We start from the raw sequence: 57040 nt of genomic DNA, 5'->3' as shown, positions 1-57040 counted from the left end.
GGCATCACTGTGCAACAGGCATCATGTCAATCTGGTCGCGATCGGCAACGGCACCGCCTCGCGTGAAAGCGACAAGCTCGCCGGCGACCTGCTCAAGCTGTGCCCCGCGCTGAAGATGCAGAAAATCGTGGTATCGGAAGCCGGTGCTTCGGTGTACTCGGCATCCGAGCTGGCTGCCCGCGAGTTCCCGGATCTGGACGTGACCTATCGCGGTGCGGTCTCGATTGCGCGACGGTTGCAGGATCCGCTGGCCGAGCTGGTGAAAATCGAACCGAAATCGATCGGCGTCGGGCAATATCAGCACGACGTTTCGCAGGTCAAGCTCGCGCGCAGTCTGGATGCGGTGGTCGAGGACTGCGTGAACGCGGTCGGCGTTGATCTGAACACCGCCTCGGTACCCTTGCTGACACGCGTGTCTGGCCTCAATCCGACCATCGCCCAGAATATCGTTGCCTACCGTGATCAGCACGGTGCGTTCAAAAGCCGTCGGGAGCTGCTCAAAGTCAGCCGGCTGGGCGACAAGACCTTCGAGCAGGCCGCGGGTTTCCTGCGCGTGATGCATGGCGACAACCCACTGGACGCGTCCGCGGTGCATCCGGAAGCCTATCCGCTGGTCGAGCGCATCGCCGGCGAGACCGGTCGCGACATCCGCAGCCTAATCGGCGATTCGGGATTCCTCAGGAAGCTCGACCCTGCCCGGTTTACCGACGAGCACTTCGGCGTGCCGACGATCAGCGACATCCTGCGCGAGCTGGACAAGCCCGGTCGTGACCCGCGTCCGGAATTCAAGGCGGCGACCTTTCAGGAGGGCGTCGAGAAGCTCAGCGACCTGGAACCGGGCATGGTGCTCGAGGGCGTGGTGACCAACGTCGCCAATTTTGGGGCGTTCGTCGACATCGGCGTGCATCAGGATGGTCTGGTGCACATTTCCATGTTGTCCAATCAGTTCGTCAAGGATCCACGGGAGGTCGTCAAGGCCGGCGACATCGTCAAGGTCAAGGTGCTGGAAGTGGACATTCCGCGCCAGCGCATCGGCCTGACCATGCGCATGAGCGACGAGCCGGGCTCGGCCAGTTCGCCCCAGGCGCGCCGCGACGCGGCTGGCGCCGGGCAGGGTGATCGCAGCAGGCCGCGTTCGGCTCCTCGTAACAAACCGGCCGGGGCTGGTGCGTCCGAGCCCGCCGGTGGTACGTTTGCCAGCCTGTTCGCCAATGCCAAAGACCTGAAGAAGCGCTGATCATGAGCCAACACCCGTCACTGACCGAGTTTGCCCGCAACCGCATGAGCCCGTTCACCCAGATGCTCGGGCTGGAGTTCGAGTCGCTCGAGCGCGGCCTCTGCACGCTCAGGCTGTCGATTCGCGAGGACCACTTCAATTCCACTCAACGCGTGCATGGCGGAGTGATATTCTCGCTGCTCGATTCGGCGATGGGTGCGGCGGCCTTCAGCGTGCTGGAGTCCCATGAGAGCACTGCAACGGTCGAGTGCAAGATCAACTACACCCGCGCGGTCACTGGTGGCGAGCTGCTGTGCACCGGCAAGGTGGTACACGCCGGTACGCGAACCGTCGTGGTGGATGGCGAGGTGTGGCAGGACGGTGCGCTGGTGGCAAAAAGTCTCGGAACCTTTGCCCGTATCTGACCGCTCCTATACTCAACTAGCTCGAATGCCGGCACGCCTTCGCGTCACCGGCGCACTGCCTTAAGGAACGACGAATTGTCACCAACGCTCAGCGACAGCCTTGATTTGCTCAGCCAGCCGACCCACCGCGAGCTGCTGCGCGGATGCCTGCACGGTATCGAAAAGGAAAGTCTGCGTATCAGTGCGGACGGGGCGCTGGCGCGCACACCGCATCCGCTGGGTCTGGGCTCGGCGCTGACGCACCCGACCATCACCACCGACTATTCCGAAGCCCTGCTGGAGCTGATCACGCCGGTCAGCGCCGATATCGACGGCCTGTTCGACAGTCTCGACCGCATTCACCGCTTCACCTATGCGCAGCTCGGCGACGAGCGCCTGTGGACCGAGTCGATGCCCTGCCTGCTGCCGGCGGCAGACGTCGATATACCGATCGCCTGGTATGGCACTTCCAACATCGGCATGCTCAAGCACGTTTACCGGCGAGGTCTGGCCGTGCGTTACGGGAAGGCCATGCAGTGCATCGCAGGCATCCACTACAATTTCTCGCTTCCACCGCAATTATGGGCTGCGCTTGCGCAGCGCAGCGGCGACCACCGACCGCCCCAGGATTATCAGTCCGAGCGCTATGTGGCGCTGATTCGCAATTTCCGCCGCTATGCCTGGCTGTTGATGTACCTGTTCGGCGCCTCGCCTGCCGTCTGTGCCAGCTTTCTGCAGGGCCGTGATCACAAGCTCGAGCGCCTCGGCGAGCGCAGCCTGTATCTGCCGTACGCGACCAGCCTGCGCATGAGCGACCTGGGTTACAACAACAACGCCCAGTCCGGCCTCAACGTCTGTTACAACAGCCTGGATAACTACATCGCCAGCATGCGTGAGGCCACCGGCATTCCCTATGCGCCGTACGCTGCACTGGGTACGCATGATGCCGATGGTCAGTGGCAGCAGCTGAACACAAACCTGCTGCAAATCGAAAACGAGTTCTACAGCCCGATCCGTCCCAAGCGGGTCACCCGCAGTGGCGAGAAGCCGGTGCATGCGCTGGCCTCGCGTGGGGTCGAATATATCGAAGTGCGCTGCATGGACATCGATCCCTATTCGCCCATGGGAATCGAGCCGGAAACCGCGCGGTTCCTCGACTGCTTCCTGCTGTATTGTGCGCTGGAGGACAGCCCTGCCCATGACCCGCAAAGCTGCGCTGAGCTGGCGGACAACTTCGCGCTTTCGGTCAAGCGGGGACGTGAGCCGGGCCTGCAGCTGAGCGATGCGGGGCAGCCGCGCTCATTGCAGGACTGGGGACTCGATCTGCTGGACAAGATCGCGGCCTGTGCGGGGCTGCTCGACGAGACCCGGCAGACCAGCGCCTATAGCAAGAGCCTGGCCAGGCAGCGGGACAAACTGCACAACGCAGCGCTCACCCCGTCAGCGCAGGTACTGGCGGACATCGAGCGGCATGGCAACAGCTTCTTCCGCTTCGCCCTGGCGCAATCGGAAGCCCACCGCAAGCACTTCATTGAGCGTCCGCTGGACTCCGATAGCCTGCGAGCGTTCCGCACCCAGGCCGATGCCTCGCTGGCCGAACAGACAGCGATCGAGGCGGCCGACGAGATCGACTTCGACACCTTTGTGGAGCGCTATCTCAGCCAGCAGGGATGAACATCCGCTGACGTCTTACTGAGTGATCAGGTTGGTGAACAGCAGGTCGTCGACCAGCGGTTCGCCTTCCTCTTCCTCCAATACGGTGCGCACGGCAGCCAGCGCTTCGGCGCGCAGCTGCTCCTTCCCTTCCAGCGTCGCCAGCGCTTCGCGTGACTGCCGCGCAAAGAGCCCGACCAGCGCATTGCGGATCAGCGGATCGTGGTATTGCACCTTTGCCACCGCCGCAGGCTGATTGACGCGCAGCGCCACGTCCACTTTCAGATACTGGATCTTCGGTCCGGGGCCGATGGTTCCGACAAACGCCGGTTTGAGTTCGACGTATTGCGGCTCGGCAGTAACAGGCTCCTCGGCCTTCAACGGGGTGCTCAGAGCGACCAGGCATAACAGGGCAAACAGCAAACGGGTAGGGCGGTGCACGGCGGATACTCCAGTGATTTGGCACAGGATAGCCGAGCGCCTCGCCGTCGCCAAATGGCTGGCCTGTTATGGACATGGATCACCCGAAGCCATGGTGATTGACCGCTTGAGCGGGGGAGCGACTAGACTGTGGCAAATCCTCGTCAAGAACGTCACCAAGGGAGCCAACATGAAAGCCGTATTGTGCAAAGAATTCGGGCCTGCCAGCAGCCTCGTCCTCGAAGAAACCGCGGACCCGGTAGCCAAGAAAAACGAGGTCGTCATCGACATCCACGCGGCCGGCGTCAACTTCCCTGACACGCTGATCATCGAAGGCAAATACCAGCTCAAGCCGCCGTTCCCTTTCTCACCCGGTGGTGAAGCCGCAGGCGTGATCGCCAGCGTCGGCGAGAGCGTCAAGCACGTCAAGGCGGGCGACCGGGTCATGGCGCTCACCGGTTTCGGCAGCTACGCCGAGAAGATTGCCGTCGACGGCAACCGTGTGCTGCCGATGCCGCAGGACATGGACTACGTCACCGCTGCCGGTTTCAGCATGACTTACGGTACTTCCATGCATGCGCTCAAGCAGCGCGGCGAACTCAAGCCTGGCGAGACGCTGCTGGTGCTGGGCGCATCCGGTGGCGTGGGCCTGGCAGCGGTCGAGATCGGCAAGGCCATGGGCGCACGCGTGATCGCGGCAGCCTCCAGTGCGGAAAAGCTCGAAGTGGCCAAGCAAGCCGGCGCGGATGAACTGATCAACTACAGCGAAGACAGCCTCAAGGACAAGGTCAAGGAACTCACCGGCGGCAAGGGTGCGGATGTGATCTACGATCCGGTCGGTGGCGATCTGTTCGACCAGGCCGTGCGTTCGATCAACTGGAAGGGCCGTCTGCTGGTCATCGGCTTCGCCAGTGGCCGCATTCCTGAATTCCCGGTCAACCTGGCGCTGCTCAAGGGTTCGTCGATCGTCGGCGTATTCTGGGGCTCCTTCGCTGCGCGTGAACCGCAGGCCAATCTGGAGAACTTCCAGCAGCTGTTCGCCTGGTACAGTGAAGGCAAGCTCAAGCCGCTGGTATCGCAGACCTACAACCTTGAAGAGTACGAGCAAGCGCTGGACGTGCTGAGCTCGCGCAAAGCCGTAGGCAAGGTTGTGGTCAAGGTGCGCTAACTGCGCCCTGTCAGCCCCAACAAAGCCGGCCTCGCGCCGGCTTTGTTGTGTAAGGCGGACTATCGGCGGGAGGCGGCGCAGACGAGGCAAGCCGCTGTTCGCGCCCAGGTGCGCTCCTACAGAACCCCGCCAATCCCTGCGGATTCACATTCTTGTAGGAGCGGGCATGACCGCGAAGGGTTTACGCCGCTATTCGCGCCCAGGTGCGCTCCTACAGAAGCCCGCCAATCCCTGCAGATTCACATCCCGTAGAAGCGGGCATGACCGCGAAGGGTTTACGCCGCCATTCGTGCCCAGGTGCGCTCCTACAGAACCCCGCCAAACCCTGCAGATTCACATTCCCGTAGGAGCGGGCATGACCGCGAAGGGTTTACGCCGCTATTCGCGCCCAGGTGCGCTCCTACAGAAGCCCGCCAACCCCCGTGGATTCGCATTCCCGTAGGAGAGGGCATGACCGCGAAGGGTTTACGCCGCCATTGCCCAGGTGCGCTCCTACAGAACCCCGCCAAACCCCGCGGATTCGCATTCCCGTAGGAGCGGGCATGACCGCGAAGGGTTTACGCCGCCATTCGCGCCCAGATGCACTTACACGAGCCTACGGTTCGCGGGGCTACCCGCCACCTGTAAAATCATGCTGGCGCCACGCTTCAAAGATCAGCACCGCTGCGCTGTTCGACAGGTTCAGGCTGCGGCTGTCCGGTCGCATGGGGATGCGCAGCACCTGCTCGGCCGGCAGACTCTCGCGTACCTCGACCGGCAGACCGCGACTCTCCGGACCGAAAAGAAAAAGGTCACCGGGCTGATAGCGCACCTCGGTGAACGCACGGGTGCCCTTGGTGCTCAGCGCGAACACCCGCGGCGGCGACACGGCAGCCAGGCACGCCTCGAGCGTCGCGTAGGTATTCACCGCGGCGAACTCGTGGTAATCGAGTCCCGCCCGGCGCAGTCGCTTGTCGTCCAGCTCGAAACCCAGAGGCTCGATCAGATGCAGCTGGCATCCGGTGTTGGCGCACAGGCGGATGATGTTGCCGGTATTTGGCGGTATCTCGGGTTCGAGCAGGGCGATGTGAAACATGCGAGGGCTTCCGAACGCTGGGTCGGCGATAGTGTACAGACGGGTGCCGCGGCGACAACCCCAACCATTCGTGGACCTGCCACGATGCGAACGGCTGGTGAGCACCCTGCGGGAAGGGAACAGCGGAAGTTAAGGGCGAATCGAGGGAGAGGAAAAGTGCGGGCAAAAAAAAGGCGACTCCAGCCTGCCTGAACCGGAGCCACCCCAATACACCCGTAGTAGTTAAAGCATCAAGCGTGCCAATACTCTGAACGACGAGCTTTACTCGCTTTCGTCCTCGTCGTGCCCGTCGATATTCATCCCCAGCTCCTTGATCTTCCGGGTCAGGGTATTACGGCCCCAGCCCAGTAGCTGCGCGGCATCGCGGCGTCGGCCGGCGGTGTGCTTGAGGGCGGTTTCGATCATGATCCGCTCGAATGCTGGCACCGCGACATCGAGCAGATTGGTCACCCCGCGCGCCAGTTCCTGATCGGCCCACGTGCGCAAACTGTGCTCCCAATGCCCGTCGGGTGCACTTTCCTGGTGCTGAGTGAGCAGTTCCGGGGGCAGATCCTCGACGAGTACTTCACGGCTCGACGCCATGACCGTAATCCAGCGGCAGGTGTTTTCCAGCTGCCGCACGTTGCCCGGCCAGGGGAGCGTACGCAGGTAGTCCTGGGTCTGTTGCTTGAGCACCTTGGGTTCTACTGCCAGCTCCTGTGCAGCACGGGCCAGGAAGTGCTGCGCAAGGGCGGGAATGTCCTCACGGCGTTCGGCCAGCTTGGGAATGTGTATGCGGATAACATTCAAACGGTGGAACAGATCCTCGCGGAACTTGCCGGCTTGTACCAGTCCTTCGAGGTCCTGGTGCGTGGCCGCGATGATGCGAACGTCTACCTTGATCGGGGTATGCCCGCCGACACGGTAGAACTCGCCATCGGCGAGAACACGCAGCAGCCGGGTCTGGGTTTCAGCGGGCATGTCGCCGATTTCATCGAGAAACAGCGTGCCGCCATCCGCCTGCTCGAAGCGACCACGTCGCTGCACGGCAGCGCCGGTGAAGGCGCCTTTCTCGTGGCCGAACAGCTCCGACTCCATCAGGTCCTTGGGGATTGCCGCCATATTCAGGGCGATGAACGGGTTGCGCGCCCTTGGGCTGTGCCGATGCAGGGCATGGGCCACCAGCTCCTTGCCGGTGCCTGATTCGCCGTTGATCAGCACGGTAATGTTCGAATGCGAGAGCCGGCCGATTGCGCGGAACACCTCCTGCATCGCCGGGGCCTCGCCAATGATCTCGGGGGTCCGCGTTTGCGCCGTTTCCGGCTCCTGGCCTTCCTGCTCACGGCTGTGTGCCAGGGCGCGACGTACCAGGGCTACCGCTTCGTCAACGTCGAATGGCTTGGGAAGATACTCGAAGGCACCGCCCTGATAGGACGCGACGGCACTGTCCAAATCGGAGTGTGCGGTCATGATGATCACGGGCATGCGCGGGTGTTGATCGCGAATCTGCGCGAGCATTTCCAGCCCGCTGGTGCCCGGCATGCGGATGTCGCTGATCAGTACGTCGGGGTGTTGCCGTGAAAGCCGCGCCAGCGCGCTGTCGGCACTGTCGAAGCAGACCGGCTCCATCCCCTCCTGCTGCAGCGCCTTTTCCAGCACCCAGCGGATGGAGCGGTCATCATCGACAATCCAGACATTTTCGGCTCGGCTCATGGATTCACTCTCCGGGGCTGTGTTCCAGTGGCAGGAACAGGGTAAACAGGGTGCGGCCGGGTGCGCTCTCGCATTCGATCAGGCCCTGATGCTGGCTGACGATATTCTGCGTGATGGACAACCCCAGTCCGGTGCCTTCGGCACGGCCGCTGACCATGGGATAGAAGATGCTTTCGACGATGTCGTCGGGTATGCCGGGTCCGTTATCGATGATCTGGATTCGGCAGACCAGGCGGTGGCGCACCTGGCCGATGGTGAACTGGCGAAGGGCCCGGGTTTCCAGCGTGATTTCGCCTGTCTCCAGGCCTTGCGCTGCCTCGATAGCCTGCATCGCGTTGCGTACGATATTGAGCACAGCCTGAATCAACTGCTCGCGATCGCCCATGATGTCGGGAATGCTCGGATCATAGTCGCGCTGCAAGGTAAGGCGGCCCTGGGTCTCGGCCTGCAACAGGCTGATCACCCGCTCGGTGATCTCGTGAACGTTGAGCGGTTGCAGGTTCGGTGGTCGGTAGGGCCCGAGCATGCGATCGACCAGATTCCGCAGTCGGTCGGCTTCGGCGATGATCACGTCCGTATAGTCCTTCAGCGACTCTTCCGGGAGCTCGCGTGCCAGCAACTGCGCCGCCCCGCGGATGCCGCCCAGTGGATTCTTGATCTCGTGAGCCAGCCCGCGCACCAGAACCTTGGTCACTTCCTGTTTGGAGAGCTGCGCCTCTTCCTTGGTGATGCGCAACAACCTGTCGCGGGGGTACAGCTCCATCAGTATCCAGTCGCGTTCACCGGCAGTGATCGGGGTCACCGAATAATCGACCATCAACGCCTGACCGTTGGCCAGGTTCAGCTGCGCCTCGCGTTTGGTGAATGGGTCACCGGTTTTCAGCGAGCCGAGCAGCGACGCCAGGGCGGCGCTCGTATCGTTGAACAGCTCCCCGACCGGTTGGCGCAGCACGCGTTGCCCGCTGACCGCGAGCAACATTTCAGCGGCAGGATTGAGGTAGGTCAGGCGCAACTCGGCGTCCAGCAGCATCACGGCTGTGGTGAGATTGTCGAGGATCTGTCTGAGGTAACGGTCGGGCAGCATATCGGTATCCATAATGTGAGCATGGAAATGCAAGAAGCGAACCAATACAGGGCGCAAGCGTAATTGCTCTGTGCGATCCCGCGCGCGAACTCGCAACGTCCATGCTCGGGAAGCCGTCACAGGACCCTGAGCCTTTACAGGCGGGAAGGACAGGGCGATGGAGCGGGGTCCTTTGCGCGAAGAGCGGCTACTCTCCCACCGCCTGATCAATCGAGGGCGCTCGAATCCTTGGCAGCGCGTGCACAAAGAATGACACCCCAAAATAAAAAACGCACCTAAATGGTGCGCTTGTTGGTTGAGGGAGCGAATTCAGCCGCCGCTGCCGGCGCCACTGCCCGCCGCTGACGGGGCGGGCACATTGGGTGCGCGAGGAGCCGCGGGTGCGGTTGGCGCCTGATTGGCACCGCCCCGGCCGGGCTGGTTTAGCGAGGTGCGTTGAACATGCAGTATGACCGGCTCGCTTCGCTGCAGGGTTTCACCGCGAGCGTTGACCACTGCAACCGCAACGGCGTGGCTTCCGCGATCAACATTTGGCACCACCAGCTGATAAGTCGATTGTCCGATGCCTGGCGTGCTGACATCCGTGGGCTCTCCGTCCATTTCCACGCGCAGGAGATGACGGCTGCTCAATGGCGGGTCGGTCTCGACGGTCAGCACCACGCTGCCATCGTTGGCGCGCACCGGCTGATCGTCTGACGGATTGGTAATCGCCAGGCGCCGATAATTGGCCTGCTGCGAGCCGGAGCCGCCATCGGCCGACTGCGATTCGTCACGCTCCAGGCTCGGCATTTCTGGCGGCGGCTCGATGGTGTTCACCTTCGGTACTTCGACGCTCTGGCCTTTGCCATCCGGCGACTGCTGATCCGAATAGACGCGGTTTCCATCGGCGTCGGTCCAGGTGTAGACCTCGGCCTGCGCCGGCAACGCGACTATCGCGGTCACCAGCGACAGGGCCGCAAACAGGGTTGTGTTCTGCATCTACTTTCACTCCTTTGACGTTGGGTAAAGCGTCGCATCGGCTCGCGAGACTGGCAAGAGCAAGACGGCGCCCGGCGGACAGGCGAAAAAAAAGGGCGCCCGAAGGGCACCCTTTTTCGACTGCAGTGGCAGAACCAGGTTCAGACGCTGTAGTACAGGTCGTATTCCAGCGGGTGAACGAAGGTGCGCACCTTGATTTCTTCGGCCGCCTTCAGCTCGATGTAGGCGTCGATGAACTCGTCGGTGAATACGCCGCCCTTGGTCAGGAAGCCGCGATCGGCGTCCAGCGATTCCAGGGCTTCCTTCAGGCTGCCGCAAACCTGAGGGATCTTGTCCGCTTCTTCCGGCGGCAGGTCATACAGGTTCTTGTCAGCCGCATCGCCAGGGTGAATCTTGTTCTGGATGCCGTCCAGGCCAGCCATCAGCAGTGCAGCGAAGCACAGGTAGGGGTTGGCAGCCGGATCCGGGAAGCGGGCTTCGATACGGCGCGCCTTCGGGCTGGAAACGTACGGAATACGGATCGAGGCCGAACGGTTACGCGCAGAGTACGCCAGCATGACCGGCGCTTCGAAACCGGGAACCAGACGCTTGTAGGAGTTGGTCGACGGGTTGGTGAAGCCGTTCAGTGCCTTGCCGTGCTTGATGATGCCGCCGATGAAGTACAGGGCGGTGTCGGACAGGCCGGAGTAGCCTTCGCCAGCGAAGGTGTTCTTGCCATCCTTGGAGATGGACATGTGCACGTGCATACCGGAACCGTTGTCGCCATACAGCGGCTTGGGCATGAAGGTGGCGGTCTTGCCGTAGGCGTCAGCAACGTTGTGCACGCAGTACTTCAGCGTCTGCACTTCGTCAGCCTTCTTGGTCAGGGTGTTGAACAGCACACCGATTTCGTTCTGGCCGGCAGTCGCCACTTCGTGGTGGTGAACTTCCACCTGCAGACCCATTTCTTCCAGGGCGTTGCACATGGCGGTACGGATTTCGTGGTCGTGATCGACCGGCGGAACCGGGAAGTAGCCGCCCTTGACGCCCGGACGGTGACCCTTGTTACCGGTTTCGATGTCGGCGTCGGTGTTCCAGGAAGCCTGCTCGGAGAAGATCTTGAACATGGAGCCGGAGATGTCGGACTTGAATTTCACTTCGTCGAAGACGAAGAATTCGGGCTCCGGACCCACGAATACGGTGTCACCGATACCGGTGGACTTCAGATACTCTTCGGCGCGATGAGCGATGCCGCGCGGGTCACGGTCGTAACCCTGCATGGTCGACGGTTCGATGATGTCGCAAACGATGATCAGCGTCGGCTCTTCGGTGAACGGATCAAGAACGGAAGTGCTGTCGTCGGGCATGAGAATCATGTCGGAAGCTTCGATGCCCTTCCAGCCTGCGATAGAAGAACCGTCGAACATCTTGCCTTCTTCGAAGAAGTCGTCGTTGACGTCGCGAGCCGGCATGGTGACGTGCTGCTGCTTACCTTTGGTATCGGTAAAGCGCAGGTCAACCCACTTCACTTCGAACTCTTTGATCAGTTGAATCGCTTTCGACATGTTTTCCTCCAACAGGAATCATATGCCGGGCTTCTGGCCCGGCGCCTCAAATTTTGAGCGGGACTTACCGTTGATCCGCTTGCCTTACAACAGAGCAAAAGATGTGCCATTTCGGAGCATGCTCTGAAAGGCCCGCCTTACAGCCATCGCGCGTGTTTTCGCAGTGCTGCGCACCATTGTTGTGCACTCTATGGGTGCGCTACAGGGCTGGCATGCACAACTATAGTGCACTGGCGCAGTGTGCAAGGTTTCGCCGACCAGCGTCAGCCGGCGTATAATGCGCCGCTTTTGCGCACCTTACATCAGCAAATGAAACTCATCATAAAATTTTTCCCCGAAATCACCATCAAGACGCGCCCTGTACGCAAGCGCTTCATCCAGCAGCTCAAGGGGAATCTGAAGACGGTTCTCAAGGCCATCGACCCTGAAGCACGCGTCAGCGGCAACTGGGACTTTCTCGAAGTGAGCCTGGGTACCGACCCCGCGGTGCAGAAGCGTTGCATCGAGCGGCTGCGCAATACACCCGGCATCGCGCACTTCGTGGAAGTGCACGATTATCAGCTCGAGTCGCTCGAGCAGCTTGCCGATCTCTGCGTGGCGAACGTCGGCGATCAGATCCGCGGCAAGGTCTTCGCCGTCCGCTGCAAGCGCGTGGGCACGCATCCATTCAGCTCACCGGAAGCCGCGGCGTTCCTCGGCTCTGCGTTGGTCGAGCGCTGCGGCGCTGCCGGCGTATCGTTGAAGAACCCCGAAGTGTGGGTCGACGTCGAATTGCGCGATCAGCGCGTGCTGTTGATCCAGGCGCGGCACAAGGGCATGGGCGGGTTTCCGCTCGGCACCCAGGAACCGGTGCTGTGCCTGCTGTCCGGGGGCTTCGATTCCACCGTGGCAGCGTACTCGATGCTACAGCGGGGCCTGCTGCCTCATTTCATATTCTTCAACATGGGTGGTCGCGCCCATGAGCTCGGCGTCCGGCAGGTCGCGCATTACATGTGGGAGCGCTACGCCAGCAGCCATCGATTGCGTTTTATCAGCGTGCCGTTCGAAGGGGTGGTCGGTGAACTGCTGAAGAACATCGATAACCCGCTGATGGGGGTGGTGCTCAAGCGCATGATGCTGCGCGCAGCCAACCGGGTCGCCTGGCGGCTGGGGCTTGATGCACTGGTAACCGGCGAGGCGATTGCTCAGGTCGCCAGTCAGACGCTGCCGAATCTGCGGGTGATCGACGAGGCCAGCGATCTCCTCGTGCTGCGCCCGCTGATCACGACCAGCAAGACCGATATCATCAGCACCGCACGAGCGATCGGCACGGAAGGCTTTGCCAGCAGCATGCCGGAGTATTGCGGCATCATCTCGGTCAATCCGGCAATCCGCACCACGCCAAACCAGGTCGAGGCGGCCGAGGCCAACTTCGACTTGCAGATACTCGATGCCGCGATTGCTGCGGCCGGCTATCACGAGTGTCAGGAGCTGGACCAACCCATGGAGGGCATCAGTGATGTCGAGTTGGTAGATGAAGCGCTGACCGGCCAGATCGTCATCGATATTCGCCATCCGGACGAGCAGGAGCAGGCCCCTTTTGCCATCGAGGGAGTGGAGGTCAAGGCGATTCCGTTCTATGAGCTGTCGACCCGCTTCAAGGAGCTGGACCCGGCGCGCAACTATCTGCTGTATTGCCAGAAGGGCATCATGAGCCAGATGCACGCCCAGACCCTGGCCGATGCCGGGCATGGCCATGTCAGGGTTCTCCGGCCGAGGTAGCGGCCGGAGAACAGCGGTGAGCTTCAAGCTTCAAGCGGTAAGCTTGTCCGTGCGGGCCGCGGCCAAGGTGCTCAGGAATAGCGCTCGTCAATGCTTGACGCCATGCTGTCCAGCCGCACACTAGCTTGCAGCTTGCAGCTTGCAGCTTGCAGCTTGCAGCTTGCAGCTTGCAGCTTGCAGCTTTGCGAAGCCCCTCCGTCGCCCGTCCGGCGAAAAACCCTGTGCTGTCACACTGACCTCTGTATAATGCCCCCTCATTTTTATCTAGCCGGCCTCGCCGCGCCACCAGGAAGTCCATAGTGATCGAGAATCTCCGCAACATCGCCATCATCGCCCACGTTGACCACGGCAAGACCACGCTGGTTGATGCATTGCTGCGCCAGTCCGGCACGCTCGATCGCAAGGAGCTCGATTCCGAGCGCATCATGGACTCCAACGATCAGGAAAAAGAGCGCGGTATTACCATTCTGGCGAAGAACACCGCCATCAACTGGAACGGCTACCACATCAATATCGTCGACACCCCCGGCCACGCCGACTTCGGTGGCGAGGTAGAGCGTGTGATGAGCATGGTCGACTCCGTACTGCTGCTGGTCGACGCGGTCGACGGCCCGATGCCGCAGACCCGCTTCGTGACTCAGAAGGCCTTCCAGGCCGGTCTGCGCCCGATCGTGGTGGTGAACAAGATCGACCGTCCGGGCGCACGTCCGGATTGGGTCATCGATCAGGTGTTCGACCTGTTCGACAGCCTCGGCGCCTCGGAAGAGCAGCTCGACTTCCCCTTCGTCTACGCCTCGGCCATCAACGGCATCGCCGGCCTTGATCCGGAAGACATGGCAGAAGATCTGGTGCCGCTGTTCCAGACCATCGTTGACCGCGTACCGACTCCGGAGGTCGATCTGGACGGCCCTTTCCAGATGCAGATCTCCGCGCTGGACTACAACAGCTTCCTCGGCGTGATCGGCATCGGCCGCATCCGTCGCGGCAAGATCAAGGCCAACAGCCCGGTCATCGCCATCGACGCCGAAGGCAAGAAGCGCAATGGTCGTATCCTCAAGATCATGGGTCACCACGGCCTGCAGCGCGTTGAAGTCGCTGACGCTCAGGCTGGCGATATCGTCTGCATCAGCGGTTTCGATCCGCTGTTCATCTCCGACACCCTGTGCGACCCGCAGAACGTCGAAGCCATGACCCCGCTGACCGTCGATGAGCCCACCGTGAGCATGACCTTCCAGGTCAACGATTCGCCGTTTGCCGGCAAGGAAGGCAAGTTCGTCACCAGCCGCAACATCAAGGAGCGTCTGGAAAAGGAACTGCTGCACAACGTTGCCCTGCGTGTTGAAGAGGGCGACAGCGCTGACAAGTTCAAAGTCTCCGGTCGTGGCGAACTGCACCTGTCGGTTCTGATCGAAACCATGCGTCGTGAAGGCTTCGAGCTGGGCATTTCCCGTCCGGAAGTGGTCATCAAGGAAGTCAACGGCGAGAAGCAGGAGCCCTACGAAAACGTCACCATCGACATCGAAGAGGCTCATCAGGGCCCGATCATGGAGCAGATGGGTCTGCGCAAGGGCGATCTGTCGAACATGGTTCCGGATGGCAAGGGCCGTGTACGTCTTGAGTACACAATCCCGGCGCGTGGCCTGATCGGCTTCCGTAACTCGTTCCTGACCATGACCTCCGGCTCCGGCATCATGACCAGCACCTTCAGCCACTACGGGCCGATCAAGGCCGGTGAAGTGGGCCAGCGCCAGAACGGCGTACTGGTCTCGATGGCGACCGGCAAGGCGCTGACCTACTCGCTGGAAACCCTGCAGGACCGCGGCAAGCTGTTCCTCGAGCCCGGCCAGGAAATCTATGAAGGCCAGCTGGCCGGTATCCACAGCCGCGACAATGACCTGGTGATCAACCCCACCAAGGGCAAGAAGCTCGACAACATGCGCGCCTCCGGCAAGGATGAAACCATCCAGCTGGTACCGCCGGTCAAGTTCACCCTTGAACAGGCCCTCGAGTTCATCGATGACGACGAGCTGGTAGAAGTGACGCCCAAGTCGATCCGCTTGCGCAAGAAAGTGCTCAACGAAAACGAGCGCAAGCGCGCCAGCAAGAACTAAGCGTGCGCTGACCTGCAAAAACCCGCCCGGGCGACCTGGCGGGTTTTTGCTTGTTTGAGCAGTCCGCTTAACAGGAGTCGGAATGACCGGTATTCAAATCAATCGCAAGTCCCTGCGCCGCTGGTGCCTGGGCATCCTCTGCGGTTTGATTCCCGTTGTCCCGAGCGTCGCTGAAACTGCCAGCCCGGAAGCTACCGCTCGAGAGCCCCTGAACTGGACCGTATGGCCGCTGCCAGGCGTGGTCAACGTACGTGACGGTCAGCCTACCGATGGCGCAACCATGGACATGCTGCGGCTGGTGATGTCGAAGCTGCCGGCGTTCGAAGCACAGTACCGGCTGGGCAACCGCTTCCGCCAGCAGCAGGAGATGCAGCAAGGCCAGGACTTCTGTTCCACCCCGCTGTTCCGCCGCGCGGATACCGACGAGTACGCCTACTTCATCCCTTTCATGGCCAGCACCCCGATCCAGATGGTGATTCGGCGCAGCGCAGCGGCGGATTTCCCCATCGAGGACGGCGCGATTTCCCTCGCGGCGCTCGCCGAGCGGGACGATCTGCGCGGTGGATATTCCGGCTTTCGTACCTACCCGCCAGTGATCTCCAGCTGGCTGGAGCAGGCCCGGCGAGACGACCGAATCGAGCGGGCCACTGGCACCCCCAGCGGCGAAAATCTGTTGCGGATGGTCAGCCTGGAGCGGATCGATTACGCGTTCGAGTTTTCCATCCTGATCAACACGGTGAACAAGCGCCTGCGCAATGGTGAAGCGTTGAGGGGTGTGCCGATCAAGGGGCATGGCGCCCTGATCGACGCGGGGATCTACTGCTCCCGCACACCCTGGGGCAAGCGCGTCGCCGGTGAACTCGACCGGGTCATCCGGGAGCTGGCCAGCGACCCGGAGACCTTTTTGGCACTGTACCGGCCCTGGGTGCCTGAAGACACCTATGCGCTCTACCAACACGATCTGCGCGCCTATTACCGGCAGCGCGCCTCACGTACCACACCCATCGATTAGCTTTCCAAACCGTGACCGCTTGGTCATGCACGGAATAGACGGTCGTTCAAGCGGTCACCTGACCATTGGTCTGTGGGTGGCCATCTTTATGCCATCTTCGTGACGCCTTTCCCCATTCCATCTTTCTTGCATGGCTCAGCGACATCAGTCTGGCAATAATCCGCCCGGTGAATGTCTAGCTGTTACCAGGGAAGGTGTTGTAATGCGGATTGCATTGAGCGCAATGACTGCGCTGGCTGTAGTGCTGTGGTGTCCGATCGTTCTTGCCCAGGCCACGCCGGGCGATATCAACCTGATTCGTGATCGCCAGGAGCAGCTCCTGCGCGAGCAGCAACAACGGCTGCAGGAGCTGCAATCGCTGCCCGGCAGCACGCCGGATCGCCAGCCTGCGCTGGGCGCCGAACCCGATCGCTGCTTCCAGATCGATCGTATTCGTCTTCAGGGCGTCAGCCTGCTCGACGCACCAACCCAACAAGACCTGATCGAGCCGTACCAGGGCCAGTGCCTCGGCGCGACCGGCCTGAATGACCTGCTCAAACACATCACCGCCCGCTATCTTGATCGCGGCTTTGTGACTGCGCGCGCCTATCTGCCCCAGCAGGACATGAGCGATGGTGAGCTTGAAGTCATCCTCATCGAAGGGCGGCTGGAAGGGTTCGACGGTGCTGGCCTGGCGTCGGATCGCGAAATGGCCATGGCCTTCCCGGGCGCAGTCGGCGAGCACCTCAACCTGCGTGAACTGGAGCAGATGATCGACCAGCTGGGTCGGCTTCCTTCGCGACAGGTGCAGATCGAGCTGTTACCGGGCGAGCAGATGGGCGGCAGCCGCGTTCAGCTCAAGGGGCTGCGCAGCAAACCCTGGCAGGTTGCGCTTGGCCGACACAACGATGGCCAACTCGGCACCGGCGAGCAGCAATGGGAGGCCGCGCTGGCCTGGGATAGCCCCCTTGGACTGGCCGACCAGTTGCGGCTGCGTACCGGTGGCGATGCGGTCAGCGACCACTGGCGGCACTCTTCCAACCAGAGCCTGTTCTATAGCGTGCCCTACGGCTGGTGGACGGCGAGCTACGCCTATAGCCAGAGCTATTACCGAACCCTCAACCAGGCCGCTAACTTCGATTTCACCTCCGACGGCGAGAGCAAGCGGCACCAACTGACGCTGGAGCGCACCCTGCATCGCGACAGCGTTGGCAAAACCGGCGCTGCGGTCGGCCTGGCGCACCTGCGCACGCGTAACTACATCGAAAACTCTCTGCTCGACTCCTCCAGCCACCGGCTGAGCGAACTGCAGCTGGGTGTCAATCACGGCCGGCGTATTGGCGGGGCTTTCGTCAATGGCGATATCGGCTGGCAGCATGGCATCGGCGCATTCGATGCGCAGAGCAATGGTCGCCCACGGGGCAGCCAGCCGGTCGCCAACTACAACAAGTACACGCTCACCCTCAGCTACCTTCAGCCGCTGCGCCTATGGGACGAGAGCTTCAGCGTCGAAAGTCTGATCTACGGCCAACGTAGTGAAGACGTACTCTTCGGCCCCCAGCGGATGAGCCTGGGTGGGCTGGCGTCGGTGCGGGGTTTCAAGGAGCAATCGCTCGCCGGTGACAGCGGCTTTTACTGGCGCAACAACCTTCGCTGGCGGCAAGCCGTGACCTTCGCGCCGCTCACCCCCTGGGTCAGCGAGTACGGCGTAGCCCTGGGCTACGACCTGGGCGCGATTCGGTCCGACGAGTACAACCCGGGGCAGAGCGGCCGGCTCAGCGGCAACGCGCTGGAGCTGTCGTTGCGCGGCAAGCACATCGCCGCAAGCGTGACCTTTGCCCAATCGCTGGTGCGCCCGGACGCGTTACCCCGCGACGAGAACCCGACCTATTTCCGTATCGATCTGTTTTTCTGATCAGTTGTTTCAGGGATGAATACCATGGATACCCGCAGCCCTCTGTTCCAGAACGTCGCCGCCATTCTAGTCGGCGTGTTGTTCATCAATCCGGTCGTCGCCATGGGCGCCGACCTTGCCCTGGACGCAGCCGCCGGCGGCAACGCCAGCCTGGGTCAGGCGGGCAATGGCGTGCCGGTGGTCAACATTGCCACCCCGAGCTCTGCGGGGCTATCGCACAACCGCTTCAATGAATACAACGTGGGCCAGCAGGGGCTGATCCTGAACAATGCCACGGGTGCGACCAACAGCACCCAGCTGGGCGGCATCATTCTGGGTAACCCGAACCTGTCCGGCGGCGCAGCCGGGCTGATTCTCAACGAGGTTACCGGCGCCAACCCGAGTAATCTGCGCGGCTATACCGAGGTGGCGGGCCAGCGCGCCGGGGTGATCGTCGCCAACCCCCACGGCATCACCTGTGATGGCTGCGGTTTCATCAATACCCCGCGCGTCACCCTGAGTACCGGCAAGCCGATCATCGAGCAGGGTGCACTTCGCCAGTTCGACGTCGACGGCGGGGCGATTCGCATCGAAGGCGCCGGCCTCAACGCCAGCAATGTCGACCGCTTCGATCTGATCACCCGCAGCGCGCAGATCAACGCCAACCTGCACGCCAACCAGCTGAACATCGTCACCGGCCGCAACCAGGTCGATGCGGATTCACTGGCTGCCACCGCCAAGGCCGATGACGGCAGTGACAAGCCCGCCCTGGCACTCGACAGCTCCGCGCTGGGCGGTATGTACGCCGGCGCCATTCAGCTGATCGGTACCGAGCAGGGCGTCGGCGTGCGGCTGGCTGGCGACATGGCAGCACATGCTGGTGATATTCATATCGACGCCAACGGCAATCTGAGCATGGCGCGTACGGCGGCGGCGGGGGATGTACGCATCGCCGCCAATCAGGTCGATCTGACTGCCGATACCTATGCGGAGGGTCAGGCGTCCGTAAAGGCCAGGGAAGCCCTGACCGTACACGACAGCCTGGCTGCCGCGGGAGCGGTTCAGCTCGCTGCCGATACCGTAGTCAACCGAGGCGTCATCGAAGCGGGTGTCGCTGCCGGTGGCACCAGCAATTTCAGCTCGGATCTCAACGTCTCCGCCAACAATCTAGTGAACGAAGGCAGTTTGCTGGCGAGCGGTTCGGCGGCTATCCAGGCTAGTGGAACACTGGACAACCGCCAGGGTACGGTTGCCGCCGACGACCTGCAGATTTCAGCCGCAGCGCTGCTCAATGCTGACGGCCGTGTATTGGCCGACACCCAGCTTGCGGTACGAGCCAGCCAGCTCGACAACCAGCAGGGCGTGATGCACAGCGGCCAGACTGCCAAGCTCAACGTGGCCAACACGCTGGATAACCGCGGCGGCGATATTATCGCCATGGGTGAGATGCAGCTTTCCGCTGGCGCGCTGGACAACAGCACGAACGGGTGGGTCGCAAGCGCCGGAGCAGCACGCGTCGAGTCCGCAACCATTACCAACCAGAACGGCGAAATCTCCAGCCAACAGAGCCTGGCGTTAATCGCCGGTCAGATGAACAACGGTGAGGGCCGCGTGATCGCTGGTACCTCACTTGATGCGCAGGTTAGCCAACTCGACAACCGCGCCGGGCTCATCTCCGGCATGGCCGGGATCGCTCTCGTTGGCGACAATCTGGACAACAGCAGCCAAGGAACACTGTCCAGCCGCGAGGGGGCGGTGTCTGTCACGCTGTCCGGCAAACTGGATAACCATAGCGAAGGGGCTGTCGTCAGCGCGGGTGCGCAGCAGCTACAGGTCGGCTCGATCGATAACGGCGCGGGCGGCATCCTGTCCAGCCAGAGTAACCTGAGCATTGTTGCGCAGCAGACGCTGGACAACTCCGTCGGGGTGATCAGTGCAGGCTCTGGTCTGACCATCGACGCCTCAGAGCTGATCAACCAGGACGGGCAGATGCAGAGTGCCGGCCCGTTCGCGCTAACGGCAGCCAGCCTCGATAACCGTACCGGGCAACTGGCCAGCGGCGGCACACTGACGGTCAGACTGACCAATGCACTGTTCAATAATGCTGGCCAGCTTACGGCAGCCGGGCCGTTACGAATCGAAGCGACGCGAATCGACAACAGCAACGGCTACCTGGCCAGCAATCAGCTGCTGAATCTCTTTGGCGTCGACCTGCTGAATATGGGCGGATCGATCGTCGCCACTGACGCTTTCGCCGTCAATATGAGCGGCACCCTCGACAACAGCGGTACCGGATTGCTACTAAGCCGCAATGCAACTGTGACGCTGGACGCTGGCGAGGTCCGTAACGGCGCAGGGACCGTCCAGGCCGCCAGCGACGTGGTCGTCAACACGGCCGGAGCTCTCGACAACCGTGGTGGGCAGCTAATCGCCCAAGGCGACCTCGAGGTAAACGCGGCACAACTGAACAACAGCAACAACGGGCTCTTGAGTGCGGCCTCTGGATGGTTGACTGCACGCATCAGCGGCGCGGTGAGCAACATCGCGGGCGTGCTGCAGGCCGAGTCGGTTAACCTCAATGCGGGTGTCGTGGATAACAGTCAGGGTCGCATTACTGCGCTGGCCGGCGATGCGAGCATTCAGGCAGGCAGCCTGACCAATCGCCAAGGCAATCTGTTGGCAAGCGGCAATCTGGCTCTTGATAGCACCCTACTTGATAACAACCTCGGCCGCATCGGCGCGCAATACATCGAGTTGTCCGCAAGCGATCTGCTCAACGTAAACGGCTTGATCGAAAGCGACTCGCACCTGGTGTTGAATACCGGAACGCTGGACAACCGTAACGGCAGCCTGCGCGCGCTCGGTCAGACTGGCACCACCTCGATTATCACCCGCTCTACGCTGGATAACCGCAGCGGCACCATCGAAAGCGCCAACACGGACTTGCGGCTCAATCTCGGTGGGTTGCTTAACGCCGGTGGCACCGCCAGGCACGTCGGTACCGGCCGCCTGGACGTAGCTAGCCAGACTGTTACTCAGGCCGGAGGCAGCCTGATCACCCACGGCGATCTCACGCTAGACGCCGCCGAATGGATTCACGAAGGCCTGCTCCAGGCGGCGAACCTCACGCTGAACGTGGGCCGGTTCACGCAGAATCAGACTGGCCGCATCATCGCTAGCGATTCACTCGTAGCAACCGGTGGGCACTGGACCAACCACGGCTTGCTGACCAGCGATGGCACGCTCGATCTGCGCTTGACCGGTACCTATAACGGCACCGGAACGCTCTCCAGCCTCGGTGACATGAGCTTTGCGGCCCACACGGTGGACCTTGCCAGTGCCGGCCGCACGGGTGCCGGTGGCAACGCAACTGTCAGCATCACCCATGCGCTCACCAACCATGGCCGCCTGACGGCCGGGCAGGACCTGAGCCTCACGACGGGTTCGCTGTACAACTACGGCACGCTGGGCGCAGGGGAGGATGTACGCCTGCAGGCTGCCTCTCTACTGAACCAGGGTGGTCTGCTGTTCAGTGGCAGCGATATGCACCTGCGTGGTAACGCGCTGACCAACCTGCGCGGCGATATCTACAGCCTCGGCGACCTTTCCTTCGCAGCCAACGATGCAGGCGCGCTTGCCGGCCGCTTCAGCAACCTGTCCGGAACGGTCGAGAGTCAGGGGAACCTGTCCATAGCGGCGAGCTTCCTGGAAAACGCTCGTGAAACGCTGGATATCGTGACCGAGAAGGTCTCGGCACGGTTGATCTACCTGGGGTGTGGTGACTGTGGCGGCACCAAGGAAAGCTCTTACTTCGACCTGGAAGAAGTCGATCGTACCTCGGCGACCCGTGTTAGCCCGCAGGCGCAGCTTCTGGCCGGCCAATCCATGCGTTTGCATAGCGATGTGCTGGAAAACCGGTACAGCCTGCTAGCCTCTGGCGCGAATCTTCGCATCGACACCGGTACGCTCCTGAACAAGGGAGCCCAGACCGGCGATGTCACCACTGTGCGTAAACTCAGTGCTTATCGCGTCTACCAACGATATGTCGACGCGAGACGGGCCGAGTCCAACGAATTCAATGACCGCAATTGGATAGATAGTCCGACCTATGCCCCGAATGACATTACTGCGGATATCGACTATTTCTTCCGTCACATCAGTCTCGACGAAGGGATCAGGGAGCCGGTTTACACCAACCGGGTCGACTACCACGCCACCATCCAGGCTGCCGGCGATGTCACCATCAACGCCGCCGAGCGCATCGATAACAGCGTCATCCGCCCCGGCTTCGCTTACACCTCTGGCGGTAACCGCACGCAAAGCACCAATCCCGGTACGGGTCAGGCTACCTATGTCGTTCTCAACCCGCACTTGCCGCCGGATCTTCAGCAACAGCAGGTCGACCCGCTAAGCCTGCCCGGCTTCAGCCTGCCGCAGGGCGAGAACGGCCTGTTTCGTCTCAGTGGTCAGTCAGGCCAGGCCCCGAATCAGCCTGGCGCAGTGCCGAATCAGGGCGCGATCGTCACGCCTGGCAACACGGCGCCGGCCCAGCGCTACCTGATCGAGACCAACCCAGCGCTGACCGATCTGCGTCAGTTCCTCGGCTCGGACTACATGCTCGCGCGCCTGGGCGGCAACCCCGACGACACGCTCATGCGCCTGGGCGATGGCCTGTACGAACAGCGTCTGGTGCGTGAGGCCATCGTCGCGCGCACCGGCCAACGCTTTCTCGCCGGCATGACCAGCGACGAAGCCATGTACCGCTACCTGATGGACAACGCCATCGCCAGCAAGGACAGCCTGCAGCTAAGCCTGGGCGTGGCACTGACCGCTGAACAGGTCGCCGCGCTTACGCACGACATCGTCTGGATGGAAGAGCGTGAGGTCATGGGCCAGCGGGTGCTGGTGCCGGTGTTGTACCTGGCCCAGGCCGAAGGGCGCCTGGCGCCAAACGGCGCGCTGATTCAGGGGCGCGACGTAGCGCTCATCAGCGGCGGCGAACTGCGTAACCAGGGCACGCTGCGCGCCTCGCGCGATCTGGCGGCCAGCGCTCAGAACCTCGACAACCGGGGCCTGCTCCAAGCCCATGAACGGGTGCAGCTGCTGGCGCTGGACAGCATTCGCAACAGTGCCGGCGGCATCATCGCCGGGCGTGAGGTATCCGCCACGGCGCTCACCGGCGATATCATCAACGAGCGCAGCGTTGCCACCCATCAGAGTGAGCGCGGCGAGCGTGCCATGCACCGTCAGGACTTCCTCGACAGCAGCGCGCGGATCGAAGCCAGTGGTGATCTGGCGCTCAACGCCGGGCGGGACCTGCTCAATATCGGCGGTGCCATGAGCGCCGGCGGCAACGCCGAACTGAGCGCCGGGCGGGATCTGCTGATAGCCAGCCAGCGCACTGAAGAAGCCACCCGGCTGCGTGACCGCCGGTCAACGCTCGATCAGCAGATCATCACCCAGCACGCCGGTGAGCTGCAGGTTGGGGGTAATGCTTCGCTTCAGACCGGGCGTGACCTGGCAGTGGTCGGCAGCAAGGTCGAGGCAGGGGGTGACGTGCTGCTCCAGGCGGGTGGCGACCTGACCCTCGCCGCTGCGGCCAACGAATCGCACTTCGAGTATCACCGCGATGGTGGCGGCAAGAAGATCGATGCCGTACGCACCGACATCGTCCAGCAGGCGGCTGAGATCAAGGCCGGCGGCAGCGTGGTTGCCGTCTCCGGTGGCGACACCAACCTGGTCGCCAGTCACATCAGCGCAGGCGACGAAGCCTACGTTTACGCCGGCGGCGATCTGAACTTGCTGGCCGCGGATGACCTGCACTATTCGCTGTACGACAAACAATCCAAAGGCTCCTGGGGCCGCAAGGAAACCCGGCGCGACGAAGTCACTGACGTGCGCAGCGTGGGCAGCAGCATTTCAGCGGGCAGCGATGTCACGCTGATCAGCGAAGGCAGCCAGCGCTACCAGGGCGCGCGGCTGGAAAGCGGTGCCGATATCACGCTGGACAGCGGCGGCACGGTCACCTTCGAAGCGGTAAAAGACCTGCACCAGGAAAGCCACGAGAAGAGCAAGAGCGACTGGGCCTGGAATTCGGCCAAGGGCAAGGGCACCACCGACGAAACCCTGCGCCAGAGCCAGCTCATCGCCCAGGGTAACCTCGCCATCCGCGCTGCCGAAGGCGTGCAGATCGACATCAAGGAAATCGACCAGAACACCGTCAGCCGGACCATCGACGCCATGGTCCAGGCCGATCCGGATCTGGCCTGGCTTAAGGAGATGGAAGCACGCGGCGACGTGGATTGGCAGACCGTGAAGGAAGTACACGACTCGTTCGAGTACAGCCATTCGGGGTTGGGGGTTGGGGCGCAGTTGGTGATTGCGATTGCTGTCGCGGCGATTGTTGGGCCTGCGGTTTCGGGTATGGCTGGAGGCGGCGGCATGGGAGCAGCGGCCGGTGCAGCAGCAAGCGGCGCGGCCACCACCGCGAGCGTCAGCTTTATCAATAACCGAGGCGACCTAGGCGCGGTATTCAAGGACGTTACTTCGAGCGACGCGATCAAGGGTTATGCGACTTCGGCATTGACGGCAGGTGTAACGGCGGGCTACCTGGATCAAGCGTTCGGTGTGGAAACCGACTTTATCAACCACACCACTAAAGGCTTCAAGATTGGCACCATCGGCGGCGCTGCGAAGTTCGGCTCGCACCTCGCCGCTCAGGGCGCCATCCAGGCGGGGAGCCAGACGCTCATCAACGGTGGCAGCTTCAGCGAGAACCTTGAAGCTGCGCTGACCGCACAGGTTTACCACTTGGCGCAGGCCATTGCCTTCAATGCAGTGGGCGATGTGGCTCGCTCGCAAAACTTCGCCGAAGGTGGCTTGGAGAAAACGGCGTTACACGCCCTGACAGGGGGGCTGATCAGTAAGGCGATGGGACAGGATTTCGCGACCGGGGCTTTGGCTGCTGGGGCGAATGAAGCACTTGTCGAAAAGCTTTCGCGCTACGTCGAGCTGAATAACGGACTGGAGCAGGCTGCTTCTCAGATTGTTGGTACCGTTGCTGCTGGCGTAACGGGCGGCGACGTGCATCATGGTGCGGACCTTGCAAAGAATGCTACGGCTTATAATCGGCAGTTGCACTTTGAAGAAAAAGCGCTTGCACGAAAGCTCGCGGAAAGAAGTGAGGGACGCTTCACGGTTGAGCAAATCGAAGACCAGCTTCGAATTGCTGCCATCAATGGGACCGACATCAATGCTTCTACTGATATGCTGGCCGCAGAAGACGGAATATATGACTTCGACGGAAATTGGCGCCCAATCGGCGACAAATATGTCCAGCTTTTCGGAGATGCGAATCGCGACGTCATCGCCTATATCAAAGAGCACACTGATACCTATGCATGGACGCCTTCCGTTGAATTCGGCTATACACCTGACCCTAGGTACTCTGGGATTCCCAGAGGAGGCGATGCGCCACGTGACCGGCTGACGGGTTACGTATTGGACGAAGACGGCGGCTACCGGGTGTCTGTAGTGATCGAAGGAACGTCCCACTCCCCGCGGTTTCGCTCTTGCGGAGATGCCGAATGTTTAGCGGTTGGGGCGAATATCGATTTCTCCGATCCCGCTACGAAACGCTGGATACAAGCTGTCGACGCGCAAACGGCAGATAAGCTTGGCAAAGCTTTCGCGGCTTCGGCTATCGTCGGGCCTTCAAGCTTAGCGGTCGGCTCAACCGGGTTAGGAATCGTAGCGGCGTATCTGAAAGGGGATTCCGCAGGGGCAGTTGGGGCGGCGGTGCTTGCAGAGGGCTTCAACCGTTACGCTGTGGCTCGCGGCCTTACTCCAAGCCAAGCGACAAAGCTCAGCAGCGCTATCGACCTTGCGGGTGGATGGCAGAAACTTGTGGAAGTGGGTCGAGAGTAAAGGCGATGAATTTAGAACACTGGCTTTTTCGCCACCGACATATGGTATGGGCGATTCTCGGAGTTGCCGCTATCACGAATCTGTTGCTCTCATGGGATGAACGCAACACCATGGTATTGGTCATGGTGTTGCAGATAATGTCCGGAAGCGCGATATATAGTTATGTCGCCGGCAAAGATATTTTTATTGGACTCGCCGCTGTTTCAAAAAAAGCTTCAAATTTTGAACGCCGAACGGTGGCAGCGGTTGCTTTGCTCTGCTTCGTTGGGCTCTTATGGGTTGGTGAATAGCAGTCATCAATCCAGATTTTCGGGCGAACTTTCAGAAAAAAGGGGACAGATTGAACTGACTCCGGTTTCACGGACAGGGACAGGGGCTAGATCAATCTGTCCCCTTTTTTTGCTGTGTGGGTATTGCTCTGCTCGTTCAGCGGGCCTGGGCAACCATGCGCCGTTAACCCGCCGACGACCGGCCTAAAGTTCGCTCGCTCCAAGGCGATAGGCCTCTTGCGAGGCTATGAAGCCTTGGAACGATTCTTCCCCGCCTGGTGATGCGCTGCGCAACGTCATCATTCGATGTGCAGCGGCCGGGTGGTTACAAGGATGATCGGAGCAAATTCGTTGTGGCGGATGCCGCAGCGGTACGAGTAAACGTGGAGAGTGCAATGAAAGGGATGTTGCAGGTAGTGGGGTTAGGGATCGTCGCGGCAGTCATCTCTGGCTGCTCGGGGGTGCAAACCAAAGGGCTGACGGCGGATGATTCACTGGCGCTCAAGGATAAGTCAGTCGCCGTGGCACGCTATGCAGATCTGCCAGACTTTGCCGCGCAAACGGCGGTCAACGTGCAGTTCGGAATGATCGGCTACGCAACAGCCGTTTCCAACGGTAATGCCATTATTCGCAACCAGAAGATTGCCGACCCTGCGCTGACGATCGCTCAGCGACTGGGCGAAGGGTTGAGGGGGCAGCATAACGTCACGATCAGCGAGCCGGCCAATCTGGTCATGCACAAGAGCAGCGTCGGCGACATCGTCAAGGCGTACGGCGATCACGATTTCATCCTCGACGTGAAAACCGTTGGCTGGCGGTCGATCTACTTTCCGTCTGACTGGAACAACTACAAGGTCATCTATGCGGCCCACGCCCGGCTGATCGATGCCAAGACCAGCAAGGTGGTAAGTGAAGGCGTGTGCACGCACATGCCGGAATACACGGATACGGATTCGGCGCCGTCATACGAAGCGCTGGAAGACGGGACCGGGCTCCGCGCTGCCCTCGCCGGTTCCATCGATTATTGCGTAGCCGATATTCGTACCAAAACCGGTATGCCTGCAGCCGCCGCGCAGCCGCGGTTCGCAGTTACCTCGCAGTAAGCAGGATCTGACATACCTTGACGCACAGCCTCTGGCTGCGCGTCAGGGTATGCTCGCGCTGGCCAATCCCATCACTGGCCCGTTATTGTTGCAGCCCTCGTTGACCACCTCAGGTAAGGATACCTATTCCGTGCATACAACCATCTCCACTGTGCTCGTCGTGCTCACCGCTTCTGCCCTGATCGTGCTCACGGGTTGCGCTGGTAAACCGGCAACGAGCGAAGCCAGGCTTAATCCTTTGCAGGCGTATCACGAGGGGCAGCTGAACGTGGCCCGAAAGTTCGGGGATTCGGCGCGCAGCGAAGAAGGGCAAGTGCTGGCCTTGCGGCTGGAGGCTGCGGCGCTGGATTCGCTCGGTCGCTCAGAGCAGGCGCTTAGCGTGATCGATCAGGCTTCGGCATTGTCGCCTGAAGACTGGCCAACTATCCGCGCTCGTGCTGGCATCCTTTACAGCCTCGGGCGGACCGATGAGACCTTGCGTTTACTCGCCCCGGCGATGGCTGCCGTGCTGTCGCCGCAAGCCATAGAGTCAAAGCCCGCAGGCATGGAGCCTGCCTACGACATAGTGCCAGCGGTGTTCGCGTTGATCGAAAAAGGCGCGTGGGCACAGGCCGTCGAGATCCTGGAGCATGCCGTGCCGGATGATGACGATCCGGGTTACGCGGCCTATCGCACGCTACTCTACTGCTACATCAAGGCCAGGGCGGGCAGCGACCTGCCGCCTAACGAAATGTTCGAGCGGCAGATCAAGGCGTATTCCGGTGATGCCTCCAGCCATTATGCTGTGCTGGTAAATCTCTGGTCCGGCCAGAAATTTCCGGATGAACTGACCGTTCGACCGGAAGGTTGGCGCGACCCTGCCATTCGCCAGGATGCGCTGGCAGAATTCCTGTTCTACGGGGCGGCCTATGCGAAATACGTCGCCAAGGATTTACGGCCGCGCCAGCTGTTCCTGCCCAGGCTCAACAGACTGAAGCCATACGGCAATATCGAATGGATTCACGCAAAGCGGACGTTCTAGCCTTCGTTCACCGCTGAGCCGCCTTGCGGCTAGCGCGGTGAGCTGTCTCAAGTACCGCGAGGCTCGGTCGATACACGTGCGCCCGGCGTTGTGCCGGAGCGCTTTCTGGAGATACCAATGTACAAGGCTGTTGTTCTCGGATCGCTGATGGTTGCGCTGGGAGGCTGCTCGGTTATCGAGCGTCTGCAATCGCCTGGTACAAGTCGCCCATCGGAGGCCATGCGTGTCATGCAGGCGGCGGGCCAGGCTGACGGGCTGGCCGATCTGGCGATCCCGAAAGCCATGATGGATAACCGGGCTGCAGTGGTGGCCGCAGCCCAGGCAGCCCTGATAGAGGAGCTGGCTCCGGCCAACGCGGGTCGCGCCGAACCGGTCACCTACCCGGTGCAGGCCGCGTTCATGTCATTCAAGGGGCGCACAGATCCGACGCTGCCGCTGCGCACGGATCTGCGCTTTATCGCCTGGTTGCCAGCCAGCCAGGCGGCAGACGAAACGGCCGCACGGCTCAAGTGGTCCGAAGTGCTCGAGCAGGCGGCCGCCCGGGCATTGCCCGATGGTCATGAAACCGAGCCGTTCGAGTGGGTTAATACCTCGGCTGAGGGTATCGAGACGACCCATCGCGCCCTGCGTGTAAACGGCCCGCTGTGCAGCGACTGGTCATGCGTGCTCGAAGGCGGATTCACCAGCCAGGAGAATCCGGCTCTGAGCGAGGCGGCGGCCATGCAGCGGGTGCCGACGCCTTCGGTCGCCGAACATGGCGAAGCGGAATCCTACCTGCAGACCAAGGCGGTGGCGATCACCTTCAGCCAGGTCACCTCGCAGTATCTGGAAGTCGGTCGTGGCGCCCAGTGGCGGATGGAAAAGCAGCCTGTCCCGGGCTTCGATCACAATGCGTTCTATCAGCGAATCAGTGCTGAATTGCCAGACTGGGCCTATATCTACGCGGGCCCGGAAAACCCGATCTACGCGACGCAGGTTCCCGTGGTGCTGCACCGGGGGCAGGCGCGGTTCTTTGCCGTGCCGGGCGGCAGGTTTCGCTGAGGGAGGCCGCCGACCTCACAGCTCGGATCGACGAACATGCTGCGATGCTCGGTGTTGCAAGCGGCGGTTCGCGGTTTGCGGCACGCGTTGGACTCGTCCGTCCGGCTTCCGCCAGAAGGGGGGTTATACTCGCGTTCATTCAGCCGCTGCCGCCGAGACCATCGATGCCCGAACTGAAAACCCTGAGTCTGTTTTTCCTTACTGCAGTGGCAGAGATCGTCGGGTGCTATCTGCCTTACCTGTGGCTCCGCGAGGGCAAGTCGATCTGGCTGCTGGTGCCGGGCGCCGTGAGTCTCGCGCTGTTCGCCTGGCTGCTCTCGCTGCACCCCACCGCCGCCGGGCGCGTCTATGCAGCCTACGGCGGCGTGTATATCTGCGTTGCCATGATCTGGTTGGGGCTGGTGGATGGCATCCGCCCGACCCTCTGGGATGCCGTCGGCTCAGCGGTCGCCCTGCTGGGCATGGCGATCATCATGTTTGCCCCGCGTCACGCCTGACGGAATCGCGCGCCCGCGGCGTGGTCGAAGCCTTTCGACGCAACGATCGGAGTGGTTATGCTGCGGGTCGGTTTGATATCGGATACTCACAATCTGTTGAGGCCGGAGGCGGTTGATTGCCTGCGCGGCTGCGATCACATCCTGCATGGCGGCGATATCGGCGACGAATCGATCCTCGAGCGGCTGGCGGAACTGGCTCCGCTGAGCGTTGTTCGAGGCAACAACGATCGCGACGGCTGGGCCGAGCGGCTACCGCACAGCCTCAGGCTACAGTTCGAGGGGGTGGGAATCTACGCCGTGCATGATATTGCCGAGCTGGATATCGACCCGGTTGCCGAGCAGGTGGGCGTGGTTGTAACGGGTCATTCGCATAAACCACTGATCCGCGAGCGAGAAGGTGTGATCTACGTCAACCCAGGGAGCGCCGGACGCCGCCGATTCAGCTTGCCGATTGCGCTCGGTGAGTTGATCATAGATGGCTCCCAGGTGACGCCGAGAATCATCGAGCTGTCATCCGGATAGACCGGACTCTATCTGACGCGCCAAATGGCGCATTCAAGGCAAATGGAATGCTTAAATCCTTCTTCGAAGAAAAGCTCTACGTGCGCGTAGGCGTCAATCAGTTCGAGATAGACAATCTCAGCACTGGCAAATCAACGGTCGTCACCGCGGCAGACCCTTTTACTACCCGCAGGTTACTGGTCGGTGAGTTCAGCTCGGCGGAAACCCAGCTGCGTGCCGGGATTCGTCAGGCCCAGCGCCCGGGTCTGTTCCGTCGCAGCCCGGCGGTGGTGATTCATCCGCTGGATATGATCGAGGATGGCCTGTGTCAGGTCGAGAGCCGACTGTTCATGGAGTTGGCGGCCGGTGCAGGCGCTCATCGCTTTGTATTATGGACCGGTAACAGACTCTCCCCGCGCCAGGCGTTGGAAAAGCTCGACGAGGCCTGACGCTTACCGCCTGGCGCGCCATTGCCATAGCCAGTACACCCCGCCGAGCAGTGCGGCCAGCAGGCCCGCCGGCAGCTGACTGGGATAGATCAGCGTGCGCCCGGCCCAGTCAGCAGCCACCATCAGCCAGGCGCCGAACAGGCCCGCTGCGATCAAATGCATCCCTGCCTGACGGCCACTCCAGCGATGCGCCATATGCGGGGCCATCAGGCCGACGAAGCTCAGCGGGCCAACCACCATGGTCGCCCCCGCTGCGGCCAGACAGGCCACCAGCAAGGCGCTGGCGCGCGCCAGGGCCATTGGCACACCCAGGCTTTGGGGCATCTCGCCTCCGAGCCCGAGAAGCCTGATCCAGCGCAGCAGAAGGGCAGCAGCCAGCGCACAGCATGCTGCCCAGACGAACAACCACTGCTGCTCGTTGACGGTGTTCTGGTAGGTCGAGCCAGACAGCCAGGTCAGTAACGCCAGCGATTGCGCGTCTCCGCCTGAAAGCAGCAGGCGCACCAGTGCATCGGCCGCGGCGCCGAGGCCGATACCGGTGAGCAACAGTCGCTGCGGGCCCATGTGCTGCTGGCGTGTCAACCACAACAGCAGAGCCAGTGCCGCGGCTGAGCCGGCACCGGCCGCAGCCAGCTGGGCGGAGCGTGGCGCCAGCGGCCAGATGATCAGCAGCGCCACCAGACACATGGCCGCGCCGGAGCTGATGCCGAGTATTTCCGGGCTGGCCATGGGGTTGTGCGTCAGGCGCTGGATGATGGTGCCGGCCAGCGCCAGCAATGCACCGGCGAGTGCTGCGCTGAATACCCGGGGCGCGCGCCATTGCCATACCTCATTCAGCTGGGCCCATCCGGTCCAGTGCCAGCCCTGCGCGCCGGGTGCCCAGTTCAGCGCCAGCCAAAGGGTGGCACAGAAGGCCGTAAGCACGAGCGCCCAGGACAGCCAGCCGGCATGGCGACCGGGTGGAAGACCTTCGCGGCTGGCACCGAATGCACTGGTGTGCCGGCGTAGCAGCCAGACCAGCACCGGGGCGCCGATCAACGCGGTCATGGCGCCGGTGGGGATCAGCCGCGCGCCGAACCACGGCGTGACCAGCTGGGCCAACGTGTCAGCCACCAGCAACAGCAGAGCGCCCACCGGAATGCACCAGAGCAGGCGCGACAGGAAGGTTCTCGGTCCCAGCAGGCGCACCAGCGCCGGGGTGACCAGGCCGACGAAGCCGACCATCCCCACCTCGCTAACTACCAGCGCAGTGATCAGCACGGCGGCGCCCAGCGCGCCGAGGCGAATCCACTGGATCGGCACGCCCAGGCTGGCCGCGCCGTCGCTGCCCAGTTCGAGCATCGCCAGGGGCCTGCGCAGCGCTAGTGCCAGCAATGCGCAGCCGGCGAGCACCGGCCACAGGCGGCCCAGGCCCTGCCAGCCGTACTGATCGAGATTGCCTGCGCCCCAAAGAAACATGCCGGCCAGACGCTGTTCGTTGAGCAGCATCAGCGCATGGCTCAGCGCTCCGCAATAGAGCGTTACCAGCATGCCGGAGAGGGCTACGCTGACCGGCGCCAGGCGATCGCGCAGGCTCAGAAGGAGCACCAGGCCGGTTGCTGCGGCAGCGCCGAACAGGGCAACAACGCTGCGGCCGTGCTCGAGTGCAGAGGGCATTACCAGCAGTGCGGCGGTCAACGCCAGCTGGGCGCCTGCCGCTGTGCCCATGGTGGTGGGCGAGGCGAGGGGATTGCGCAACACCTGCTGCATCAGACAGCCGGCGATGCCCAGGCCGGCGCCCAGCAGCACCGCCATAAGGGTACGCGGTGCCCAGGCCTGCCAGGCCAGCACGCGGGTGAAGCTGTCTGCGTCGAGCAGCTCCGGCAGAGACTGCCAGCCCAGCAATTGCGCCAGCTGCACCACACTCAGGCCAGCGGCAGCCAGGCCGACCAGGGTCAATACGCCCAGTCCGGCTCGACCCGGTAGATTGGCGTTACTGATCAAGCCAGGTCTCGGTGAGCACCTGACCCATGCGCGCCTTGGTCATCACGCTGCCAAAGGTCCATACCGGCGGCACCTCGGTGACCCGCCCGGCCTTGACCGGCTGCAGCGCACGCCATACCGGATTCCGCTGCAGCGCCTGCTGCAGCCCCGGCGGGGTCGGCCTGATGATCAGAAAGTGCGCATCCGGATACTTCCCCAATTGCGCTAGATTAATGGTGGCAAAACCCCAGAAATTGCTCTCGCCGTCCCAGGCGTTGCGCAAGCCGAGTTCTTCCAGTGCCGTTGACAGAAGCGCGTTGGGTGCGTGCACCCGCAAGCTGCGCTCGTCGAGAAAGCTCATCAGCAGCACCGGCTCGTCGGTACGCTCTGCCGCCTTCAGCTGTGCGGCGTACTCTGCCTGCTGCTGGGCAACGCCGTCGAGCAACGCCTGCCCTTGCGCGGCACGATCCAGGCCTTCGGCGATCTGCTGCACGACCTCGGCCGCCCGGCTGGCCGCGTCCTGGCCAGGCTCGAACAGGGTATAGACTGCGGTCGGAGCGATGGCCTCGAAGGCCGGCAGCATGCTGTGCAGGTCGCTGCTGACCAGAATCAGGTCAGGCCTCGCCTGGCTGATCGCCTCCAGATTGGGCTCGCGCCGATTGCCCACGTCCAGCGCTCCCTCGGGCAGCGGCGGATGATTGGCCCAGGTGCGATAGCCTTCCGGCTCGGCAACCGCGGCTGGGGTGACGCCCAGACCGAGCAGCGTTTCGACCATGGCCCAGTTCAACGCGACGATGCGCTGCGGGGGGCTTTCAAAGCGGATTTCGCCCGCTTCATGGACCAGAACAGTTGCGGCATGAACATGCGCGGAGAACAGCATGGCGAGGAGTGCGATGAGGCGGGTCATGGCGTTATTCCTGTAGGCAGGCTCGGTTGCGCGACCAGGGCGATTATCGGGCACCGCGCCAGGGATGCCAATGCAGCGGGCAGCTGGTGTCATATGCATGGAAAAGCCGCCCGGCAGGGCGGCTTTCGTTTCGCTGGTCGCTTAGAACGCGACGTTGTAGCTGACGCTATAGGTGGTACCACGGCCGCGGTAGTCGAAGGTGTTGGCCGGCGCATAGCTGGAGTAGAACAACTGTGAGCGCTGGCCCCAGATGGTGGTGTAGTCGCGATTGAGCAGATTCTGGATGCCGAAGTTGAGCTCGCCGACCGGAAGCTGGTGCCGCGTCAGCAGATCCAGCGTGGTGTAGCCATCCAGTTCATTCCCGGCTTCGTCTTCCAGATCGAGGCTGGTAATGCTTTGCAGGCGTACGCCATTCTGTGCGTTTTCCCAACCAATGTACGCCGACACCTTCGACGGGCTGGCGAGGGTCACCGCCTGCTTGTCCCAGTCGCCATCATCGTTCTCGAGTTCGGCACGTGTGTAATGGGCGCTGGTTCCGACCTGCCAGGCATCGCTCAGACGGTAGTTGAGCTGGCCTTCGAGACCGTAGTTGCGCCGCTTGTCATCGTCGACCTGTACCGCCAGGTTGCTGGAGTTGTATGAGAGGCTTTCGTCCGACCACAGGTAGTAGGCGGCGACCTGCGCATCCATGTTCCCGCGAAACAGGCGCCAACCCAGTTCCACCTGATTGCTCTTGATCGCCTTAAGCGGCTCGTCGTCGACGTTGATGCTGTCCTGCAGCTCGCGGTAGGTACCGTTGTAGGCATAAACGCCGCGGCCATAGTACTTGCCCGGGTCCGGTATCTCGTAACCCTGCGAGACGTTTGCCCACAGCTGATTGCCTGGCTGCAGGGTGAACACCGCTCCCAGGTTGAGCAGGGTGGTGTCGTAATCGTTCTCCCCGCCAGGGATAGCATCGGCGCCAGTGGACAGGCCAAGGGCCTGACGGACCTGCTCGTTCGAGTCGACGAAGTCGTCGATCTCCAGGTAATAGCGTTGCTGACGTAGCCCGGCGGTGAGCAGCAGCTGATCCGTCACTCGCCAGTCCGCCTGGGCGAAGGCCGCCACGCCGTCAGTGGTGAACGATGGGTAGCGACCGACCGTGTTCGTTGCATCCATCACCAGCCCGCCGCTGGCCACGGCCGTCGGGAAGTCGAACAGGGTCTGGTCGGCCTCGAACTTTTCGCGCTCGTAATCAACGCCGTAGTTGAAGTCGAAGTTGCCCAGGCTGCGACTCAGCACAGCCTTGAAACCCGCCTGTGTGGTGTCCTGCTCGGACGCGGAGAAGTAGCCGTTGGCGACATAGGGGAACGGATGAAAGTTGAGCTTTTCTTCCCGATAGTAGGTCTGCAGGTTGAGCTGATGCCCAATGACTTCCGGCACGAAATAGTTGGCGCTCAACACGGTGCGCTCGGTACGCGGCTCAAGGTCTGACTCGAAGCCCTCGCGGATTTCGACGACATCGGGGAAGGGTGGTCGCAGTGCAGCCAGACCCGGACCGAAATACACCCCCTTGTCGCCCTCGAAACCGGAATCATAGCGCTGCGCGTTCAGGCGCAGCACATGCCCATTGGCGAGATTGAAATCCAGGCTGCCGAGCAGATCGACGGCGCGGTTGTATTGCAGGTCGGTCTGGGTGATGTCGAAGATCACCTGATCGCCTTCGCTGTCGTACGAGCCGCCGTTGTCGATGCCGGCCAGCGAGAGCCGCCCGGCCCAGTTCTCGCCGCCACCACTGACTGCGGCACCGGCATGAATATCGCGATCGTCGCTGTCTTCGAAGCCGCTGCGCACCCCTGCTTCCAGTTCGTAATGCGCGTCGCCCGCGGTGCCACGCTTGGTGACGATATTGATGATGCCGCCGGTAGCGCCACCACCGTAGATCGCGTTCGCGCCGGACAGTACTTCGATGCGTTCGATATTGAACGGATCGATGCTGTCGAACTGGCGACTGACGTTGCGGGCACTGTTGAGCGATACGCCGTCGATCATGACCAGCACGCCGCGGCCACGCATGTTCTGGCCGTAGTTGGTGCGCCCCTGGGATGCTGCGTCAAGGCCCGGGACCAGCTGGCTCAGCGCTTCCTTGAGCGTGACACCGGAGCGGAACTGCTGCTGCAGCTGCTCGGACTCGATGATCCACGCCGTGCCTGGAATGTCGGCGATAGTGGTGGCTGCACGGCCGCCAATGACGACTGTACTGTCCAGCGTGGTAACGGCCTGTGCAGGTACCGCCAGGGCGAGTGATGTCAGCATGAAGCCAGCTGCGGCCAATGGGTTGCGTAACGGTGACACGGCAAATCTCCTGGAAAAAGGGAGCGGATCAGCGCGCAACTTTAATACTAATGAGAAATGTTATCAATACGACTGGAGTTTGGCTCGCACATCGCGCGAACCGTGTCGGCTCCTGCCGGTCAGAGGTTCTGCGCGGCTGTTCGCGCTCGGATCAGGAGAAACACCTATGGGTATTATCGGCACCATCGTTATCGGCTTGCTGGTCGGTTTGATCGCACGCTTCCTCAAGCCCGGCGATGACAGCATGGGCTGGATCATGACCATTCTGCTGGGTATCGGTGGTTCGCTGCTGGCAACCTATGGCGGTCAGGCTCTGGGTCTCTACGAGGCCGGCGAGGGCGCAGGCTTCATTGGCGCGGTAGTGGGCGCCATCATTCTGTTGGTCATATACGGCGCAGTGACGGGCAAGAAGAAATCCTGAGCTCGCTCACGCACTGTCTGCGCTCAGTCGGGGCGGACGGTCTCCAGCCAGGCGCGGTGGGAACCAACCACGCGCCTGCCGGACAAATCAATGGTCCGGAAGGGGCAGCGCCGCGATCTCTGCCTACGCTGCAGAAGCGGGTCCAACGTATTCACCATCAACGAGCTGATTGCGCAAGCGCCCATGCGGGCTTCACGGAGCGGCGTCAATGAAGCCACCTGTGCACAACCCGGCAATCGCCTACCGCCCCGAGGTGGATGGCCTGCGTGCGCTCGCGGTCCTGCCTGTCATTCTCTACCACGCCGGTTTCGAGCTGTTCAGTGGCGGCTACGTCGGCGTCGACGTATTCTTTGTCATCAGCGGCTACCTGATTACCGCGATCATCTACCGCGAAATCCAGGATGGCACCTTCACCCTTGGCCGGTTCTACGAGCGGCGCATCCGGCGGCTCTATCCTGCGGTCACGGCTGTCACGCTGGCCTGTCTCCCGTTGGCCTGGCTATTGCTGCTGCCGTCGGAGTTCAAGGACTTCCTGTTCAGCGTCGCAGCCGTGCAGGTGTTTGCTTCCAACCTGTATTTCTGGAGCCAGAGCGATTACTTCGGATCGGCCGCCGAGCTTACGCCGCTGTTGCATACATGGTCGCTGGCGGTTGAAGAGCAGTTCTATCTGATATTTCCCTTTGTGTTGATCCTGTTTCGGCGCCTGTCGCTGCGTTTGCTGCTGGCTCTGCTGGCGCTGGCCGCGTTGGCGAGCCTGGCGCTGGCACAGGAGTTGGTCGACTCGCACTCCTCGGCGAGCTTCTTTCTGCTACCTACCCGCGCGTGGGAACTGCTTGCCGGTTCGCTGCTTGCCCTGGCGATGAGCCAGGTGGGAAGCCGGTACGGTTGGCTCGACAATATCGCGGCGCTGCTCGGCGTGGGCCTGATCGCTATCGCGGTGTTTCTCTATCACGCCGGAACCCCGTTCCCGGGCGTCTATGCGCTGGTTCCGGTGGCCGGCACCGTACTGATCATTGCCTTCGCCACCGGGGAGACGCTGGTCGGACGATTGCTCGCGCTACGCCCGCTCGTGTTTATCGGCACGGTGAGTTACAGCGCCTATCTGATTCATCAGCCGCTGTTCGCCTTTGCGCGTATCTACAGCATGCGCAACCTGACCCTGCCCCTGGTGCTGGGCCTGATCGGCCTGACCTTTCTGCTCGCGTATCTGTCATGGCGGTATATCGAGAACCCTTTCCGCCAGCGTCGGACCATAGAGCGTCAGGCACTGTTCTCTACCGCAGCCACGCTCTCAAGCTGCCTGTTCGTGCTGGCCCTGGCCGCGGCGTTCCAGAACCACCGTGTTCTTCAGTACGAGGCGCGGCTGGAGTCGGAGCAGGAGCGCGCTCTGACGCTGGTTGAAGAATCGGAGCGAACCTCTGAACTGGAAAAGGGCTATTGCATCTTCGAAGCCGATCGAATGGACGGGGCGACTATTGAGCGTCTCGAACATTGCCACGCAGAGTTCGGCCCCGGCATTGTGGTGATTGGCGATTCGCATGGGGCAAACGTCTACCACGCCCTGGCGGATGGCGCGGACGGCAAGTTTCTATTCAGTCTCAATCAGAAGGGCTGTCGCGCCGGCGCCGAATCGCAATGGTGCGCCTATGACAGCTTCTACCGCTTCGCCATCGCGCGGCCGTATATTTTCGATAACGTCATTTACAATCAGGCCGGCTTCTACCTGCTGGAAACGCCGCGCGGTCGGGAGATGACCCGAGCGCGGATCAGCGAAGACGGTCATACGGTTTTCGAACCGAACGCCGAGGACGTGCAGAAGACGCTGGACTACCTTGATGCCCTGGCGGAAGTGGCCCGTGTCGTCTGGTTGGGGCCACGGGTGGAGCCGCATATCATGCCGCGAGAGTACGTGGTCAATGGCTGCGCCTCTCCACCGAAGGTACGCGACAATCTGCTCGAGTCCTTCGAGAACCTGGACCGGCATATAGAGAGGGCAGTCGAGGAGCGTGGCCGGATCGAATACGTGTCGACGGCACGACTCATCGACGTGACCGATGGCGACAACCTGATCGATTGCAGAAACATCTATTTTCATGACGGCGATCACTGGAGCCCGGCTGGAGAACGCCGGTTCGGTCGCATGCTGAAGAAAGAGCTTCAGGTGCTGCGTGAGTGATGCGCTCAGCGGCGCTGGAGCTGGCACAGGCAAACCGACTGGCAGGAGAGGCCATTCCCGCTACCCTGCACAAAGAAAGCGGCGAATGAGTTTGAGGAGAATGCCCTGATGACCGATCACACCTCGGATGCCTGCCAGGCGGTCCTGTCGTTCTGGTTTGATGAAATCGAACCGCGGATGTGGTGGCAGAAGGATGCCGGCTTCGACGAGACGATTCGGCAGCGCTTCGCGGTGTTGCACGAGCAAGCTGTTCGAGGCGAGCTGCTGTTCTGGCGTGCGTCGGCCGAAGGCCGGCTCGCCGAGATCATCGTGCTCGACCAGTTCTCGCGCAATATCTGGCGTGACCAGCCGCGCGCCTTCGCCCATGACGGCATGGCGCTGGTGCTTGCGCAGGAGGCCGTGGCGGTTGGAGCGGATCAGGCGCTGACGCCGGCGCGCCGCGCTTTTCTGTACATGCCTTACATGCACAGTGAGTCCCTGGCTATTCATCAGCTGGCCATGAAGTTGTTCGAAGCGCCCGGGTTGGAGGAAAACCTGCGTTTCGAAAAGCGTCACCGCGATATCATCCTGAAGTTCGGCCGTTACCCTCACCGCAACGCTATCGTCGGACGTCAGAGCACAGCTGAGGAGCTGGCCTTCCTTGAGCAGCCGGGCTCAAGTTTCTGACACCGGGTAACTTGCCGCGCGTGTGAACGCGCGATGACCGCGCCGGTCTGACGGAAACGACCGAGGAGAACAATAATGAAAATGCTGTGCTGGGCCGCGCTGGTAGCGCTGCTCGCGTTGTCGTCCGGATGCTCCGATCCCACCGAAAAAACGCCCCCGGGCACTATCGCCGATGACCCGACCCGGGTGGACGAGCCGATGCTGCAGAGCATCAGCGGCAGCCTGACCTACCGTGCGCGCATCGCGCTGCCGCCCGAGAGCCATGCGCTTATCGAGCTGCGCGATGCCTCTGCCGACGAGAGCGACGGCAGCGGCACCCTGGCCAGCCAGCGCATCGATCTGGTCGGGCGCCAGGTGCCGATCAGCTTTACGCTGGATGTCCCCCCGGAGGCGCTGCGCCGCGCCAACGCCTACATACTGCGCGCCACGATTTACGAGCGCGACCAGCCATCCTGGCTGTCCGAGCCGCTGGCGATCAATCATCGGTCCAATGAGCTGGACGTAGGCGAGATGCTTCTTCTGCCGCGTCGCGGGGCCGCGTTCAGCAGCATTCTCGAATGCGGCCGGCTGCAGATCAGTGCGGGCTATGCAGGCGATGACCTGCTGCTCGAGGCGCTCGGCGAGCGGCACGTCATGTTGCCGGTGCCCAGTGACTCGGGGGCCCGGTACCAGGCGGCAGGCGATCCCGACACTGAATACTGGACGCAGGGTGAGACGGCCGTGCTGACGCTGCATGGCCAGCGTTACCCGATCTGCGTGGCGCCCGGGGGGCTGGCGTTACCCTTCATCGCGTTCGGCCAGGACCCGGCCTGGCGTGTCGAACTGGACGATCAGGGGCTGCGCCACGGTGCGCCGCGGGCCGATGCCACGCCGGTTCCGTTCACGCTCTCGGGCACCGACAATGCTCGGCGAACGGTCCACAGCGATGATGGTGAGGTCACCCTGGTGACCCATCGCCAAGCCTGTCGGGATGAGTCCAGCGGGCTGGTCTTTCCGCACCGGGTGGAACTCACCCGTGGTGATCAGCTGTTGCACGGGTGCGGAGGCGATCCGCTGCGGCTCTTGCAGGGCACGACCTGGCAGGTCGAGGCGATCGACGGCGAGCCGATTCTGGAGCAGAGCACCATCACCCTGGAATTTCGCAATGACGGCCATCTTGTCGGTATCGGTTCGTGCAATAACTTCACCGGCGAATATCAACTCGAAGAAGAAGGCTTGACGTTCTCTCAGGCGGTGACGACGATGAAGGCCTGCGCACCGGGAGTACTTGAGCAGGAACGTCGCTTTCTGCGTAGTCTGGCGGGTATCGGCTGGTTCGATTTCGACGGCGAAGGTGAGCTGTTATTGCAGGGTGACAACAACCGTAGCATTCGTGCACAGGAGCAGCCTTACCCGGCACCTGCTGCGCCATGATGCGCCAACAAGGAAAGGGCTATGCTCGCGCTGATCGCAGGACTGGTAGTGTTTCTCGGAGTACATTCGGTGGGGCTGTTCGCTGCAGGCTGGCGTGCGCAGATGATTGCCCGCCTCGGCCCGCTAGCGTGGAAAGGGCTGTATGCATTGGTGGCCGTCGTTGGCCTGGTGCTGATCGTCCACGGCTACGGGCAGGCTCGGCTGTCTCCGACCTGGCTGTGGGTTCCTCCGGTCTGGACTCGCCATCTTGCCGCGCTACTGACGCTGCCGGCCTTCATTCTACTGGTCGCCACCTACCTGCCCGGCTCGCACATCAAGGCCCGTGTGGGTCATCCGATGCTGCTTGGCGTGAAATTCTGGGCTATAGCGCACCTTATCGCCAACGGCACCGTTGCAGACCTGTTGCTCTTCGGCAGTTTCCTGATCTGGGCTGTCGCGCTGTTCGTCGTCCTGCGTCGTCGCGATCGTATCGCCGGAGTGGTCCGTAGCGGCCGCGCCAGCCGCGATGTGGCGGTCGTGGTCGTCGGGCTGGTGGCGTGGGTTGCCTTCGCCCTGTGGCTGCACAAGCTGTTGATCGGCGTGGCGCCCTTCGGCGGAGCCTGACTTTCGCCTCCGGCTTGCGCCACGCGTGACAGGCATCGCCGCGAACAGTAATGTGAGGGCTCACGCGCGTCTTTGCCCTGTCGTATCAGCGCTGGGCCACGGCCAGGAGTCATGCCATGCAGTTGTTGTATCCGGAGATCAAACCCTTCGCTCGCCACGAACTGGCGGTGGAGCCACCGCATGTGTTGTACGCCGATGAGAGCGGCCAGCAGGATGGCTTGCCTGTGGTGTTCATCCATGGGGGGCCAGGGGCCGGGTGCGATGCCCTGAGTCGGCGCTTTTTCGATCCGTCGATATACCGCATCATCACCTTTGATCAGCGCGGGTCGGGCCGCTCCACGCCGCACGCCTCACTGGAAAACAACACCACCGCGCACCTGATAGAAGATCTCGAGGCATTGCGTGAGAATCTGGGGATCGAGCAATGGGTGCTGTTCGGTGGTTCCTGGGGCTCCACGCTGGCGCTGGCCTACGCTCAGGCGCATCCGGAAAGAGTGCTCGGGTTGATTCTGCGGGGCATCTTCCTGTGTCGTGATCAGGACATTCGATGGTTCTATCAGGAAGGGGCGAGCCACATCTTTCCGGACTACTGGGAAGACTATCTTTCGCTGATTCCCGAGCAGGAACGTGGCGATATGGTCGCCGCGTACTACAAGCGCCTCACCGGCGACGACGAGATCTGCCGGATGCACGCCGCGCGAAACTGGTCGATATGGGAAGGCCGCTGCGCCACCCTGCGCCCCAGTGCCCAGGTGGTCGACCGCTTCAGTGACGCCCGTCGTGCCTACTCGATCGCGCGGATCGAATGCCATTACTTCATCAACAAAGCGTTTCTCACCCCCGATCAGCTGCTGGACGACATGCACAAGATCGAGCACCTCCCCGGCATCATCGTCCACGGTCGTTACGACATGGTCTGCCCGCTGGACAACGCCTTTGCGCTGCACCAGCGCTGGCCGGGCAGTGAGCTGCAGATCATTCGCGACGCTGGCCACGCGGCGTCCGAGCCGGGCATTGCCGACGCACTGGTGCGTGCCACGCAGACCATGGCGCGCCAGTTGCTGGATCTTGCGCCGCGGGCGGAGTGACATGAAGGGTTTGCTGCAACGGGTCAGTGCTGCCCGCGTGGAGGTTGACGGAGAGATCGTCGGCTCCATCGACCCTGGGCTGCTGGTGCTGATCGGCATCGAGCCCGGGGATGATCACGCCAGTGCCGACAGGCTGTTGCAGCGGCTGCTGAAATACCGCGTGTTCAACGATGCCGAGGGGCGCATGAACGCCTCTCTGCAGGACGTTGAAGGCGGCTTGCTGCTGGTATCACAGTTCACCCTGGCCGCCGACACCCGCAAGGGGCTTCGTCCGGGGTTCTCTACAGCAGCGCCCCCTCAACAGGCTGAAGCGCTGTTCGAGTATCTGCTCGGACAGGCGCGCCAGTTGCATCCTCAGGTGGCCAGTGGCCGATTCGGAGCGGATATGCAGGTCCATCTGGTGAACGACGGCCCGGTCACCTTCCTCCTGGAAGTCTGAACGCGGCAGTCACTCGCCCAGCGCCCGTTCCACCCAGTCCAGCCGATCCTGGCCGAAGTACATCTCGCCGTCGACGAAGAAGGTCGGCGCGCCGAACACCCCTCGTTCCACCGCCTCGGTCGTCAGCGCCTTGAGGCGGTCCTTCACTGCCGGATCATTGCAGCGGGCGAGTACGTCCTGAGGATCGAACCCGGCACCAGCGAGCACCTCACCGATGATCTGCGGCTGGTGCATGTCGCGCTCATCGACCCACATCGCCGTGAAAATGGCCGTCAGATACTCGTGAAACCGAGGGGTATCGAGAAACCCCACGGCGCCGCGCATCAGCATCAGCGTATTGATGGGGAAGTGCGGGTTGTGATTGAGCGTCGCGCCATAGCGCCGGGCGAAACGCTGCATGTCCGTACGCGTATAGCGCCCCTTGGCTTCCACTGTAGCCGGCGAGCTGTTGCCGGTGGCCTGGAACACGCCGCCCAGCAGCATGGGTTTCCATACGATCTGTGCCTGCTGCCGCTCGGCGATCGCAGGCAACTGAGTCCATGCCAGATAACTGGCAGGGCTGCCAACGTCGAAGAAGAATTCAACCTGTTTGCTCATGGTGCGGTACTCCGTCAGTCAGAAGGTTTCAAGCCAGGGACGCAGGTCCAGCTCGTGGGTCCAGGCCGAACGCGGTTGGCAGTGCAGCTGCCAGTACTGCTCCGCGATGTCCTCGGGGTCGAGGATCCCATCTTCGTCCTTCAACACGTAACGCTCGGGGAAGTTGTCCCGGATGAAGGCCGTATCGATGGCGCCGTCGATGATCGGATGGGCCACGTGAATGCCCTGCGGGCCTAGCTCGCGGGCCATGCTCTGCGCCAGCGCCCGCAGGGCGAACTTGGCGCTGGCGAAGGCAGCGAAGCCCTTGCCACCGCGCAATGAAGCTGTTGCCCCGGTGAAAATGATGGTCCCGCGGCCACGCTCCAGCATCACCCTGGCCGCTTCGCGCCCCGCCAGGAAGCCGGACAGCGCAGCCATTTCCCAGACCTTGCGGTAGACGCGCTCGGTTGTCTCGGTGATCGAGAAGCGTACGTTCGCGCCGATGTTGAACACCATGACCTCGATGGGTCCAATATCCCGCTCGATCCGTTCGAACAGGGCAACGGTCTGCTCCTCGCTGCGCGCATCGCAGGCGAAAGGGTGCGCGATACCGCCCCCGGCACGAATCTGTTCGGCCAACGGCTCCAGCTGATCCAGATGGCGACGTGTGATACACGCGACGTATCCCTCACGGGCAAAACGACGGGCGATGGCGCCGCCGGTGGCGTCACCGGCGCCGATCACGACGGCTACGGGTGGTCGGGACATGACATGCTCCTCAGCAGGTTCTTTTTTGGAACTGATTTGATAGTCAGTTTCTTTTTGGAACTTGTCAAGCTATTGTAGCCCCATCACTTGCACCAGGAGTCACTCATGCGGTGGGAAGAACTCGACCAGCAACCCTGTTCACTGTCCCGGGCACTGTCTGTGATCGGTGATCGTTGGACCCTGTTGATCTTGCGCGACTGTTTTCTTGGCATTCGTCGCTTCGACGCGTTCGAGCGGCGGCTGGGCGTTACTCGGCATGTACTCGCCGACAGGCTGAAAAAGCTGGTAGAGGCTCAGGTGCTGGTGCGCGTGGCTTACCAGCAGAAGCCGTTGAGGGAAGAGTATCGTCTCACCGACAAGGGCAAGGACCTTCACCCGGTCATGCTCGCGCTGGTGCACTGGGGCGACCGCCACATGGCCGATCAGCGTGGCGCACCGGTATTGCATCGTCACAAGGCGTGCGGACAGCTTATGCGGCCGGTGACCGTCTGTTCGGAATGCGGCGAAGCCGTAGGGGTGCGAGACGTCGTGGTCGAGGCCGGCCCTGGCTGGAGCGAAGCAGGCGTGCTGCCCTAGCGCACGCCGCAGCCCGCTTAACTGTCAGTCAGCGAAGCAAACTTTTCGACCTGTCCGGTATCGCCGCCGACCACCAGGATGTCATCGGCGTGAATCTCTGTTTCCGGCTTGGCATAGATGAAATCGACCTTATGTCGTTTCACCCCCACTACGTTTACCCCGTACTGCTTGTGCACATCGGCATCGGCCAGCGTCTTGCCGTGCAGGAACCGGGGAGCAGCGGTCGATGCCAGTGCAAAACCATCATCGAACTTGATGAAATCGAACATTTTGCCGGTGACCAGATGCGCGACCCGCTCGCCCATCGAGGCCTCCGGGTAGACGATGCGATGGGCACCGGTCCGCTCGAGAATCAGCCCGTGGCGCTTGCTCAGGGCGCGGGCCCAGATATCCGGAACGTCCAGCTCCTGCAGCGCCAGGACCGTCAGCACGCTGGATTCCAGATCGCGGCTGACGCTGACCACAACATGCCGGAACTCGTGCACGCCGAGCTGGCGCAGGGCGTCGATGTCGGTACAGTCGGCCTGCGCCACCTGGGTAAGGTGATCGGCCCAGTGCTGAACCCTGGCCCCGTCGATATCGACGCCAAGCACCTCGTGCCCCAGTGAAAGCAGCGAGTCGGCGACGGCCGAGCCGAAGCGACCCAGCCCGAGCACGGCGACACCATCGCTTTTGAACGTGCGTTTTTTCAGGTCATCCAACAATCGGGCGTTCCTCCGGGTAGCGATAGTGTTTGCTTGCGCCGCGCAGAGCCAGTGCCGCCGCCAGGGTAATGGTCCCCACGCGGCCGACGAACATCAGCGCGATGATCACCAGTTGCCCGGCTGGGGGCAGCTCGGCGGTAATGCCGGTCGACAGCCCGACGGTGGAGAAGGCTGAGATTGCCTCGAATACGACCGCGCCCATCTCATGCTCGGTGAAGCTGAGCAGCGCGGTGGTCCCGAGTGCGACACTGACGAAACCGAGCGACAGGACCGTCATTGCCTGACGCTCGATCGCGTGCGGAATTCGTCTGCGAAACACCACCGTGTCCGGGTTGCCACGAATTTCCGCCCAGATGAAAAAGAACAGCAGAAAAAACGTGGTGACCTTGATGCCGCCAGCCGTACCGGCACTGCCACCGCCGATGAACATCAGCAGATAGTTCGCCGCCAGTGTCTGCGGCTCCATCGCGCCTACATCGACAGTGTAGAACCCGGCAGTCCGGGCGGTGGCAGAATGAAAGACCGCCGACAGCAGTTTTTGCCAGACAGGCTGGTCGGCCAGGGTCGCCGGATTGCTCCACTCGTACGCCAGAATGACCAGGGTCCCGCCGAGCAACAGCACGGCAGAGCCCCACAGGGTGATCTGCGCATGGATCGACCAGCGTTTGCCCTTGCGCCAATTGCTGACTTCGTAGAGTACCGGGAAGCCGAGACCGCCGATGATCAACGCCAGCATCATCGGAACGATGATTACCGGGTCGGCCACGAACCGCGCCAGGCTATCGGAGTAGGTGGAAAAGCCGGCGTTGTTGAACGCCGAGACGGCGTGGAACAGGCCGTTCCATAGGGCGGTACGCCAGGGCTCGTCATACATCAGGTGCAGATGCAGGGCGAGAATCGCGGTAAGCACGGCTTCGACGGCGAGTGTCACCAGCAGAATGATACGGAGCACGCTGGTCACATCACCCAGCCCCAGCGAATGGGTCTCCCGCTGTGCGACCAATCGGCTGCTCAGTTGCAGATGTCGCTTCACCAGCAGGCCGAGCAGTGTGGCCCCGCTCATGATGCCCAGGCCGCCGAGCTGAAACAGCCCGAGGATCACCACCTGCCCGAAAAAGGACCAGTACTGGGCGGTATCCTGAACGATCAGACCGGTGACGCACACTGCCGACACCGCGGTGAACAGAGCTGTCATCACCGGAGCACCGCCGGGCTCCACCGTCGCCGCGGGAAGACATAACAGGCCTGTGCCGATGAGCGCAGTGATGAGAAACGCCAGCGGAATCAGGCGGGCGGGACGATGGTCTGATCGATGACCCAAACGTGTGTCCTTTGGTCGCAAGCGGGACGAGCTGGCGTTCGCGCGGTGCCGGATTTGATGCGGCATCGAGCGCGGCCTGTGCAAATCCTGATCTTGCGTAGCGGCGTAAAGTTCCTGAAAGCGCCAGGCCCGTCACCGGCCCGGGTCAGAACAATCTGGCCAGCAGGGCGGTGACGGCGGTTTCGACGCGCAGGATGCGGTCGCCGAGTTGTGCCGGGGTAAAGCCTGCCTCGATCAGCTTGTCGACTTCGTAGGGTATCCACCCGCCCTCCGGGCCGATCGCCAGAGTAACCGGCCCCTCCACCGCGCGTGGACAGGCCGGGTAGTCTCCGGGGTGGGCTACGATCGCCCGGGTACCGGCGGCGAGTGCCGGAAGGCGATCTTCGACGAAGGGCTTGAAGCGTTTCTCGATGATGACCTCGGGCAGGACCGTGTCGCGTGCCTGCTCCAGGCCCAGCAAGAGATTGTCACGCAGCGCAGGCGGTTCGAGGAACGGGGTCTGCCAGAAACTCTTCTCGACCCGGTAGCTGTTCAACAGGACGATACGGGGTACGCCGAGTGTGGCGCAGTGTTGCAGGATGCGGCGAAACATCTTGGGTCTGGGCATGGCCAGCAGCAGCGTTACGGGCAGTTTCGCGGGTGGCTGCTGGCTCAGTTCGACGCTCAGGTCGGCATGCGCGGCGGACAGGCTGGTAACGAGGCCCTGTCCCATCAGACCTTCGATGTGGCCCACGCGCAGCGAGTCCCCCTCTGCGACCTTCTGAATCTCGAGCATGTGCTGCAAACGTCGTCCGCTCAGGCGAACCCGGTCGGTGGCTGTGAAGTCATCGTCTTCAAGCAGCAGCAGGTTCATGCCGGCGGCTGGTCTTCGGTCTTCTCCGCCGTCGCATCCGCGTCGCGCTTGATTGGGCGAACCATCTGGCTGAACAGGATGCCGACTTCGTAGAGTAACCACATCGGGATCGCCAGCAGAGCCTGGGAAATTACATCCGGGGGCGTCAGAACCATACCGATAACGAAGCAGCCGACGATAACGTACGGCCGGATCTCCTTGAGCTTGGCAACGTCGACGATGCCGGCCAGCACCATCAGCACCGTGGCCACGGGAATTTCGAAGGAGAGCCCGAAGGCCATGAACAGCGTGAGCACGAAATCGAGGTACTTGTTGATGTCGGTCATCACCGCCACCCCGGCCGGCGCGGTACTGGTGAAGAAGCCGAACACCAGCGGGAACACCACGAAATAGGCGAAGGCCATGCCGGAGTAGAACAGCACGATACTTGACGCCAACAGCGGTACGGCGAGTCGTTTTTCGTGCTTGTACAGGCCGGGCGCAATGAAGCCCCAGATCTGGTGCAGCACGAAGGGCATGGCGAGAAACAGTGCGCTGACCAGGGCGAGCTTGAACGGCGTCAGGAAAGGCGACGCCACGTCCGTCGCAATCATGCTGGTGCCTTCCGGCATGTAGGCGCGCAGTGGTTCGGAGATGAAGGTATACAAGTCGTTGGCGAAATAGAACAGCCCGGCAAAGATCACCATCCAGACCACGATTATACGCAACAACCGCGAGCGCAGCTCGGTGAGGTGAGCGACCAGGGGCATGTCATCGCCGGGTGTGACGGTAGGCTTATCGCTCATGAGGGGTGTCTGGTTCATCGCTTGGCAGCCTGCTGGTGACGTCTGCCTCGGTCGATCCGGCGGCAGCGCTGGTCGCGCTAGTCTGCGAGCTGCTTGTGTCAGTCTGGTTACCGAAACGTTTCACATTCGAGGCTGGACGTGGGGAAGCGTCAGCAGCCGGTGATTCGGCTTCCCGGTCTTTCTTCGCCAGCTCCGCCATGACCCGTTCATTGTGAAGCTGCTGGCGCAGCTCGTCAGCCCCGATCTCCCGCTCGACCTGGCTGCGCACGTCGGCGAAGCCACGCTTTATGCGGCCGACCGTGCGGCCAACGGTGCGCACCGCACCTGGCAAGCGTTCAGGGCCGAGTACCAGCAGGGCAATGATTGCCACCACCAGCATCTCGGTAAAGCCGGCATCGAACATGAAGGATCAGTCCCTTTGCTGCTGATCCGGCTTCTTCTCCGGGTGCACGTCAAGGGTGTCGCCACTTTTCTGCTGCACGTTGGGCTTGTCCTCGTCCTCGGAATTCACCGATTTGCGAAAGCCCTTGATCGCCTCGCCCAGATCACCGCCAATGCTCTTCAGGCGCTTGGTGCCGAACAACAGCACGACAATGAGCAACACGATCAACAATTGCCACACGCTGATACCACCGAAACCCATGTCATTCTCCCGGGCCATCGCCCTAGCTATTGTTGGCGGGACGCTTTCTCGGCAAGCCCGGAAAGGTCGAAACGCCGTTCAAGTTCTTTCAGTACGTCGTCCGGACCGAGTCCGAGATGGCTGAGCATGACAAGGGTGTGGAACCACAGGTCAGCCGTCTCGTAAATCAGTTCCGACTTGTCTTCCTCGTGCTGGCAATCCTTGGCCGCGAGCAGCGTTTCCGTGCATTCCTCGCCCACCTTCTCGAGGATCTTGTTCAGCCCCTTGGCATGCAGACTGGCGACATAGGAGCTGTCGGCGGCGGCCTGCTTGCGCTGTTCGAGTACCTCGGCCAGCCGGCTCAGCGTATCACTCATGCTTGTGCTCATAAATCTGATTCGGATCCTTGAGTACGGGATCGACGGTAACCCACTGACCGTCGCGGAATACGCGGTAGAAACAGCTCTGCCGACCTGTGTGACAGGCAATGCCGCCGAGTTGCTCGACCTGCAGCACCACGACGTCGGCGTCACAATCGAGCCGCAGCTCGTGCAGGACCTGCACATGGCCGGACTCTTCACCCTTGCGCCACAGCTTCTGCCGCGAACGGGACCAGTAGATGCCTCGCTGCTCCCTGGCCGTGAGCGCCAGAGCTTCGCGGTTCATCCAGGCGACCATCAGTACGCGCTGGGTGTGGACATCCTGGGCGATGGCCGGGATCAGCCCGTCGGCATCCCATTTGACCGCGTCGAGCCAGGCGTTGGAGTCAATGTTCGAATTCATGCGTTCAAGTGTGCCAGTTTATGGGTTGACCGCGCCAGAGAGTCGCTCACCCGGGACGGCGAAGCACGAGCCAGCCGCCACTGGCAACGAGCAACCAGTACAGCGGTTCGGCGTGCTGCCAGAGATTGTAATCGGAGCCAAGGCCGCTGGCGCCGGCCAGTGCCAGGACCAATCCGATCAGGCGCAGTGCGACAGGATTGTCCCGGCGCACAGGCTGAGCAGCCGGCCCCACCGGACGATTGCGCAGAGGTGTGCGATTCGGCTGTTCGGCAAGATTGTGCAGCGCCTGCTTGGCATCGGCCAGCAGGCCTGGGACCTGCTCGATGTATTCCTGCCAGTGGTGCATGTGCTGGTGCGGCATGGCCCGCTCTCGCATCCAGCGTTCGAGATACGGCTGCGCGGTGGACCACAGGTCCAGATCGGGGTAGAGCTGGCGGCCCAGACCTTCGATGTTGAGCAGGGTCTTCTGCAGCAGTACCAGCTGCGGCTGAATTTCCATGTTGAAGCGCCGGGCGGTCTGGAATAGCCGCAGGAGCAACTGTCCGAAGGAAATATCGCGCAACGGCCGCTCGAAAATCGGCTCGCAGACACTGCGGATCGCCGCTTCGAATTCGTTGACCCGTGTGTCGGCCGGAACCCAGCCGGAGTCGATGTGCAGTTGCGCTACCCGGCGGTAATCACGCTTGAAGAATGCCAGCAGATTGCGCGCAAGGTAGCTCTGATCCTGGGGGGTCAGGCTGCCGACGATGCCGAAGTCGATGGCGATGTACTGCGGCTCCCACGGGTGCGCCCGGGAAACGAAGATGTTGCCCGGATGCATGTCCGCATGGAAGAAGCTGTCGCGAAACACCTGGGTAAAGAAGATCTCCACGCCGCGTTCGGCAAGCTTCTTCATGTCGGTGCGCTGATCGTGCAGGGCCTCGAGGTTGGTCACGGGAACACCGCTGATGCGCTCCATGACCATTACCCGCGGTTTGCACCATTCCCAGTACACCTTGGGGATGTAGAGCAGCTCCGACCCTTCGAAATTGCGCCGTAACTGCGAGGCATTGGCCGCCTCGCGATGCAGATCCAGTTCGTCGAAGATGGTGCTTTCGTAATCGCGCACCACCTCTACCGGACGCAGGCGCCGGCCTTCGCTGGAGACCTTTTCCAGCGTGCGCGCGCACAGATACAGCCACTGCATGTCCTGGTGGATCACCGGCGCTATGTCGGGTCGGGTGACCTTGACCACGACCTCGCTGCCATCATGCAGCGTTGCGGCATGCACCTGAGCGACCGAAGCGGAGGCCAGAGGCTGATCAGAGAAGCGGGCGAACACCGTCTCGATGGGCAGACCCAACTGCTCCTCGATGCGCGCTCTGGCCACCTCCGGCGCAAACGGCGGGACCTTGTCCTGGAGGAAGGCCAGTTCCAGGGCGATATCGTCGGGCATCAGGTCGCGACGGGTGGAGAGAATCTGGCCGAATTTGATGAACACCGGACCCAGGTCCTCGAAGGCCCGGCGCAGGCGCGCACCGCGCGACAGCGCGCGCGGTGCAGGGCGCAGTCGCCACGGGCCGATCTTCAGCAGCAGCCGGCCGTACCACGGCAGCGGCAGATCAAGCAGCAACTGGTCGAGACGGTAGCGGACGAAAATGTGCAGGATGCGCAGGAGGCGCCAGAGTGCGGTGAAGTTCATGCGTCAGGGGCATCCGCTGGCGGGTTGTCGAGAGTATTCAGGCGAGCTTCGAGCCGGTCCAGGCGCAGGCGCAGTTCGTGTATGTCCATCGCGGCGCTGTCGGCCTCGCGGCGGCCGACCAGATGCCGGGTTTCCTCTGTCAGATAATCCTTCACCACGGTGTCCAGACTGCTTCGTGTGGACGAGGCCCAGCCGCGACCGGTGCGCACGAACTGGCCGATTGCATGGGCGGCCACCGGGCCGATCCAGCGCGCCAGCTCCGCTTCGCTATCCAGACGCAGATCGCCAAATATGTTCTGCAGATCCACCAGCACCTGGGTGTCGCCGCTGAGTTCGACGCTCGGGTCTTCCAGTAACTGCTTGCGCTGACTGCTGGTCGCCAGGCGTGCCAGCATGCTCACCGGTGCGCTGAGCGAGCAGTCCGGTTCCAGATCGGCGTGGCGACCAAGCAAGGTGATGCCCTCGGCGGCGGGCAGCAGATACAGCGTGAAATCGGGGGTACGCGCCTGGATGCGTATGACCTTGCCGTCAAGCGCACCAAGGCGTCTGGCGGTCAGAGGGTCGCGCGAAACCGCCAGCGCTATGCTGCGCTCGGCGGCGGCGAGTACGGCCTGGCTCAGCATCAGGGTTTGATCCCGCGGTGCAGGGCGACGATACCACCGGTCATGTTGTGGTAAGTGACCCGAGCGAACCCGGCCATTTCCATCATTGCCTTGAGTGTGTCCTGATCCGGATGCATGCGAATGGATTCGGCAAGATACCTGTAGCTTTCCGAATCATTGGTGACCAGCTTGCCCATGAACGGCAGCAGGGTGAAGGAATACTGGTCGTACGCCTTGGAGAGCAGCTTGTTCCCTGGCTTGGAAAACTCCAGGACCAGCAGCCGCCCGCCCGGTTTGAGCACACGCAGCATGGACTCGAGGGCCTTGTCCTTGTGCGTCACGTTGCGCAGGCCGAAGGCGATGGTGATGCAATCAAAATGATTATCAGGAAACGGCAGCGCTTCGGCGTCGGCCTGAACGAAGCGGACATTGCCGGCAATGCCCTGGTCGAGCAGGCGGTCGCGACCCACGCTGAGCATGGACGCATTGATGTCGGCCAGTACGACCTCGCCGTCCTGGCCTACGAGCCGCGAGAATTTGCGGGTCAGGTCACCGGTACCCCCGGCAATGTCCAGTACCCGATTCCCCGGCCGGACGCCGGACAGCTCTATGGTGAAGCGCTTCCACAGGCGATGTACGCCGGCCGACATGAGATCGTTCATCAGGTCGTACTTGGCTGCTACCGAATGAAAAACCTCGGCGACCTTCTGCGCCTTTTCCGATTCGGCGACCGTCTGGTAGCCGAAGTGAGTCGTGCGGTCTGAGTTGTGGTCGGTCATAGTGCGTCCGGATAAGCGAATCAGCGCTCATTCTACCCACTTTTTTCGTGTCGTCGCGTGCAATGCGGTGCGCTGGATGTCGCATGCCGCGGATGACGGGCCTGGGCCTTTGCGGCATGCTAGCGCTTTTTCCGAATCAGGACGACGAAATGGCAACAGTGGAGATTACCCGCGAACATGACCTGGGCAAGGAAGCGGCGCGCGAGCGTGCCGAACGGCTTGCCGACAAGCTGGCGCAGAAGCTCGGCGCGGAGTGCAGTTGGGAGGGCGATGACCTGACGTTCAAACGCAGCGGCGCTGACGGTCTCATTCGTGTCAGCGACAATCTGGTAGAGGTTACGGTCAAGCTGGGCCTGATGTTCACGCCCATGGCGGGCATGGTAAAAGGCGAAATCGAAAAGGCGCTGGACAAATATCTCGCCTGATTCAGTGTGATCCATATTTCTAGTATGTCTTTTCTAATTTTGCTGCGTAACGTGTTCATCGAGGGTCGCTGACCCACATCCATATCCATTCGACGGGAGATGAACCATGACCAACGCAGCAAAAACCGAAGAGCGCGTGCTGGACCTCACCGCAGACATGCGCAAGTACACCCACCAGATCTGGCTTGCCGGTCTCGGCGCCTACGCCAAGGCAGGCAAGGACGGTGCCGAGTACTTCCGCTCGCTGGTGAGCGAAGGCGAAGAGCTGGAAGAGCGTGGCCGCGAACTGTTCTCCGACCGTTTCGAGGGCGTCACCAGCCGGGTCGAGGAATTGAAGGAAAAGTGGCAGACGCGCACCGGCACCCGCTTCAACAAGGTTGAGGAAGTGTTCGATGATCGGGTGGCCTCGGCACTGACCCGAATGGGCATCCCGAGCAAGAAGGACATCGATGCGCTCTCTGCTAAGCTGGATAACCTGAGCGTTGCGCTCAATACCCTGCAAAGCAAGTAGCACTCCAAGGAGGTTCCATGGCGGGCAAGAAGAAGCTGGACAAGGACAAGAGCTGGGTCGGTGAGATGGAAGGCTATTCACGGCAGATCTGGCTGGCTGGTCTCGGCGCCTACGCCAAGGTGGGCAAGGAAGGCGCCAAGCTGTTCGAGACGCTGGTGCAGGACGGCGAGCAGGCTGAAAAGGCGGCTCGCGCCGAAATCGACAAGCAGGTGGATGTGCTCAAGGAACGCGTGGGTAAAACCTCCAAGGCAGCGAAGGATCCTGTCGACACGGCCCGTACCAAGGTCGAGAAGTCTCGAGGCAAGCTGCTGGAGCGCTGGGGCGAGCTGGAATCGGTGTTCGACAAGCGGCTCAACAGTGCCGTGTCCCGCTTGGGGGTGCCCACACGGGCGGAGGTCAAAACGCTCGAGGATAAGGTGGACGAGTTGTCCCGCGCGGTCCTCGAGTTGCTGGAAGGCAAGTCTCCGCCGGCCAAGCTGGCGCCCAAGGCCAAACCGAATGCAGTCGCTACGCCGGTCATGGCCGAGTCATCGGAGCCGGTCGTGGAGAAGCTGATCACTGACTCGCCCGAGGCCAAGCCGAAAAGCGCGCCTCGCCGGCGCGCGGCCGCTGGTAGTGGCGCTGCGAAACCGGCCGCCAAGGGCGCCGTCAAAAACGCATCCAGCGCACCTTCGGCAAAATCGAAGGCCGGTGGCGGCGCCAAGCCGCAGGCGAAGCCGGGCAAGGACGCAGACCAGTAGCACATGTGAAGTGACGGGCTCACCTGTCCTGGGTGAGCCTTCTTTACCTATCTTTCATCGACGCGGGTAGCGTTCGATCAGGTCCGTCATCCACGCGCGTGTTTCCCCATCCAGATACGGCAGCATCAGGCCAAGCACTTGCCGCACCGCCGTCGCCGGATCTGCCTCGTCCAGACCACGTACCCGCTGGTAGTCGGTCCAGAACAGAAATGTCTGACACAGCGCGTCGAGCAGTCTGTCGAGTTCGTCGTCGGCGGCGCGCAGGTGATGCTGGTCGCGCAGCGCCAGCAGCAGATCGTTCAGGCTGATGCGCAGCGCCTCGACCCAGTGATGCATGGCTCGACGGACCTGCGCGTAGCGACCCATCAGGTTGGGCAGATCGAGAAACAGGAAGCGATACCGGATGATCGCTTCGAAGAGCAGATGCATGTACAGCCAGTAATCTTCGGGGCTCAGATCATCCGCGCCGGGTCGGGCGGTGACCAGATCGCGTGTCTGCTCCAGAAAGTCGCCCAGCAGCACGTCCACGAGCACTTCCTTGCCGCGGAAGTGGTAGTAGAGATTGCCCGGACTGATGTCGAGCTCATTGGCGATATCCAGCGTCGAGACGTTTGGCTCGCCCTGGTCATTGAACAGCTCCAGGGTGCAGGCGAGTATTCGGTCGCGGGTTTTCATCGTTTATCCTTTTACCCGCTTGGCTCTGCAGGAGCCAGCCGCAGGAGGCCGAAACGAGAACTAGAGCATCAGCTTTACCGTCGAGACGTCCGGATCTCGGCTGGCACCGGCTGCCTGCAGCTGATCAAGGTACGCTTGCCAGCGGGCTTCCTGCCGGGTTGCCAGTTCATACAGATAATCCCAACTGAACAGACCGGTATCGTGCCCATCGTCGAATACCAGCTTCAGCGCGTAATTGCCCACCGGTGCGAGACCGGTCAGGCCGACATGCTGTTTGCCCGTCTGCAGAACCGGACTGCCATGGCCGCGGACCTCCGCCGAGGGTGAGTGCACGCGCAGGTACTCGGCCGGGAGCACATAGGTGTGGCCGTCGGCGTACGTCAGGCTGAGTGTGCGCGAGGCTTTCTGCAGCTTGATGTCGGTAGGGATGGGGGCGGGCATGGAGTCTCCTGGATAGCGCTGGCAGTTGTACTTCGGGGCAGCTGGAGGCTTGAGGCTGTAAGCGATACACCTTGCGCCGACTCTGAAGAATTGTGCCAGAGCCGAGCATTTCGGTGTTGCGGTCCGTAATAATCGCATCACGCTGACCACCTCCAGCCTCCAGCCTCCAGCCTCCAGCCTCCAGCCTCCAGCCTCCAGCCTCCAGCCTCTCTTTACAGAATGTAGCGCGAAAGATCCTCGTTGACCGCCAGCTCGCCCAGGTGCTCATTGACGTATGCGGCATCGATCACCAGCGCCTTGCCTTCCTGGGAGGACGCCAGGTCGCCGGCGCTGAACGACACTTCTTCAAGCAGCCGTTCGAGCACCGTATGCAACCGGCGCGCGCCAATGTTCTCGGTCTTCTCGTTGACCTGCCAGGCGATCTCGGCCAGGCGCGAGATGGCGTCCGGGGCAAACTGGATTTCCAGGCCTTCGGTCTGCATCAGTGCCCGATACTGTTCGGTCAGCGAGGCGTCCGGCTCGGTCAGAATGCGCTCGAAATCCTGGGGCGACAGCGACTGCAGCTCCACCCTGATGGGCAAGCGCCCCTGCAATTCAGGGATCAGATCCGAGGGCTTGGTCAGGTGGAAGGCACCTGATGCGATGAACAGGATGTGGTCGGTCTTGACCATGCCGAACTTGGTGTTGACCGTCGACCCTTCGATCAAGGGCAACAGGTCACGCTGTACGCCCTCGCGGGACACGTCGGCACCGCCGCCACTGTCGGCACGCTTGCTGACCTTGTCGATCTCGTCGATGAACACGATGCCGCTCTGCTCGACAACGTCGATGGCGCGCGTCTTCAGCTCGTCTTCGTTGACCAGCCGGGCGGCCTCCTCATCACGAATCAGCCGCATTGCGTCCCTGACCTTCAGCGTGCGGGTCTTGCGTTTACCCTTGCCGAAGCTGGAGAACATGTTCTGCAGCTGGCTGGTCATTTCTTCCATGCCCGGCGGTGCCATGATGTCGACGCCGACCGGCGCTTCGGTCACCTCGATGTCGATGTCCTTGTCATCCAGCTCGCCCTCTCTCAGACGCTTGCGAAAGAGCTGGCGGGTGCTGTTGTCCTGGCGCGCCGGCTCGTCGTTCGAGCCACGGGCAGGAGGCAGCAGCGCGTCGAGGATCCGGTCCTCGGCGGCGTCTTCGGCGCGATGACGCACCTTCTCCATTTCCTTCTCGCGCAACATTTTCAATGCCGCATCGATCAGGTCACGGATGATCGATTCCACGTCGCGACCGACATAACCGACCTCGGTGAACTTGGTGGCTTCCACCTTGATGAACGGTGCCTGCGCCAGCTTCGCCAGGCGGCGGGCGATTTCGGTCTTGCCGACACCGGTAGGGCCGATCAT

At 62.1% G+C, this 57040-nt stretch carries 52 protein-coding genes (2 of these 52 only partly in view); 27 read left to right on the top strand and 25 right to left on the bottom strand.

Annotation, left to right across the window (positions count from 1 at the left end):
• The 3 genes from KEM63_RS15940 to gshA all read left to right on the top strand — a co-directional run.
• Positions 1 to 1237 carry the 3' portion of a Tex family protein gene (locus tag KEM63_RS15940; protein ID WP_423747818.1) on the top strand. The gene continues 1112 nt to the left of window position 1, outside the view, so only the last 1237 of its 2349 coding nucleotides appear in the window; the start codon falls outside the window, past its left edge; its stop codon occupies positions 1235 to 1237.
• Between the two features lie 2 nt (positions 1238 to 1239).
• The gene (locus KEM63_RS15935) at positions 1240 to 1641 is read left to right on the top strand and encodes a PaaI family thioesterase (protein ID WP_223653378.1); all 402 of its coding nucleotides are present in this window, start codon (positions 1240 to 1242) and stop codon (positions 1639 to 1641) included.
• 75 nt (positions 1642 to 1716) lie between these two features.
• Complete coding sequence (gene gshA / locus KEM63_RS15930) at positions 1717 to 3294, top strand: glutamate--cysteine ligase (RefSeq protein WP_223653377.1); 1578 nt, start codon at positions 1717 to 1719, stop codon at positions 3292 to 3294.
• A gap of 15 nt (positions 3295 to 3309) precedes the next feature.
• On the opposite strand, the gene KEM63_RS15925 is transcribed toward gshA, so the two are convergent.
• Positions 3310 to 3714: a flagellar basal body-associated FliL family protein gene (locus KEM63_RS15925; protein WP_223653376.1), complete on the bottom strand. Its 405-nt coding sequence runs from the start codon at positions 3712 to 3714 to the stop codon at positions 3310 to 3312.
• Positions 3715 to 3883: 169 nt separating this feature from the next.
• Between KEM63_RS15925 and KEM63_RS15920 the strand changes: the two genes are divergently transcribed.
• Entirely contained in the window at positions 3884 to 4861 is a 978-nt protein-coding gene (locus KEM63_RS15920) for an NADPH:quinone oxidoreductase family protein (RefSeq protein ID WP_223653375.1), read from the top strand.
• 610 nt (positions 4862 to 5471) lie between these two features.
• On the opposite strand, the gene trmL is transcribed toward KEM63_RS15920, so the two are convergent.
• The 5 genes from trmL to glnA form a co-directional block, all read right to left on the bottom strand.
• Positions 5472 to 5936: a tRNA (uridine(34)/cytosine(34)/5-carboxymethylaminomethyluridine(34)-2'-O)-methyltransferase TrmL gene (gene trmL / locus KEM63_RS15915; RefSeq protein ID WP_223653373.1), complete on the bottom strand. Its 465-nt coding sequence runs from the start codon at positions 5934 to 5936 to the stop codon at positions 5472 to 5474.
• A 261-nt stretch (positions 5937 to 6197) separates the two neighbouring features.
• Complete coding sequence (ntrC, locus tag KEM63_RS15910) at positions 6198 to 7628, bottom strand: nitrogen regulation protein NR(I) (RefSeq protein ID WP_223653371.1); 1431 nt, start codon at positions 7626 to 7628, stop codon at positions 6198 to 6200.
• 4 nt (positions 7629 to 7632) lie between these two features.
• A complete protein-coding gene (gene glnL / locus KEM63_RS15905; protein ID WP_223653370.1) occupies positions 7633 to 8712 on the bottom strand; it encodes a nitrogen regulation protein NR(II) in 1080 nt (359 codons plus the stop codon).
• Positions 8713 to 9021: 309 nt separating this feature from the next.
• Positions 9022 to 9690: a DUF4124 domain-containing protein gene (locus KEM63_RS15900; RefSeq protein WP_223653368.1), complete on the bottom strand. Its 669-nt coding sequence runs from the start codon at positions 9688 to 9690 to the stop codon at positions 9022 to 9024.
• Positions 9691 to 9830: 140 nt separating this feature from the next.
• Positions 9831 to 11234: a glutamate--ammonia ligase gene (gene glnA, locus KEM63_RS15895; RefSeq protein ID WP_223653366.1), complete on the bottom strand. Its 1404-nt coding sequence runs from the start codon at positions 11232 to 11234 to the stop codon at positions 9831 to 9833.
• A gap of 309 nt (positions 11235 to 11543) precedes the next feature.
• Here glnA and thiI point away from each other — a divergent pair, with 309 nt between their 5' ends.
• The 12 genes from thiI to KEM63_RS15835 all read left to right on the top strand — a co-directional run bounded on the left by thiI (position 11544) and on the right by KEM63_RS15835 (position 30798).
• Positions 11544 to 12995, top strand: a complete 1452-nt coding sequence (gene thiI, locus KEM63_RS15890) for a tRNA uracil 4-sulfurtransferase ThiI (protein WP_223653364.1) — start codon at positions 11544 to 11546, stop codon at positions 12993 to 12995.
• A 299-nt stretch (positions 12996 to 13294) separates the two neighbouring features.
• Positions 13295 to 15106, top strand: coding sequence for a translational GTPase TypA (typA, locus tag KEM63_RS15885; protein WP_223653354.1), 1812 nt, complete (start codon positions 13295 to 13297; stop codon positions 15104 to 15106).
• Between the two features lie 82 nt (positions 15107 to 15188).
• A complete protein-coding gene (locus KEM63_RS15880) occupies positions 15189 to 16118 on the top strand; it encodes a hypothetical protein (RefSeq protein WP_223653352.1) in 930 nt (309 codons plus the stop codon).
• A gap of 202 nt (positions 16119 to 16320) precedes the next feature.
• Entirely contained in the window at positions 16321 to 18012 is a 1692-nt protein-coding gene (locus KEM63_RS15875) for a ShlB/FhaC/HecB family hemolysin secretion/activation protein (protein WP_423747817.1), read from the top strand.
• Positions 18013 to 18036: 24 nt separating this feature from the next.
• Complete coding sequence (locus KEM63_RS15870; protein ID WP_223653343.1) at positions 18037 to 25917, top strand: two-partner secretion domain-containing protein; 7881 nt, start codon at positions 18037 to 18039, stop codon at positions 25915 to 25917.
• Positions 25918 to 25922: 5 nt separating this feature from the next.
• Positions 25923 to 26207 carry a hypothetical protein gene (locus KEM63_RS15865; protein ID WP_223653341.1) on the top strand — a complete coding sequence of 95 codons (285 nt, stop codon included), beginning with the start codon at positions 25923 to 25925 and terminating at the stop codon, positions 26205 to 26207.
• 374 nt (positions 26208 to 26581) lie between these two features.
• Positions 26582 to 27289: a hypothetical protein gene (locus KEM63_RS15860; RefSeq protein WP_223653340.1), complete on the top strand. Its 708-nt coding sequence runs from the start codon at positions 26582 to 26584 to the stop codon at positions 27287 to 27289.
• A 130-nt stretch (positions 27290 to 27419) separates the two neighbouring features.
• Positions 27420 to 28310 carry a hypothetical protein gene (locus tag KEM63_RS15855; protein WP_223653339.1) on the top strand — a complete coding sequence of 297 codons (891 nt, stop codon included), beginning with the start codon at positions 27420 to 27422 and terminating at the stop codon, positions 28308 to 28310.
• 117 nt (positions 28311 to 28427) lie between these two features.
• Entirely contained in the window at positions 28428 to 29351 is a 924-nt protein-coding gene (locus KEM63_RS15850) for a hypothetical protein (RefSeq protein ID WP_223653338.1), read from the top strand.
• Between the two features lie 164 nt (positions 29352 to 29515).
• Positions 29516 to 29848, top strand: a complete 333-nt coding sequence (locus KEM63_RS15845; RefSeq protein ID WP_223653337.1) for a YnfA family protein — start codon at positions 29516 to 29518, stop codon at positions 29846 to 29848.
• Positions 29849 to 29905: 57 nt separating this feature from the next.
• The gene (locus KEM63_RS15840; protein ID WP_223653336.1) at positions 29906 to 30370 is read left to right on the top strand and encodes a metallophosphoesterase family protein; all 465 of its coding nucleotides are present in this window, start codon (positions 29906 to 29908) and stop codon (positions 30368 to 30370) included.
• Positions 30371 to 30417: 47 nt separating this feature from the next.
• Complete coding sequence (locus KEM63_RS15835; protein WP_223653335.1) at positions 30418 to 30798, top strand: hypothetical protein; 381 nt, start codon at positions 30418 to 30420, stop codon at positions 30796 to 30798.
• A gap of 3 nt (positions 30799 to 30801) precedes the next feature.
• Here KEM63_RS15835 and fhuB read toward each other — a convergent pair whose 3' ends face one another.
• The 3 genes from fhuB to KEM63_RS15820 all read right to left on the bottom strand — a co-directional run bounded on the left by fhuB (position 30802) and on the right by KEM63_RS15820 (position 36001).
• Positions 30802 to 32781 (bottom strand): Fe(3+)-hydroxamate ABC transporter permease FhuB, encoded by a 1980-nt coding sequence (fhuB, locus tag KEM63_RS15830; RefSeq protein WP_223653334.1) that lies wholly within the window; start codon positions 32779 to 32781, stop codon positions 30802 to 30804.
• On the bottom strand, positions 32771 to 33667 hold the full coding sequence (locus tag KEM63_RS15825; protein ID WP_223653332.1) for an ABC transporter substrate-binding protein: 897 nt from the start codon (positions 33665 to 33667) through the stop codon (positions 32771 to 32773). The genes fhuB and KEM63_RS15825 overlap by 11 nt, the downstream gene beginning before the upstream one ends.
• Before the next feature lie 141 nt (positions 33668 to 33808).
• On the bottom strand, positions 33809 to 36001 hold the full coding sequence (locus tag KEM63_RS15820) for a TonB-dependent receptor (protein ID WP_223653331.1): 2193 nt from the start codon (positions 35999 to 36001) through the stop codon (positions 33809 to 33811).
• A 166-nt stretch (positions 36002 to 36167) separates the two neighbouring features.
• Here KEM63_RS15820 and KEM63_RS15815 point away from each other — a divergent pair, with 166 nt between their 5' ends.
• The 7 genes from KEM63_RS15815 to dtd all read left to right on the top strand — a co-directional run bounded on the left by KEM63_RS15815 (position 36168) and on the right by dtd (position 42807).
• The gene (locus KEM63_RS15815; RefSeq protein ID WP_223653329.1) at positions 36168 to 36422 is read left to right on the top strand and encodes a GlsB/YeaQ/YmgE family stress response membrane protein; all 255 of its coding nucleotides are present in this window, start codon (positions 36168 to 36170) and stop codon (positions 36420 to 36422) included.
• 208 nt (positions 36423 to 36630) lie between these two features.
• Positions 36631 to 38598: an acyltransferase family protein gene (locus tag KEM63_RS15810; protein ID WP_223653327.1), complete on the top strand. Its 1968-nt coding sequence runs from the start codon at positions 36631 to 36633 to the stop codon at positions 38596 to 38598.
• A 108-nt stretch (positions 38599 to 38706) separates the two neighbouring features.
• The gene (locus tag KEM63_RS15805) at positions 38707 to 39264 is read left to right on the top strand and encodes a DUF924 family protein (RefSeq protein WP_223653325.1); all 558 of its coding nucleotides are present in this window, start codon (positions 38707 to 38709) and stop codon (positions 39262 to 39264) included.
• Between the two features lie 75 nt (positions 39265 to 39339).
• Positions 39340 to 40677, top strand: a complete 1338-nt coding sequence (locus KEM63_RS15800; protein WP_223653323.1) for an META domain-containing protein — start codon at positions 39340 to 39342, stop codon at positions 40675 to 40677.
• A 21-nt stretch (positions 40678 to 40698) separates the two neighbouring features.
• Positions 40699 to 41280 carry an NnrU family protein gene (locus KEM63_RS15795; RefSeq protein WP_223653321.1) on the top strand — a complete coding sequence of 194 codons (582 nt, stop codon included), beginning with the start codon at positions 40699 to 40701 and terminating at the stop codon, positions 41278 to 41280.
• Between the two features lie 116 nt (positions 41281 to 41396).
• Complete coding sequence (gene pip, locus KEM63_RS15790) at positions 41397 to 42368, top strand: prolyl aminopeptidase (RefSeq protein WP_223653319.1); 972 nt, start codon at positions 41397 to 41399, stop codon at positions 42366 to 42368.
• Between the two features lies 1 nt (position 42369).
• On the top strand, positions 42370 to 42807 hold the full coding sequence (gene dtd / locus KEM63_RS15785) for a D-aminoacyl-tRNA deacylase (protein WP_223653317.1): 438 nt from the start codon (positions 42370 to 42372) through the stop codon (positions 42805 to 42807).
• A gap of 9 nt (positions 42808 to 42816) precedes the next feature.
• On the opposite strand, the gene KEM63_RS15780 is transcribed toward dtd, so the two are convergent.
• A complete protein-coding gene (locus KEM63_RS15780; protein WP_223653315.1) occupies positions 42817 to 43404 on the bottom strand; it encodes a 2-hydroxychromene-2-carboxylate isomerase in 588 nt (195 codons plus the stop codon).
• An 18-nt stretch (positions 43405 to 43422) separates the two neighbouring features.
• On the bottom strand, positions 43423 to 44151 hold the full coding sequence (locus tag KEM63_RS15775; protein WP_223653313.1) for an SDR family oxidoreductase: 729 nt from the start codon (positions 44149 to 44151) through the stop codon (positions 43423 to 43425).
• Between the two features lie 105 nt (positions 44152 to 44256).
• Between KEM63_RS15775 and KEM63_RS15770 the strand changes: the two genes are divergently transcribed.
• Positions 44257 to 44727, top strand: coding sequence for a winged helix-turn-helix transcriptional regulator (locus KEM63_RS15770; protein ID WP_223653312.1), 471 nt, complete (start codon positions 44257 to 44259; stop codon positions 44725 to 44727).
• A 17-nt stretch (positions 44728 to 44744) separates the two neighbouring features.
• Here KEM63_RS15770 and KEM63_RS15765 read toward each other — a convergent pair whose 3' ends face one another.
• From KEM63_RS15765 to ubiE, 11 genes are all read right to left on the bottom strand, one after another.
• Positions 44745 to 45428 carry a potassium channel family protein gene (locus KEM63_RS15765; protein WP_341481923.1) on the bottom strand — a complete coding sequence of 228 codons (684 nt, stop codon included), beginning with the start codon at positions 45426 to 45428 and terminating at the stop codon, positions 44745 to 44747.
• Positions 45421 to 46752 carry a TrkH family potassium uptake protein gene (locus KEM63_RS15760; RefSeq protein WP_223653308.1) on the bottom strand — a complete coding sequence of 444 codons (1332 nt, stop codon included), beginning with the start codon at positions 46750 to 46752 and terminating at the stop codon, positions 45421 to 45423. The genes KEM63_RS15765 and KEM63_RS15760 overlap by 8 nt, the downstream gene beginning before the upstream one ends.
• Positions 46753 to 46897: 145 nt before the next feature.
• A complete protein-coding gene (locus KEM63_RS15755; RefSeq protein ID WP_223653306.1) occupies positions 46898 to 47605 on the bottom strand; it encodes a 16S rRNA (uracil(1498)-N(3))-methyltransferase in 708 nt (235 codons plus the stop codon).
• Positions 47602 to 48390 (bottom strand): twin-arginine translocase subunit TatC, encoded by a 789-nt coding sequence (gene tatC, locus KEM63_RS15750; protein WP_223653304.1) that lies wholly within the window; start codon positions 48388 to 48390, stop codon positions 47602 to 47604. The genes KEM63_RS15755 and tatC overlap by 4 nt, the downstream gene beginning before the upstream one ends.
• Positions 48380 to 48793, bottom strand: a complete 414-nt coding sequence (tatB, locus tag KEM63_RS15745; RefSeq protein ID WP_223653302.1) for a Sec-independent protein translocase protein TatB — start codon at positions 48791 to 48793, stop codon at positions 48380 to 48382. Before tatB ends, tatC begins: the two co-directional genes overlap by 11 nt.
• A 6-nt stretch (positions 48794 to 48799) precedes the next feature.
• The gene (gene tatA, locus KEM63_RS15740; protein WP_223653300.1) at positions 48800 to 49033 is read right to left on the bottom strand and encodes a twin-arginine translocase TatA/TatE family subunit; all 234 of its coding nucleotides are present in this window, start codon (positions 49031 to 49033) and stop codon (positions 48800 to 48802) included.
• A gap of 26 nt (positions 49034 to 49059) precedes the next feature.
• The gene (locus KEM63_RS15735; protein WP_223653298.1) at positions 49060 to 49389 is read right to left on the bottom strand and encodes a phosphoribosyl-ATP diphosphatase; all 330 of its coding nucleotides are present in this window, start codon (positions 49387 to 49389) and stop codon (positions 49060 to 49062) included.
• The gene (hisI, locus tag KEM63_RS15730) at positions 49382 to 49795 is read right to left on the bottom strand and encodes a phosphoribosyl-AMP cyclohydrolase (protein ID WP_223653296.1); all 414 of its coding nucleotides are present in this window, start codon (positions 49793 to 49795) and stop codon (positions 49382 to 49384) included. The genes KEM63_RS15735 and hisI overlap by 8 nt, the downstream gene beginning before the upstream one ends.
• Before the next feature lie 46 nt (positions 49796 to 49841).
• A complete protein-coding gene (gene ubiB / locus KEM63_RS15725) occupies positions 49842 to 51476 on the bottom strand; it encodes a ubiquinone biosynthesis regulatory protein kinase UbiB (protein ID WP_223653294.1) in 1635 nt (544 codons plus the stop codon).
• Positions 51473 to 52099: a ubiquinone biosynthesis accessory factor UbiJ gene (locus KEM63_RS15720; protein WP_223653292.1), complete on the bottom strand. Its 627-nt coding sequence runs from the start codon at positions 52097 to 52099 to the stop codon at positions 51473 to 51475. Before KEM63_RS15720 ends, ubiB begins: the two co-directional genes overlap by 4 nt.
• Positions 52099 to 52857: a bifunctional demethylmenaquinone methyltransferase/2-methoxy-6-polyprenyl-1,4-benzoquinol methylase UbiE gene (ubiE, locus tag KEM63_RS15715; RefSeq protein WP_223653290.1), complete on the bottom strand. Its 759-nt coding sequence runs from the start codon at positions 52855 to 52857 to the stop codon at positions 52099 to 52101. The genes KEM63_RS15720 and ubiE overlap by 1 nt, the downstream gene beginning before the upstream one ends.
• Before the next feature lie 149 nt (positions 52858 to 53006).
• Between ubiE and KEM63_RS15710 the strand changes: the two genes are divergently transcribed.
• The 3 genes from KEM63_RS15710 (at position 53007) to KEM63_RS15700 (ending at position 54533) form a co-directional block, all read left to right on the top strand.
• Entirely contained in the window at positions 53007 to 53282 is a 276-nt protein-coding gene (locus tag KEM63_RS15710) for a polyhydroxyalkanoic acid system family protein (protein WP_223655895.1), read from the top strand.
• Between the two features lie 106 nt (positions 53283 to 53388).
• Positions 53389 to 53793 (top strand): phasin family protein, encoded by a 405-nt coding sequence (locus KEM63_RS15705; RefSeq protein ID WP_223653288.1) that lies wholly within the window; start codon positions 53389 to 53391, stop codon positions 53791 to 53793.
• Positions 53794 to 53810: 17 nt separating this feature from the next.
• Positions 53811 to 54533, top strand: a complete 723-nt coding sequence (locus KEM63_RS15700; protein ID WP_223653287.1) for a phasin family protein — start codon at positions 53811 to 53813, stop codon at positions 54531 to 54533.
• A 54-nt stretch (positions 54534 to 54587) separates the two neighbouring features.
• On the opposite strand, the gene KEM63_RS15695 is transcribed toward KEM63_RS15700, so the two are convergent.
• From KEM63_RS15695 to hslU, 3 genes are all read right to left on the bottom strand, one after another.
• Positions 54588 to 55208 (bottom strand): TetR/AcrR family transcriptional regulator, encoded by a 621-nt coding sequence (locus KEM63_RS15695; protein ID WP_223653286.1) that lies wholly within the window; start codon positions 55206 to 55208, stop codon positions 54588 to 54590.
• Between the two features lie 60 nt (positions 55209 to 55268).
• On the bottom strand, positions 55269 to 55649 hold the full coding sequence (locus KEM63_RS15690) for a gamma-butyrobetaine hydroxylase family protein (RefSeq protein ID WP_223653285.1): 381 nt from the start codon (positions 55647 to 55649) through the stop codon (positions 55269 to 55271).
• A gap of 212 nt (positions 55650 to 55861) precedes the next feature.
• Positions 55862 to 57040 carry the 3' portion of an ATP-dependent protease ATPase subunit HslU gene (gene hslU, locus KEM63_RS15685; protein WP_223653284.1) on the bottom strand. It continues 159 nt past the right edge of the window, so 1179 of the gene's 1338 nt are visible here — the last part of the coding sequence; the start codon falls outside the window, past its right edge — the gene reads right to left on this strand; its stop codon occupies positions 55862 to 55864.

Origin of the sequence: Halopseudomonas nanhaiensis (assembly GCF_020025155.1) — a bacterium.
GTDB lineage: Bacteria > Pseudomonadota > Gammaproteobacteria > Pseudomonadales > Pseudomonadaceae > Halopseudomonas > Halopseudomonas nanhaiensis.
This window is presented reverse-complemented; position numbering and strand designations above follow the sequence as displayed.

What these genes read in the sequence shown, in the direction of transcription:
- KEM63_RS15935 (WP_223653378.1), top strand. Translation starts at nt 1,240, where the DNA reads ATGAGCCAACACCCGTCACTGACCGAGTTTGCCCGCAACCGCATGAGC.
- KEM63_RS15920 (WP_223653375.1), top strand. Translation starts at nt 3,884, where the DNA reads ATGAAAGCCGTATTGTGCAAAGAATTCGGGCCTGCCAGCAGCCTCGTC.
- trmL (WP_223653373.1), bottom strand. Translation starts at nt 5,936, where the DNA reads ATGTTTCACATCGCCCTGCTCGAACCCGAGATACCGCCAAATACCGGC.
- ntrC (WP_223653371.1), bottom strand. Translation starts at nt 7,628, where the DNA reads ATGAGCCGAGCCGAAAATGTCTGGATTGTCGATGATGACCGCTCCATC.
- glnL (WP_223653370.1), bottom strand. Translation starts at nt 8,712, where the DNA reads ATGCTGCCCGACCGTTACCTCAGACAGATCCTCGACAATCTCACCACA.
- KEM63_RS15900 (WP_223653368.1), bottom strand. Translation starts at nt 9,690, where the DNA reads ATGCAGAACACAACCCTGTTTGCGGCCCTGTCGCTGGTGACCGCGATA.
- glnA (WP_223653366.1), bottom strand. Translation starts at nt 11,234, where the DNA reads ATGTCGAAAGCGATTCAACTGATCAAAGAGTTCGAAGTGAAGTGGGTT.
- thiI (WP_223653364.1), top strand. Translation starts at nt 11,544, where the DNA reads ATGAAACTCATCATAAAATTTTTCCCCGAAATCACCATCAAGACGCGC.
- KEM63_RS15880 (WP_223653352.1), top strand. Translation starts at nt 15,189, where the DNA reads ATGACCGGTATTCAAATCAATCGCAAGTCCCTGCGCCGCTGGTGCCTG.
- KEM63_RS15875 (WP_423747817.1), top strand. Translation starts at nt 16,321, where the DNA reads ATGCGGATTGCATTGAGCGCAATGACTGCGCTGGCTGTAGTGCTGTGG.
- KEM63_RS15870 (WP_223653343.1), top strand. Translation starts at nt 18,037, where the DNA reads ATGGATACCCGCAGCCCTCTGTTCCAGAACGTCGCCGCCATTCTAGTC.
- KEM63_RS15865 (WP_223653341.1), top strand. Translation starts at nt 25,923, where the DNA reads ATGAATTTAGAACACTGGCTTTTTCGCCACCGACATATGGTATGGGCG.
- KEM63_RS15860 (WP_223653340.1), top strand. Translation starts at nt 26,582, where the DNA reads ATGAAAGGGATGTTGCAGGTAGTGGGGTTAGGGATCGTCGCGGCAGTC.
- KEM63_RS15850 (WP_223653338.1), top strand. Translation starts at nt 28,428, where the DNA reads ATGTACAAGGCTGTTGTTCTCGGATCGCTGATGGTTGCGCTGGGAGGC.
- KEM63_RS15845 (WP_223653337.1), top strand. Translation starts at nt 29,516, where the DNA reads ATGCCCGAACTGAAAACCCTGAGTCTGTTTTTCCTTACTGCAGTGGCA.
- KEM63_RS15840 (WP_223653336.1), top strand. Translation starts at nt 29,906, where the DNA reads ATGCTGCGGGTCGGTTTGATATCGGATACTCACAATCTGTTGAGGCCG.
- KEM63_RS15835 (WP_223653335.1), top strand. Translation starts at nt 30,418, where the DNA reads ATGCTTAAATCCTTCTTCGAAGAAAAGCTCTACGTGCGCGTAGGCGTC.
- KEM63_RS15825 (WP_223653332.1), bottom strand. Translation starts at nt 33,667, where the DNA reads ATGACCCGCCTCATCGCACTCCTCGCCATGCTGTTCTCCGCGCATGTT.
- KEM63_RS15815 (WP_223653329.1), top strand. Translation starts at nt 36,168, where the DNA reads ATGGGTATTATCGGCACCATCGTTATCGGCTTGCTGGTCGGTTTGATC.
- KEM63_RS15810 (WP_223653327.1), top strand. Translation starts at nt 36,631, where the DNA reads ATGAAGCCACCTGTGCACAACCCGGCAATCGCCTACCGCCCCGAGGTG.
- KEM63_RS15805 (WP_223653325.1), top strand. Translation starts at nt 38,707, where the DNA reads ATGACCGATCACACCTCGGATGCCTGCCAGGCGGTCCTGTCGTTCTGG.
- KEM63_RS15800 (WP_223653323.1), top strand. Translation starts at nt 39,340, where the DNA reads ATGAAAATGCTGTGCTGGGCCGCGCTGGTAGCGCTGCTCGCGTTGTCG.
- KEM63_RS15795 (WP_223653321.1), top strand. Translation starts at nt 40,699, where the DNA reads ATGCTCGCGCTGATCGCAGGACTGGTAGTGTTTCTCGGAGTACATTCG.
- pip (WP_223653319.1), top strand. Translation starts at nt 41,397, where the DNA reads ATGCAGTTGTTGTATCCGGAGATCAAACCCTTCGCTCGCCACGAACTG.
- dtd (WP_223653317.1), top strand. Translation starts at nt 42,370, where the DNA reads ATGAAGGGTTTGCTGCAACGGGTCAGTGCTGCCCGCGTGGAGGTTGAC.
- KEM63_RS15780 (WP_223653315.1), bottom strand. Translation starts at nt 43,404, where the DNA reads ATGAGCAAACAGGTTGAATTCTTCTTCGACGTTGGCAGCCCTGCCAGT.
- KEM63_RS15775 (WP_223653313.1), bottom strand. Translation starts at nt 44,151, where the DNA reads ATGTCCCGACCACCCGTAGCCGTCGTGATCGGCGCCGGTGACGCCACC.
- KEM63_RS15770 (WP_223653312.1), top strand. Translation starts at nt 44,257, where the DNA reads ATGCGGTGGGAAGAACTCGACCAGCAACCCTGTTCACTGTCCCGGGCA.
- KEM63_RS15755 (WP_223653306.1), bottom strand. Translation starts at nt 47,605, where the DNA reads ATGAACCTGCTGCTGCTTGAAGACGATGACTTCACAGCCACCGACCGG.
- tatC (WP_223653304.1), bottom strand. Translation starts at nt 48,390, where the DNA reads ATGAGCGATAAGCCTACCGTCACACCCGGCGATGACATGCCCCTGGTC.
- tatB (WP_223653302.1), bottom strand. Translation starts at nt 48,793, where the DNA reads ATGTTCGATGCCGGCTTTACCGAGATGCTGGTGGTGGCAATCATTGCC.
- tatA (WP_223653300.1), bottom strand. Translation starts at nt 49,033, where the DNA reads ATGGGTTTCGGTGGTATCAGCGTGTGGCAATTGTTGATCGTGTTGCTC.
- KEM63_RS15735 (WP_223653298.1), bottom strand. Translation starts at nt 49,389, where the DNA reads ATGAGTGATACGCTGAGCCGGCTGGCCGAGGTACTCGAACAGCGCAAG.
- hisI (WP_223653296.1), bottom strand. Translation starts at nt 49,795, where the DNA reads ATGAATTCGAACATTGACTCCAACGCCTGGCTCGACGCGGTCAAATGG.
- ubiB (WP_223653294.1), bottom strand. Translation starts at nt 51,476, where the DNA reads ATGAACTTCACCGCACTCTGGCGCCTCCTGCGCATCCTGCACATTTTC.
- KEM63_RS15720 (WP_223653292.1), bottom strand. Translation starts at nt 52,099, where the DNA reads ATGCTGAGCCAGGCCGTACTCGCCGCCGCCGAGCGCAGCATAGCGCTG.
- ubiE (WP_223653290.1), bottom strand. Translation starts at nt 52,857, where the DNA reads ATGACCGACCACAACTCAGACCGCACGACTCACTTCGGCTACCAGACG.
- KEM63_RS15710 (WP_223655895.1), top strand. Translation starts at nt 53,007, where the DNA reads ATGGCAACAGTGGAGATTACCCGCGAACATGACCTGGGCAAGGAAGCG.
- KEM63_RS15705 (WP_223653288.1), top strand. Translation starts at nt 53,389, where the DNA reads ATGACCAACGCAGCAAAAACCGAAGAGCGCGTGCTGGACCTCACCGCA.
- KEM63_RS15700 (WP_223653287.1), top strand. Translation starts at nt 53,811, where the DNA reads ATGGCGGGCAAGAAGAAGCTGGACAAGGACAAGAGCTGGGTCGGTGAG.
- KEM63_RS15695 (WP_223653286.1), bottom strand. Translation starts at nt 55,208, where the DNA reads ATGAAAACCCGCGACCGAATACTCGCCTGCACCCTGGAGCTGTTCAAT.
- KEM63_RS15690 (WP_223653285.1), bottom strand. Translation starts at nt 55,649, where the DNA reads ATGCCCGCCCCCATCCCTACCGACATCAAGCTGCAGAAAGCCTCGCGC.